52 protein-coding genes and 1 pseudogene (1 of these 53 only partly in view) are annotated in these 57,671 nt (G+C 40.5%); 22 read left to right on the forward strand and 31 right to left on the reverse strand.

The window, feature by feature from the left end; translation table 11 throughout:
* Both L6494_RS09095 and L6494_RS09100 read right to left on the reverse strand, forming a co-directional pair.
* A protein-coding gene (locus tag L6494_RS09095) for a DUF2157 domain-containing protein (RefSeq protein WP_237993998.1) crosses the window boundary here: on the reverse strand, positions 1 to 211 show its beginning. It extends 3,797 nt beyond the left edge of the window; only the first 211 of its 4,008 coding nucleotides appear in the window; the start codon lies at positions 209 to 211; its stop codon lies beyond the left edge, outside the window.
* 420 nt (positions 212 to 631) lie between these two features.
* Positions 632 to 1,174: a hypothetical protein gene (locus L6494_RS09100; RefSeq protein ID WP_237994000.1), complete on the reverse strand. Its 543-nt coding sequence runs from the start codon at positions 1,172 to 1,174 to the stop codon at positions 632 to 634.
* A 625-nt stretch (positions 1,175 to 1,799) separates the two neighbouring features.
* Between L6494_RS09100 and L6494_RS09105 the strand changes: the two genes are divergently transcribed.
* Complete coding sequence (locus L6494_RS09105; RefSeq protein WP_237994002.1) at positions 1,800 to 2,192, forward strand: hypothetical protein; 393 nt, start codon at positions 1,800 to 1,802, stop codon at positions 2,190 to 2,192.
* On the opposite strand, the gene L6494_RS09110 is transcribed toward L6494_RS09105, so the two are convergent.
* The 6 genes and pseudogenes from L6494_RS09110 to L6494_RS09135 form a co-directional block, all read right to left on the reverse strand.
* A complete protein-coding gene (locus L6494_RS09110; RefSeq protein ID WP_237994004.1) occupies positions 2,182 to 2,772 on the reverse strand; it encodes a YdcF family protein in 591 nt (196 codons plus the stop codon). The two genes, L6494_RS09105 and L6494_RS09110, sit on opposite strands and share 11 nt — an antisense overlap.
* Positions 2,773 to 2,782: 10 nt before the next feature.
* Positions 2,783 to 3,802, reverse strand: coding sequence for a VOC family protein (locus L6494_RS09115; RefSeq protein WP_237995921.1), 1,020 nt, complete (start codon positions 3,800 to 3,802; stop codon positions 2,783 to 2,785).
* 915 nt (positions 3,803 to 4,717) lie between these two features.
* A pseudogene (locus L6494_RS09120) lies at positions 4,718 to 5,407 on the reverse strand (glycosyltransferase family 39 protein); the annotation flags it as partial.
* 221 nt (positions 5,408 to 5,628) lie between these two features.
* Positions 5,629 to 7,863, reverse strand: coding sequence for a CHASE2 domain-containing serine/threonine-protein kinase (locus L6494_RS09125; protein ID WP_237994006.1), 2,235 nt, complete (start codon positions 7,861 to 7,863; stop codon positions 5,629 to 5,631).
* 205 nt (positions 7,864 to 8,068) lie between these two features.
* Positions 8,069 to 8,335, reverse strand: coding sequence for a hypothetical protein (locus L6494_RS09130; protein ID WP_237994008.1), 267 nt, complete (start codon positions 8,333 to 8,335; stop codon positions 8,069 to 8,071).
* 465 nt (positions 8,336 to 8,800) lie between these two features.
* A complete protein-coding gene (locus tag L6494_RS09135; RefSeq protein ID WP_237994010.1) occupies positions 8,801 to 9,979 on the reverse strand; it encodes an anhydro-N-acetylmuramic acid kinase in 1,179 nt (392 codons plus the stop codon).
* Between the two features lie 509 nt (positions 9,980 to 10,488).
* Between L6494_RS09135 and L6494_RS09140 the strand changes: the two genes are divergently transcribed.
* Positions 10,489 to 11,265 carry an Npun_F0296 family exosortase-dependent surface protein gene (locus tag L6494_RS09140; protein WP_237994012.1) on the forward strand — a complete coding sequence of 259 codons (777 nt, stop codon included), beginning with the start codon at positions 10,489 to 10,491 and terminating at the stop codon, positions 11,263 to 11,265.
* A 142-nt stretch (positions 11,266 to 11,407) separates the two neighbouring features.
* Here L6494_RS09140 and L6494_RS09145 read toward each other — a convergent pair whose 3' ends face one another.
* Entirely contained in the window at positions 11,408 to 12,520 is a 1,113-nt protein-coding gene (locus L6494_RS09145; RefSeq protein ID WP_237994014.1) for a universal stress protein, read from the reverse strand.
* A 230-nt stretch (positions 12,521 to 12,750) separates the two neighbouring features.
* Here L6494_RS09145 and L6494_RS09150 point away from each other — a divergent pair, with 230 nt between their 5' ends.
* Together L6494_RS09150 and L6494_RS09155 are read left to right on the forward strand one after the other, a co-directional pair.
* Complete coding sequence (locus L6494_RS09150; RefSeq protein ID WP_237994017.1) at positions 12,751 to 13,551, forward strand: RMD1 family protein; 801 nt, start codon at positions 12,751 to 12,753, stop codon at positions 13,549 to 13,551.
* 119 nt (positions 13,552 to 13,670) lie between these two features.
* The gene (locus tag L6494_RS09155; RefSeq protein ID WP_237994019.1) at positions 13,671 to 14,006 is read left to right on the forward strand and encodes a YciI family protein; all 336 of its coding nucleotides are present in this window, start codon (positions 13,671 to 13,673) and stop codon (positions 14,004 to 14,006) included.
* A gap of 51 nt (positions 14,007 to 14,057) precedes the next feature.
* On the opposite strand, the gene kdpC is transcribed toward L6494_RS09155, so the two are convergent.
* The 4 genes from kdpC to priA all read right to left on the reverse strand — a co-directional run bounded on the left by kdpC (position 14,058) and on the right by priA (position 21,686).
* Entirely contained in the window at positions 14,058 to 14,660 is a 603-nt protein-coding gene (kdpC, locus tag L6494_RS09160) for a K(+)-transporting ATPase subunit C (protein ID WP_237994021.1), read from the reverse strand.
* 185 nt (positions 14,661 to 14,845) lie between these two features.
* Positions 14,846 to 16,930, reverse strand: coding sequence for a potassium-transporting ATPase subunit KdpB (gene kdpB, locus L6494_RS09165; RefSeq protein WP_237994022.1), 2,085 nt, complete (start codon positions 16,928 to 16,930; stop codon positions 14,846 to 14,848).
* Positions 16,931 to 17,052: 122 nt separating this feature from the next.
* Positions 17,053 to 18,738, reverse strand: a complete 1,686-nt coding sequence (gene kdpA / locus L6494_RS09170; protein ID WP_237994025.1) for a potassium-transporting ATPase subunit KdpA — start codon at positions 18,736 to 18,738, stop codon at positions 17,053 to 17,055.
* A gap of 263 nt (positions 18,739 to 19,001) precedes the next feature.
* Positions 19,002 to 21,686 carry a primosomal protein N' gene (gene priA, locus L6494_RS09175; protein ID WP_237994027.1) on the reverse strand — a complete coding sequence of 895 codons (2,685 nt, stop codon included), beginning with the start codon at positions 21,684 to 21,686 and terminating at the stop codon, positions 19,002 to 19,004.
* A 782-nt stretch (positions 21,687 to 22,468) separates the two neighbouring features.
* On the opposite strand from priA, the gene L6494_RS09180 reads away from it, so the two are divergent.
* From L6494_RS09180 to L6494_RS09195, 4 genes are all read left to right on the forward strand, one after another.
* Positions 22,469 to 23,644 carry an RpoD/SigA family RNA polymerase sigma factor gene (locus L6494_RS09180; RefSeq protein ID WP_237994029.1) on the forward strand — a complete coding sequence of 392 codons (1,176 nt, stop codon included), beginning with the start codon at positions 22,469 to 22,471 and terminating at the stop codon, positions 23,642 to 23,644.
* 129 nt (positions 23,645 to 23,773) lie between these two features.
* A complete protein-coding gene (locus L6494_RS09185) occupies positions 23,774 to 24,271 on the forward strand; it encodes a GNAT family N-acetyltransferase (RefSeq protein ID WP_237994031.1) in 498 nt (165 codons plus the stop codon).
* 100 nt (positions 24,272 to 24,371) lie between these two features.
* Complete coding sequence (gene petJ, locus L6494_RS09190; protein ID WP_237994033.1) at positions 24,372 to 24,704, forward strand: cytochrome c6 PetJ; 333 nt, start codon at positions 24,372 to 24,374, stop codon at positions 24,702 to 24,704.
* Positions 24,705 to 25,249: 545 nt separating this feature from the next.
* Complete coding sequence (locus tag L6494_RS09195; protein WP_237994036.1) at positions 25,250 to 25,510, forward strand: hypothetical protein; 261 nt, start codon at positions 25,250 to 25,252, stop codon at positions 25,508 to 25,510.
* Positions 25,511 to 25,584: 74 nt separating this feature from the next.
* Here the strand turns inward: L6494_RS09195 and L6494_RS09200 are convergent, their stop codons facing one another.
* Complete coding sequence (locus L6494_RS09200; protein WP_237994038.1) at positions 25,585 to 25,833, reverse strand: Ycf34 family protein; 249 nt, start codon at positions 25,831 to 25,833, stop codon at positions 25,585 to 25,587.
* 89 nt (positions 25,834 to 25,922) lie between these two features.
* Here L6494_RS09200 and L6494_RS09205 point away from each other — a divergent pair, with 89 nt between their 5' ends.
* Positions 25,923 to 27,212 (forward strand): CCA tRNA nucleotidyltransferase, encoded by a 1,290-nt coding sequence (locus L6494_RS09205; RefSeq protein WP_237994040.1) that lies wholly within the window; start codon positions 25,923 to 25,925, stop codon positions 27,210 to 27,212.
* Between the two features lie 177 nt (positions 27,213 to 27,389).
* Here L6494_RS09205 and L6494_RS09210 read toward each other — a convergent pair whose 3' ends face one another.
* Positions 27,390 to 28,640: an RNA-guided endonuclease InsQ/TnpB family protein gene (locus L6494_RS09210; protein ID WP_237994042.1), complete on the reverse strand. Its 1,251-nt coding sequence runs from the start codon at positions 28,638 to 28,640 to the stop codon at positions 27,390 to 27,392.
* Between the two features lie 453 nt (positions 28,641 to 29,093).
* A complete protein-coding gene (locus L6494_RS09215; RefSeq protein ID WP_237994044.1) occupies positions 29,094 to 29,795 on the reverse strand; it encodes a Coq4 family protein in 702 nt (233 codons plus the stop codon).
* A 92-nt stretch (positions 29,796 to 29,887) separates the two neighbouring features.
* Between L6494_RS09215 and L6494_RS09220 the strand changes: the two genes are divergently transcribed.
* On the forward strand, positions 29,888 to 30,541 hold the full coding sequence (locus tag L6494_RS09220; RefSeq protein WP_237994046.1) for a TetR/AcrR family transcriptional regulator: 654 nt from the start codon (positions 29,888 to 29,890) through the stop codon (positions 30,539 to 30,541).
* Here L6494_RS09220 and L6494_RS09225 read toward each other — a convergent pair.
* Together L6494_RS09225 and L6494_RS09230 are read right to left on the reverse strand one after the other, a co-directional pair.
* Positions 30,526 to 31,134 (reverse strand): hypothetical protein, encoded by a 609-nt coding sequence (locus L6494_RS09225; RefSeq protein ID WP_237994049.1) that lies wholly within the window; start codon positions 31,132 to 31,134, stop codon positions 30,526 to 30,528. The two genes, L6494_RS09220 and L6494_RS09225, sit on opposite strands and share 16 nt — an antisense overlap.
* A gap of 189 nt (positions 31,135 to 31,323) precedes the next feature.
* Entirely contained in the window at positions 31,324 to 31,911 is a 588-nt protein-coding gene (locus L6494_RS09230) for a thylakoid membrane photosystem I accumulation factor (protein ID WP_237994051.1), read from the reverse strand.
* Between the two features lie 228 nt (positions 31,912 to 32,139).
* Between L6494_RS09230 and L6494_RS09235 the strand changes: the two genes are divergently transcribed.
* From L6494_RS09235 to L6494_RS09245, 3 genes are all read left to right on the forward strand, one after another.
* The gene (locus L6494_RS09235) at positions 32,140 to 33,483 is read left to right on the forward strand and encodes a Mur ligase family protein (protein WP_237994053.1); all 1,344 of its coding nucleotides are present in this window, start codon (positions 32,140 to 32,142) and stop codon (positions 33,481 to 33,483) included.
* Between the two features lie 312 nt (positions 33,484 to 33,795).
* Positions 33,796 to 34,617: a type 1 glutamine amidotransferase gene (locus tag L6494_RS09240; protein WP_237994055.1), complete on the forward strand. Its 822-nt coding sequence runs from the start codon at positions 33,796 to 33,798 to the stop codon at positions 34,615 to 34,617.
* 159 nt (positions 34,618 to 34,776) lie between these two features.
* Positions 34,777 to 37,341, forward strand: a complete 2,565-nt coding sequence (locus tag L6494_RS09245; RefSeq protein ID WP_237994058.1) for a COR domain-containing protein — start codon at positions 34,777 to 34,779, stop codon at positions 37,339 to 37,341.
* A 168-nt stretch (positions 37,342 to 37,509) separates the two neighbouring features.
* Here L6494_RS09245 and L6494_RS09250 read toward each other — a convergent pair whose 3' ends face one another.
* Positions 37,510 to 38,655 (reverse strand): glycosyltransferase family 4 protein, encoded by a 1,146-nt coding sequence (locus L6494_RS09250; protein WP_237994060.1) that lies wholly within the window; start codon positions 38,653 to 38,655, stop codon positions 37,510 to 37,512.
* A gap of 78 nt (positions 38,656 to 38,733) precedes the next feature.
* Between L6494_RS09250 and L6494_RS09255 the strand changes: the two genes are divergently transcribed.
* From L6494_RS09255 to L6494_RS09290, 8 genes are all read left to right on the forward strand, one after another.
* Positions 38,734 to 39,630, forward strand: a complete 897-nt coding sequence (locus L6494_RS09255; protein ID WP_237994063.1) for a S66 peptidase family protein — start codon at positions 38,734 to 38,736, stop codon at positions 39,628 to 39,630.
* A gap of 194 nt (positions 39,631 to 39,824) precedes the next feature.
* Positions 39,825 to 40,790 (forward strand): glycosyltransferase, encoded by a 966-nt coding sequence (locus tag L6494_RS09260; RefSeq protein WP_237994065.1) that lies wholly within the window; start codon positions 39,825 to 39,827, stop codon positions 40,788 to 40,790.
* 156 nt (positions 40,791 to 40,946) lie between these two features.
* Positions 40,947 to 41,891, forward strand: a complete 945-nt coding sequence (locus L6494_RS09265; protein ID WP_237994067.1) for a class I SAM-dependent methyltransferase — start codon at positions 40,947 to 40,949, stop codon at positions 41,889 to 41,891.
* Between the two features lie 125 nt (positions 41,892 to 42,016).
* On the forward strand, positions 42,017 to 43,456 hold the full coding sequence (locus L6494_RS09270; protein ID WP_237994069.1) for a class I SAM-dependent methyltransferase: 1,440 nt from the start codon (positions 42,017 to 42,019) through the stop codon (positions 43,454 to 43,456).
* 23 nt (positions 43,457 to 43,479) lie between these two features.
* Entirely contained in the window at positions 43,480 to 44,799 is a 1,320-nt protein-coding gene (locus L6494_RS09275; RefSeq protein ID WP_237994071.1) for an ABC transporter substrate-binding protein, read from the forward strand.
* A 197-nt stretch (positions 44,800 to 44,996) separates the two neighbouring features.
* Positions 44,997 to 46,433: a deoxyribodipyrimidine photo-lyase, 8-HDF type gene (locus L6494_RS09280; protein WP_237994073.1), complete on the forward strand. Its 1,437-nt coding sequence runs from the start codon at positions 44,997 to 44,999 to the stop codon at positions 46,431 to 46,433.
* Between the two features lie 93 nt (positions 46,434 to 46,526).
* Positions 46,527 to 46,841, forward strand: a complete 315-nt coding sequence (locus tag L6494_RS09285; RefSeq protein ID WP_237994075.1) for a hypothetical protein — start codon at positions 46,527 to 46,529, stop codon at positions 46,839 to 46,841.
* The gene (locus L6494_RS09290) at positions 46,831 to 47,199 is read left to right on the forward strand and encodes a pentapeptide repeat-containing protein (protein ID WP_237994078.1); all 369 of its coding nucleotides are present in this window, start codon (positions 46,831 to 46,833) and stop codon (positions 47,197 to 47,199) included. Before L6494_RS09285 ends, L6494_RS09290 begins: the two co-directional genes overlap by 11 nt.
* Positions 47,200 to 47,382: 183 nt before the next feature.
* Here the strand turns inward: L6494_RS09290 and L6494_RS09295 are convergent, their stop codons facing one another.
* The 7 genes from L6494_RS09295 to L6494_RS09325 all read right to left on the reverse strand — a co-directional run bounded on the left by L6494_RS09295 (position 47,383) and on the right by L6494_RS09325 (position 52,168).
* Entirely contained in the window at positions 47,383 to 47,532 is a 150-nt protein-coding gene (locus L6494_RS09295; RefSeq protein WP_237994080.1) for a type II toxin-antitoxin system RelE/ParE family toxin, read from the reverse strand.
* Complete coding sequence (locus L6494_RS09300) at positions 47,529 to 47,786, reverse strand: type II toxin-antitoxin system ParD family antitoxin (protein WP_237994082.1); 258 nt, start codon at positions 47,784 to 47,786, stop codon at positions 47,529 to 47,531. Before L6494_RS09300 ends, L6494_RS09295 begins: the two co-directional genes overlap by 4 nt.
* Positions 47,787 to 47,873: 87 nt before the next feature.
* Complete coding sequence (locus tag L6494_RS09305; RefSeq protein WP_237994085.1) at positions 47,874 to 48,689, reverse strand: DUF1838 domain-containing protein; 816 nt, start codon at positions 48,687 to 48,689, stop codon at positions 47,874 to 47,876.
* A gap of 217 nt (positions 48,690 to 48,906) precedes the next feature.
* The gene (locus L6494_RS09310; RefSeq protein ID WP_237994087.1) at positions 48,907 to 50,094 is read right to left on the reverse strand and encodes an AbrB family transcriptional regulator; all 1,188 of its coding nucleotides are present in this window, start codon (positions 50,092 to 50,094) and stop codon (positions 48,907 to 48,909) included.
* A 428-nt stretch (positions 50,095 to 50,522) separates the two neighbouring features.
* Positions 50,523 to 50,837, reverse strand: coding sequence for a hypothetical protein (locus tag L6494_RS09315; protein WP_237994089.1), 315 nt, complete (start codon positions 50,835 to 50,837; stop codon positions 50,523 to 50,525).
* A gap of 548 nt (positions 50,838 to 51,385) precedes the next feature.
* Positions 51,386 to 51,772 carry a nuclear transport factor 2 family protein gene (locus L6494_RS09320; protein ID WP_237994091.1) on the reverse strand — a complete coding sequence of 129 codons (387 nt, stop codon included), beginning with the start codon at positions 51,770 to 51,772 and terminating at the stop codon, positions 51,386 to 51,388.
* A gap of 21 nt (positions 51,773 to 51,793) precedes the next feature.
* Positions 51,794 to 52,168 (reverse strand): Lin0512 family protein, encoded by a 375-nt coding sequence (locus tag L6494_RS09325; RefSeq protein ID WP_237994093.1) that lies wholly within the window; start codon positions 52,166 to 52,168, stop codon positions 51,794 to 51,796.
* 79 nt (positions 52,169 to 52,247) lie between these two features.
* On the opposite strand from L6494_RS09325, the gene L6494_RS09330 reads away from it, so the two are divergent.
* The gene (locus tag L6494_RS09330) at positions 52,248 to 53,270 is read left to right on the forward strand and encodes a fatty acid desaturase family protein (protein ID WP_237994095.1); all 1,023 of its coding nucleotides are present in this window, start codon (positions 52,248 to 52,250) and stop codon (positions 53,268 to 53,270) included.
* Between the two features lie 138 nt (positions 53,271 to 53,408).
* On the opposite strand, the gene truB is transcribed toward L6494_RS09330, so the two are convergent.
* The 5 genes from truB to L6494_RS09355 all read right to left on the reverse strand — a co-directional run bounded on the left by truB (position 53,409) and on the right by L6494_RS09355 (position 57,362).
* Entirely contained in the window at positions 53,409 to 54,287 is an 879-nt protein-coding gene (gene truB, locus L6494_RS09335; protein ID WP_237994097.1) for a tRNA pseudouridine(55) synthase TruB, read from the reverse strand.
* Between the two features lie 578 nt (positions 54,288 to 54,865).
* Positions 54,866 to 55,207, reverse strand: a complete 342-nt coding sequence (locus L6494_RS09340) for a cupin domain-containing protein (RefSeq protein WP_237994099.1) — start codon at positions 55,205 to 55,207, stop codon at positions 54,866 to 54,868.
* A 53-nt stretch (positions 55,208 to 55,260) separates the two neighbouring features.
* Positions 55,261 to 55,647, reverse strand: coding sequence for a hypothetical protein (locus L6494_RS09345; RefSeq protein WP_237994100.1), 387 nt, complete (start codon positions 55,645 to 55,647; stop codon positions 55,261 to 55,263).
* 174 nt (positions 55,648 to 55,821) lie between these two features.
* The gene (locus L6494_RS09350; RefSeq protein WP_237994102.1) at positions 55,822 to 56,922 is read right to left on the reverse strand and encodes a DJ-1/PfpI/YhbO family deglycase/protease; all 1,101 of its coding nucleotides are present in this window, start codon (positions 56,920 to 56,922) and stop codon (positions 55,822 to 55,824) included.
* 38 nt (positions 56,923 to 56,960) lie between these two features.
* Positions 56,961 to 57,362 carry a DUF2267 domain-containing protein gene (locus L6494_RS09355; RefSeq protein ID WP_237994104.1) on the reverse strand — a complete coding sequence of 134 codons (402 nt, stop codon included), beginning with the start codon at positions 57,360 to 57,362 and terminating at the stop codon, positions 56,961 to 56,963.
* Between the last annotated feature and the right edge of the window lie 309 nt (positions 57,363 to 57,671).

The raw sequence follows: 57,671 nt of genomic DNA on the forward strand, positions 1-57,671 counted from the left end.
TCCTAGGGGATGCAGCTACTCGCTGTGGTTCAAGTTCAACCTGGGGTTGCAACTCCACTCGACAGGAAAGAAATTCTCGACATACTTGTCTAACTTGGATATCGGATATTAAACCCAAGCGCAACCATATATCCAACCCTGCCAATAACTCAGGATGGTTGGAAGATATTTTTAACTCAATTTTAGGCGGATGCTCAAAGGGCGATGACATAAGCCGCAGGGGGTTTGGTAGATACTTAAATCTTCATTCGATTACAGTATAGTTATGCGATCGCTATGCCAGTTATTTTACTGACCGATAGTAATTATTCATGTAAGTTCTTATTCCTTAATCTTTATAGAACCCCGGTTTCTGTGAAAATATCTGTCGTTCATCATTAGACCTCTTGCAACAGTCCCACAATGAGATGTGTCATTGTGAATGAAATGTATAATCTTTGAGATGTTTCGCTTCGCTCAACATGACAGTTTCAGCATTTATGCAAAATGTCTATTGACAAAGGTATTGCGAAGAAACCGGGGTTCTGAAGTATATAACGTTTCCTAATCAAATGACATATGTGATAGCCCCCTCTCCTCGCTGGCGGGGAGGGGGTTGGGGGTGGGGTTCGAGATTACTTTTAACTAAAGTTTATCTTTTACCCTTTTGCGCCTGTCCCCCTTGAGGTAAAAGTTCAAATTCAAAATTACCCACGAGACGGTTATCAACATATACGTGTATTGTATGTTTACCTGGAGGATCACCGGGTGCGATCGTCCAAAAATTCTCAATCACACCATCTTTAGCTAACTGTGTGCGATTAGAAATAGCTTCAACACCGTCTGGTGATAACGTGAAGTTTTCACCATTATCTGTAGCCCAGGTTTCTGGAGGCTTTGGTAATCGTATTACTTCCCGCCATTTGACTTCACCCTGAACATTTTGCAGTTGAATTCGCCAGCCGTATTTGTTACCTTCCGCTAGAGGTACTTTCGTTGAAGGTGTGAAGTTAAATGTCCCTTCAGAGTCAATTTTGGCGATACCAAACTCAGCTTTACGAACATCAATCTGTTGAGCTTTGTTTGACTGGGACTGAATAGGTGTCTTAGCATTGTTGGCAAAAACAGAAGGATGAAGAACCCCAGACATTACCAAAGAAGAAGTGAGTACAACTGTCGCAGCCCAAATTCTCATTATCAAAATTTTTATGTCAGTTACTGGTACTTATTCAACTACTTTTTGCACCCTTCCGGTAGAGCTTTCATTGATTTTAAAATGGTATGTAACCCAAAAAATAGGCAAGTGTAATTGATGTTAATTGGTGATACTTACGTAAATGAATTATATGTAGCCAAAAATAAATTTAATTGTGGCGATCGCTACCATATCGATTTTAAGATGATTGTCATTATTTTCTTACATTGCGGGTAATGCTAATTCTGACCATGCAGCTTTAATTACAGACTTTATTTTACGTTGAAAAATCCTACATATTTAATTTATTTCAGAACACCGATGTTTCAGATAAACTGAAATTTTAAACTTTCAGTCATGATAGCGTATTGATATTTAATTTATGCAGCAAAATTAAAGATGATTGAGTTTAATCACCACTATAGACTTATCGAAATATTTTTGTTAGAACTAGACTAGATATCTTGCACAAATGCTGAAGCTGTCACGTTGAGCGAAGCGAAACATCTCAAAGATTGTACATTTCATTCAGAATGACACATTTCATTTTCAGGCTTTTGCAAGATGTCTACTGAATACAAGTTTGTAATTCATATTTTTAAATTCTGGGAAACTGAGGTTTTGGATGAAATACTTTTATATAAGCCTAGTTTTAGTAATGAGTGCGATCGCAGTTAGCCAAACTGCCTATGCTAACCAAGAAAATCCCCTCGAAATCACCAGCGAACGTCATGAGGCTGCGGCTTTGTTGACAGAAGCAGTCACCATCAATAGTCAGTGGAATAATCCCATTAACCAAACCAATAATCTTCAAGATACCGCCAGTTCTCTGACAGTGGTACAAGAACAAGGATGTAAAAACTTCAACCCACTAGAATTTCTGGAAAATCCTGATGCTATCTTGAAAAAATGCCAGGAATCCGCAAGTAAGCAAATTCCGCAACGCACTGAACCAGTCGATTATCTCAAAGTACCCCGCCTCGATTCTGGTTGGAAGCTAACGGTGACTAAATTTTAAATATCAGGTAGACAAAATAAAAATAGGTTTCGCGCATTAAAAAAGGTATTTGGCTTTGCAAACTACGATAGCGGGTAGTAGGTGTAGGCGATGGATACGCATCCATACCTAAATCTCGCGCCATCCATACAGCTCGTTTAAGATGCAAAGGATCACTCACAATGAGACACTTAGTTAATTGGTGATGAGATGCGATTTCCCCAGCATTTTTGAGGTTTTGGCGAGTTGTGCGCGACTGAGTTTCAGTGAGAATATCGGCTGCTTTTACCCCTTGCTGAGTCGCATAGTCTTTACCAACTATAGCTTCGGCGGGTTCATTCTTGTCTCCAACCCCACCAGTAAAAATAATCTGATTCACATCGCCATTTTTATATAAGTTAACGGCGTGGTTAATGCGTTCTCGAAACACTGGTGAAGGTTCTTCTCCCCAGACGGCTGCACCCAAGACAATTGCTGCATCTGCTTTGAGATTGTGGGTGTTACTTCCATACAAATAAATGCTGATGGCTGTAGATGCGATCGCCACTAGCAATGCAGACATTAAAGCCAGTAAAATCAAGACTAGCGATTTTTTCGACATTTTGACTTATTTACCCTTCCACCAAATTCCAGAAGTACCCATCCGGCGCAACAAAGGAGAAACTTTTCTCCCTAAACTCATTTTCGACAATACTAGTAAATTTTGGCACAGGACTAGCCTGAATGCGATCGCAAAATGTTTCTATTCCTCGCACCCGGTAAGTATAGAGTGACATCCCCAAACTACCAGGTTGCGCTGCTTCAAACCGTGACTCTAAATTCATCCCATTGGGAAACCGAATCACATACAACCTCCCACTCCGCGCCGCCATCATATCAGACTTAGAGGAACGGGGATCATCAAAGGTAGTGACAATAAACTTTTCCCCTGGTTGTAAATCAAAAATATCTCTTCCCGCCGGAGAAGATTCATAGCTAGTTTCCACATCATCACGCACCCGCAACAAACCCAAAACTTCTTCGTAAAATTTCAGGCTTTCCTTACTGTCATCCTGAACGATAATCCCCATGTGGGTAAACTGACTAGTCTGGAAAGCACAGATGTGGTTAATTTCGCCGTAATTAGGAATGGTATAGCCAAACCTTTGAAAAAAAACCTGCCGAGTCAATGGTTGCAATAACAACATTTCGCGCACCCCAACCACCGGATCGATAAAAGGACGCTTTTTTTGCTCTTTTTGGTAAATTACTTCCCAGTAAGGGGGAGTATAGCGGATAGCCCGACCTGCGGCTTTTGCTTCCTCTGCATGGTTTAAAATGGTTAAGACATCAGCCGTTAAACTAGTAGCCCAACGATTGCCCTTAATTTTCATTGAGGCTAAACCCAACCCTGGATTTGTGGGATTTTGCCACACCATCAACCTAATCAAACCATGATCTGCATTTTGGTGGTACAGGCGAATCGAGCGTAAACCAGAATTCACCCCATACAATTGATAAGCTGCACTAGGGGACAGTTCACCCATTTGGCCGATTCGATAGCCAAATTGTTCCCAGTATTGAATTGCAAAAATTGCATCGGGAACACCAATACAGACTTCATAGATACCTTCAATCGCAGCCTGAGTCATGCCAAAATGTAAGTTGTAAATGACATATTTTAGAATATTTCCCAGAGATTTTTTTTTGCGTCCTTTATAGACCAATTTTATTTGCAGGTTTTGCTCTTTTTGAAGGTTATCTGCTTTAATTCTGCCAGATTCTAGTAAAAAAATATTACTGAAACCATCAGGTATTTCTATAATTTTTGAACTATTGATAAATTTATATTTAGTATCTGCCTTCAGTTGGTAACTAAGGGATATAGCTGCGTTTTTATTGGCTTCCATTATTAACAAAGAATTATTCTTCTTGTTCATCTTTTCAGCTATGAGAATATGATCATGTGATATGGTTCTTTTATTCCACCAAGTATCCATTTGAGAGCTAACACCACAAGATACGATCCCACCCAAAAGTAGAATAAACAACCCTAATTTCCATAGGTTAGCCTGTAATAATTTGCCGTTTTCAGGCTGAATTTTTATAGCGAATAAATAAGCTACAGATAACTGAATAGCTAAATAACAGGGAAAGAAATATCTGGACATGATAGAACGATATCCCCCAACGATTAAATCTGGCAATGTCAATGGTAGTGCATTGACAATTATCAGGGTAAAAAGTAATAACCATATTTTTGGTGAAGTCTTGCGGCTAATAAAATAGAAGGAGTAGGCAACCAACAGTAAGATGAGAGGAATGAGATAATTAGCAAATTTTAGATTCAAAGGAGATTTTGGGAAGTAGGTAAAATAAAACCAAAAATCCATGAAACTATAACTTATATTCCTCATCCATTCCGATATCAAGCCCGATATTGGTATAGATTCTAATGCCCATTTTGAGGTCTCTTTCAAACTATTTAAGTTAATAATTATCGTCACAATCCAAGGCGTAAATAACAGGATTGAGGTCAATGCTGAAACGAAATAACCAATAAATATCTTACTGAATTTAAAATTTTCTCTAATCAATAGATATATACCATGACTAATCACAACTAAAATATTGAGTAGGTAAGAATAAAGTCCTAACACAGATGTTGCTGTATAAATTACCCAACTGACTTTAGTTTTTACCCTTAATGCTCTTAAAAATGATGCACTTGATAGTAAAACTGTAATCATCCACAAGCTATAGGGTCTTGCTTCCTGAGCATACAAAACTTGCACTGGGGAAACAGCCATGATAACAATAGCAATCCACCCCACCAATGCTGATTCAAATAATTCTAAACATAACCAATAAGTTAACGGAAATATTAGTATGCCAATGAAAGCAGATAAACTGCGGATGACGGCCACACTGTTTCCGAAACACTGTACCCAGAATCTAGCTGTTGCAAAATATATTGGTGGAAACTGTGGTTCTTCCTGTGCTAAACCTTTGATGGTATCTTGTAATCCTTTTTCAGAATTTATCAGCTGATATTTTTGTATATCCTGTTGAGTGTAAATCTTGTCTTGACTTGTGTCTTGCTCTACTTCGGCTGAGGTATAACCGGATATTCTTAAAGAAGTATATGTCTCATCTCCCCAATAAACTTTTTTTCCTAAATTCACAAATCTAAAAAATATGCCAATTACTAATATAGTAATTAATAAGAATTTAAATATTTTTGGTGGTTTCGTCATTGATAATTTTGGTAAAAAATTCAGATTTTCATATCATAACTATCAATATTAAAACGGAAGCTCACAAATATAATACATAGCTTCAAAAAAATTATTAATTCCTACATGGGAATCAGATTTGATTTTTGAAAAAAATCTTTATAGTTACCTATTTACTGTAAGATTTCCCTGGCTACGCAAATAACTTCAATAATTAAAATAGATTATTATATATTTTAATTTTAAGATAATATATGTATTAAATTAGAAAATCGCTTTAAATCTTGCAGCACAGCATTAGCTGATTGATAGCGATCGCTAAAATGATAACGCACCATCTTATCTAAAATTTCTGCCAATTCTGCACTAACTTCTGCGGATTCTCTCCACATCACATTACCTGTTTCGGGGTCTGGTTGGAGTTCTTGGGGTGATATCCCTGTTAATGCTTGAATCCCCATCATACCGAGAGCGTAAATATCACTAGATAAACGGGGATGTCCGGCAAATTGCTCTGGTGGTGCATACCCCCGCGTCCCAATGGCGACTGTGGCTAATTCTGTTTCATCGCTGCTGGGTGGCTGCATTAACTTGACTGCACCAAAATCAATTAATACTAATCGGTTATCTTTAGCAGACCTAATAATATTCGTTGGTTTAATATCTCGATGAATAACCCGATGCTCATGTATAAATGCCAAAATTTCTAAAACTTCTTTGAGCATTGCAATCACAAAAGCTTCACTTTTGATATTTTCTGTAGGGGGTAATTCCTCATTTAATGTGTGTCCAGAAATATATTCTTCTATTAAATAAAACTCTTCATCAGTTTCAAAATAAGCAAATAGTGTGGGAATTTGTTGATGTTTACCCAACACTTCTAAAATCTCAGCTTCAGTATTAAATAACCTGCGAGCAACTTGTAAAAACTTGGTATCCCGACGGGCTGGCATTAACTGTTTTACTACACAACTAGGATTCCCTGGTCTTTGGGTATCTTGGGCTAAATAGGTGCGACCAAATCCCCCTGAAGCAATCACGGAAATAATATGATAACGACCACTTAATAATAAGTCCCCAGTATTTTTTTCTGGGGTGACAATAGCAGCATGATTGTGAGAATGTTGGTCATAAACTGCTGTAGTAGCTATAGTTGCTTGAGTTTCTTGTAACAGGATATTTAACTGCTCAATAGCTGCTTGTTGTTGTTCCACTTGCAGCAGTATGACCTTGGTTTGCTGCTGTGTTTTGTAGGTGGTGTAGGTCATGACACTCACACTACTCATCACTAAAGCTAAAGCTGGAGGAATCAGGGGAAGCCATCCAGCTTGGAGAAACAAACCAGTACATATCCCTACTAAACCAGCTAGAGTTATACCGCCCACTACTACCAACAATAAAGGATGTCGCAGTCGCCATCCCAAAACACTCCCCATTAATGACCAACCCCCAAGCCAAATTAGTTCTACCCAGTCAGGCCAATACCACATTAGGGGTCGTTTGTCCAAGACTGTGCTGAGGAGTTGACTAGCTATTTGCGCGTGAATAAAAACAGCAGGTGTTCTAGCTGGTTGTTTGGATGCAGCCGTGTAGGGTGTATATAATCCAGGGTGAACACTGGCGGCTGTTGTGCCAATAATTACTAGTTTATCTTTGACCCAATTGGGGTTAACTTGATTATTCAGAACTTGAGTGAGAGTAACAGTTTGAGCCAAGTGGTTGGGGTGGCGGTAATTTAAGAGAATTTGATAACCACGAGCATTGATAGCTTGATAACTACCAGAATTAGCTGAGAGAATGGGGAAGATAGTTTTGCCGAGATAAAAATTGTGTTTTGCAAAATCAACATTAATATCGGCTTGTTCTAGATAGTTAATCGCTGCTAAAGCGGCGAATGAAAATTGTGTATCACACTTTTGATCTATTGGCTCAGAAAATAATAAAGCACGGCGAATAATTTGGTCTTCCTGACTGTCAGGAATTAAATCGTTATAACCAATATTCTCTGGCGGTAAATTGGGAGGGGCTGAAATTTCTGACCTACCCATACTGCTAAACAAACAAGTGCCAATAATATTATGAGGATTTTCTAGACCATTGGCTAAATTGTTTTGCGTCGGCCGGTAAATATTTAGAGCAATAACACGGGGTTGATAAGATTCTAATTTTGCTAATAGTTTATTAATAGTGGCATCTGACAGAGGCCATTTTTCCAGGGTTAAATCTTCTTCAGTAATTGTTACTACTAATATACGTGGATCTGGTGGTTCTATAGGACGCGATCGCAGCATCTGATCATAGGCTTTCAACTCCCAAGACTGCAACCATTTCAATTCTCGACTTCCCCAGACTAAAGCTGTCACCCCTAGACTAGTCACCAAAATTATCTGCCACCAGTGCTGATTAAAACTAGTGTCACGGTAACTTTTATCTTTGATGAATGCACTTTTGAGTCTGTTTAATATTCCACTAATCACGGCGTTGGGAAAGTAGCCTGAATTGGGGTGAGCGATTTAATTCAGTTATCAGTTATCAGTTATCAGGCGTAAAGTGGGGGACTTATACCCACGGATAAATAGATCACTGTTCACTGTTAACAAAATGTAGGGGTCTAAATCCCCGTTACAACACGTAATTGCGAATTGCGAATTGCGAATTGCGAATTGCGAATTGCGAATTGGTTTAAACTATCTCTTCTTGTTGAGCATCTACAACTTGAGTCGCCGATGTTAAAGGAATTGCGTCAGTAGATGGAGCAAAGGACTCTACTTGAGACTGTTCACTTCCATCACTAAAATAAGATCCAATAATCTTTTCATAGTTAGAAGCCACCGCTAAAAAAGCACCACCCAAAATATAGATAGGTAATGGCAGAGAAAATGCTTTTAACCAGTCAAAAAGTTCTGCTAAGGCAAATAATACCAAAAAGCAAGCCAACCAAACCCTCATATCTCCATCCCCTCTATCTCAGTAACTATATATATAGGGTTTTAAACAGTGTTCAAGAACCTGCTCAAATTTCCTCAAAATCCTCTATAATTAGCATAAGCGAGAACCAAGCTAAAAAAAATTAAGGCTTGAGAACCTGTACAAAACTTTTAAGAGTAGCCAGCCTGTAGCAAGGTAACTGAGAAAACCCAGAAGTTTTAAATGGCTGAAAATAAGGGAGTAAAGTAGCGAAGTTTCTCACTCAATCAAAAACTGAAAAATAGGGTGAGTTACACCCGATTTTAAGCCTGTGGACTGGATAATGCCGACATTACCAGAGTGAAACAGGAAGCTAACGCCTTAAGTCTTCGAGTAGATTTGAGCAAGTTTAGTTTAACGGTAAACAGCTTGCATGATACATGATGTCCAGTTTAACCACAATTTTAGAGGCAGCAAGCAGGAGAGACAAGGGGACGAGGACAAGTATTAACAGCTATGAACTTCTCCTAACAAGACCTCGCAAGGTGCGCCGGTCGCAGCAGGGAGGTTTCCAGGGAGGTTCAACTGTCGCCAATAGGCTAAAACAGCAAAGGCGATCGCTTCTTTAAAATTAGCATTCAAACCTACGTCATCAGTTGTTGAAACTGGTATTTCTCCCAATAATAACTGCAACCTTTGCTGCAAATAAAGATTACGACTACCGCCGCCACATAAAAAGACGTGGTTGGGCATTTCTGGTAAAAATGTATGGTAACTGTGAGCAATGGAAGCCGCCGTCAATTCTGTCAGTGTTGCCAGCATATCAGCCGGACTCAGTTGATACGGTGTAGCATCTTGGAAACACTGATCCAGGTAATCTACACCAAACAACTCCCGACCAGTGGATTTTGGTGGGTGTAGATGAAAGTATTCGTGAGATAACCATTGTTCCACCAAGGGATCGCAGGGATTACCGCTAGCCGCCCATTTACCACCGTCATCGTAGGTTTTAGCACCATCTGTTAATTGCTGCACTGCTAAATCTAGCAAACTATTACCAGGGCCAGTGTCCCAACCACGAATTTTATTTAACCAGTCGTCACGACGGGGGGGAATATAAGCCACATTCCCAATCCCGCCCACATTTTGAATGCAACGACCCTCTTGGGGATGACTGAGTAAAAACGCATCAACTCTAGGTACAAGAGGCGCACCGTGACCACCAATAGCAATATCAGCCACGCGAAAGTTGCTCACAGTTGTAATTTTCGTTAGGTCAGCAATTACAGCACCACGACCCAGTTGTAAGCTATAGCCAAGAGAATGCTTCCCCACCCCCTTACTTTCAGGCGGTCGATGATAGACAGTTTGACCGTGAGAACCAATCAAAGTAGCTGGCTGGTGGTCTGTTTGAATATTTTGGGCGGCTTGGGCAAAACTTTTGGCGATCGCATCATCTAATTCTGCTAATTCTGCCATTGAGATAGCTAAACCCGCACAAACTGCCAATATTTTTTCTCTCAGTTCCTCAGGATAGGGATAGGTTTTCCCTGCTAGTAACTCAACTTGCAGATCCAAATCTGTACCAGAAATTTCTACCAAAGCAGCATCTATACCATCTACAGATGTACCACTGATTAAACCAATCACGCGGGTAGGAGAAGCAGTTTGTCCAGTCTGGGGCATAAACAGAGGCTCTTATAAAAAGGTAAACGGTAAAAGGCAAACGATAAAATACCTACGCTGTAAGCTTTTTGCTAATTTTGAATAGTATTGTCTTCCTACCTTCCGCCATCGTGTAGTAGTTTAGTTGATGCCATTGCCCGTGTCAAAAAACAGATGGTTGATTTGCTGTGATTATTCAGCTTTGAAGGATGCTAAAGGCTTCTGAGTAGTTTCCATCTAACAATAGCGTGAGTTTTCATCTCTTCTTTAAATTCAGTGTTAGCCAAAAGACAATACTTTAAAGACTAATGGCGATTTCATCATAAGTTCATAATTGTTCCCAAGAACAAATATTGTTACCACATATTTTCTCTGTAATTACACCAATTTTTGCGATAAAAAAGTTGATTGAATCACTAACTTGTGTCCTTTTATTTGTTGATTAAATTCCAGTAATTACATCCTGGTTTCTATTACAAATTAGTTACACAATTTACTTATACACAACATCATCAGGGCAATTCAAAAATATGTTAATCAAAAAACTGGCTTGTGCTGCTGCTCTTTCTGCATCTGCGATCGCTCCTCTTGCTTATGCTGGTTCTGCCCATGCTGTTAGCCTGACCTACACTGCTGGTGCTTACCGTACACCAGGCGTAACTAATGAAGGTGCTTTCTCTGAAAATGTTAACAATAAGAATTTTACAACTATTGATTTCAATGGTGTAACAGACAAAAACTTTCAAGGTAACGATCTGGTAAAATACACCTTTTCTGGCGGTAGCTATGCTACAAGCCCTGGAAGCACGGGTATATTTAATGATCGATGGGCCCCTGCTGGTGCTGGTGGTGAAGTAAATAAGAGCAAATATTTAGCAGTTTTTCAAAATAACTCTGTCAGTATCACAGCCAAGAATGGTGGCGTTTTCAACTATTTTGGTCTTAATGCAGGTGCTTTAAGCACTGGCAATACTTTTGAGTTACTCAAGGGAGGAGTAACCGTTGGTAAATGGGACTACGCAGCGTTGAACAAGATTGCGACAGTTGTGGGTATCGACATGAACGACCAAAAGAATGGCTTCTTTGAGTTTTTCTCTGACAGCGCGCTAGACAACTTTGACGAAATTAAGCTTTCCCAAGTTGGAGGCGGTGGATTTGAAAGTGACAACCACACATTTCGCATTGGTAGTGGTAAGTTCAATAACCCCCAATCTACTCCTGAACCTGGCGCAATCTTGGGGATGCTAGCTGTGGGTGGTATGGTGCTACACCAACGCCGCAAGCAAAAGTTGCAAGATGCTAAATAGTATTAATTGAAACAATGAGAGATTAGCCAAATTAAAAATAGATGATACTCTTGGAAAACTTGGCTAGGCCTGAGACATTCTTTAATTGAAAATACTCATGATTATCTCTCCACGATACTTTGTAAGTGTCTGGAGATAATTTTTATCTAGATGTTTTCTCGCTAGCGATAATGTGTAAATCAATGTTTTTGAGTAACCGCACCAATTTTTGAGTTAAAGACCCTTTGAGGAGGATTTGCCAACGCGATCGCTGACTTTCACCGATGACGATTTGAGTTATATGGTGTTTCTCTGCAACTTCGGCGATCGCGTTGGCTATGTTATTGTTAGTGACGCGGATAAAAGTGCCTGCAAATTCTCTACACAACTTTTCGCAGGTATCGATATGTAAGCTTTCCTCTTTGGTAAGAAAGCGGTCTGGATCAGCTACAAATAAAACATATAAAGGGGCATTCATGTAACCGGCTAGTCTAGCACCCCGACGTAATAATTGTACCGAGTTGGGATAAGTGGACACACACACCAATACTCGCTCATGAATATTACAGAACTGTCCATTGGGAGTAATAGCGATCGCATCTTCTTCTACGTTGTCGGCTACTTCTCTTAAAGCCAACTCCCGCAACGCAATTAAATTGCGCCGTTGAAAAAAGTTATCGAGGGATTGCTGAATTTTGGCTTGATCATAAATTTTGCCTTCCAGCAACCGTTCTTGTAAAGTTTCCGGTGTGACATCTACGACTACGATTTCATCTGCATCTTCCAGGATGCGATCGGGTACACGTTCTCTAACTACTACCCCAGTAATCCTTGCTACTATATCATTGAGGCTTTCCAAGTGTTGTACATTCATAGTAGAGTAGACATCAATACCTGCTGCCAAGATGACTTCTACATCTTCGTAGCGTTTGGCGCGTGGTGAACCAGGGACATTAGTATGGGCGAGTTCATCGATTAACGCTAGTTGGGGCGTAGATGCGTAGCGGCTTGTCTCCAGACATCGGTTTATAATGGCATCGGTATCCATTTCTGTGAGTATCAAATCTCCCCGCAAAATTTGCCGACGCGGTACAGTCTCTAGTCCCTCTGCTTTATCTGCTGTCTCTTTCCGTCCGTGGGTTTCTAAAAGCCCAATGAAAACATCAATACCTTCTTGTTTGAGTGCTTGGGCTTCTTCTAGCATTCGATAGGTTTTACCCACTCCGGGGGCCATACCAATAAAGATTTTGTGTTTTCCCTTCCGTGCTGCATACATAAATCACAAAAAGCCGTCCTAAAAGGCGATGCACTGAGCAGTTCGACAGGCTCACTGTATCACCTGTCGAATTGACGGGGCTTTAAACCCAGTTTTTCGGTAATGTACTAGAAAATAAATAGAGGGAATTCCAAATAAAAAACGTCCCAAAATTTCTTGTGGGATAGGCAAGATGGGATAATTTATTTCCTGGTGTTCCCTTAATAGACACAATATAGTATTGGGCGATAATGCAAAAACTCCTTTTTCATGACAGAGATAGCTTTAGAGCGCAGGCTTTATTTCTTGGTAAAAAAATTAACCTACAAAGATTAGAGAATTACATTTGCTTGGCGACTATGCCATTAATGGTTACAGTAGGTGAACACGGCTGTGCGGTGCTGCTGGGGTATGGTGCAGTGGTTCTATTCAACCTTGAACCTGCGGAAAAAGTAGCCTTTTTGACCAAACTATCCTCTCAAGTTAGTGATTCTTTTACTGAGCCAGAAACAGAAGAGGTAGAAGTTCATCTCAATATTGTCGAAAGTGAGCGAGTTAAGGAAGGAAGAATTTCACTGCATGAATTTAGTGTAGAACGTTTGCAGATAGTGGCTGACATTCTTGCTAAAAGTGTTGTTCTGTCTCACTATGAAACGAGCCTAGCAACTGTATTTGATCAAATTGAACCGTTTGCGGCTAGTCTCCAGAGTGATAACAGAAGTAAACGCAAAAGTCAAGAATTATTACGTCAACTTGGGACTACCCTGTTAGTGCAACATAAAATTGTGGGTCGAGTAGAGATTATTGATAAGCCGGAGTTGCTGTGGGAGTCTCCACAACTAGAAAACTTATATCTGCGCTTAGAGGATGAATACGAAATTCGTGAGCGTCACAATGCCTTGGAACGTAAACTAGAACTAATTTCCCAAACTGCACAAATAGTTCTGGAGTTCATGCAGCATAGCAGTAGCCAGCGAGTAGAGTGGTATGTGGTAATTCTCATTGTGGTGGAGATTCTGCTGTCACTGTACGACATCATTTTTAAACACTAACGGCTTAGTGCCTAAAAATGCCATTAGTATGTTTATTTGCACATGAATCAAAGTTTAATTCTTATCAATATCAATTAAAATCTGAACATCATTCCAAATCACTCAGTAAACTAGAGCATATGTCTCAACTGTTTGCCGTTGTCGTAGCTACTGTTCCAGAGTATTACGACTATAAAAACGCTCACCCAGAACATGACCAAAATCAACTGGCTTGGTTTCGTGAGCAGCAGGAGAAAGGAACACTACTGTGCTGTGGCCCGTTTTTTCCCCATGATGGAACGGGGCTGTGGGTAATTCAGGCGGAGAATTTAGAAGCGGCTCAAGCGATTGTCAATAGTAGCCCCCGTGTGCGAGATGGGATGTTAGCTGACTCTGCTAGAGTTGTGGAGTGGCAGGTTCATATTGGACATAAGCTTTTTGAGCAAGCAATTTCTACGACTGGCTTGAGCGAATGAGCTATTGGTGCAGCTTGGTAAAAGCTGATTTATGAAGTTGACATAACAAAATTACGGGCGATTTTCACGGTTAATATCTTGGAGGTCAAGAGCATAATTTAACCGCAAAATATTGACTCCTGGCTCACCAAAAATTCCTAAGAATCTACCATCAGTATATTGATTAATTAGAGGTAGAATTTCATTTTCTTTCACATCACGGGCGCGGGCAACTCTTTCTAACTGTTGTCTAGCGGCATTGACGGAAATATGGGGATCTAATCCAGAGCCAGAAGTGTAGATTAAATCCGCCCAAGGTTGCACATTTTCGTCTCGTAGTTGATTAGCTTTTTCGATGATTCTGTTAGCTAATTCTGGATTGCCAGGAGCGAGATTGCTAGCACCAGAGATACCCGTGGGCTTGGCTTTGCGGCCTTGGGAGTATCTAACTGCACTAGGACGACCATGAAAATATTTCTCGGAGGTGAATACCTGACCAATTAAAGCTGAACCAATTGGTTGATCGTCTATATTTTTCATCATGCTACCGTTAGCTTGAGAGGGAAATAAACCTTGACCAATTACTAAAATAGCTAGGGGATAAATGATGGCTGTGATTAACCAAAGTACCAGAGTAATACGAATTGCTTTGATGATTTCTCGAATAAAAGTCATATAAAAATTTCTGGTTATTGTAATTTATTCGTAAGAGTTATTTACTTGGCAAACCGGGGTGATCATCTATCATTAATGATTTACTTGGGTTAAAGCCATTAATTTCTTTCTTCATACTTTCTAACTCTAGAACCGCCCAAACAAATAAAATTTTTTATTACTTCTTTATTTGGCCTTTTGTCTTGTTAAGCCAGTCCCACCAAGGTAATCAGCACATCTATTAATTTAATGGCAATGAATGGTGCAATCACTCCACCTAAGCCATAAATCAAGATATTGCGTTGTAGCAATTCGTTAGCTGTGAGAGGTCTAAACTTGACACCTTTTAAGGCTAAGGGAATTAAAGCGGGAATAATCAAGGCGTTGTAAATCAACGCTGACAGTATCGCCGAGTTGGTACTGGTCAAATTCATAATATTGAGACTTTGCAGATTAGCCCCCATAAAGATAACTGGGAGAATCGCAAAATATTTAGCAATATCATTAGCAATGGAAAAGGTTGTTAATGCTCCCCGTGTAATTAGCAGTTGTTTACCAATGCTGATGATATCAATTAATTTAGTGGGGTCGGAGTCCAAATCTACCATGTTGGCGGCTTCTTTGGCGGCTTGTGTACCTGTGTTCATGGCTACACCAACATTAGCTTGCGCGAGGGCTGGTGCGTCGTTAGTGCCATCTCCTGTCATGGCTACGAGTTTACCTTGGGCTTGTTCCCGTTGAATCACACTGATTTTGTCTTCTGGCGTGGCTTCGGCGATAAATTCATCAACCCCTGCTTCTTGGGCGATTACAGATGCAGTAATGTGGTTGTCACCTGTGAGCATGATGGTACGTACACCCATGCGGCGTAATTGCTCAAAGCGATCGCGGATGCCGGGTTTAACAATATCTTTAAGATAGACTACGCCATAGATGCGATTATCTAAGCAAACTGCTAACGGTGTACCTCCCTGTTGGGAGACTTTTTCGTAAGCGGCATCTAATTCTGGTGTACTTTGACCATTACGAGAACGGACAAATCCTTTAATTGCGCCTACAGCCCCTTTACGCGCTTCCCTTCCCCCTGGTAAGTTAGTACCACTCATGCGGGTTTTAGCAGAAAATTCCACACCTTGGGCTTGGTTGAAGTCGAAATCAAATCTTGCACCCAGCTTTTCGGCGAGACGGACAATGGATTTACCTTCAGGGGTGTCATCAAAGACGCTAGCCACCCAAGCTACACTAGCAATTTCCGCCATTGCATGACCGTTAATGGGGATAAACTCTTCCGCCAAGCGATTCCCTAGGGTAATTGTGCCGGTTTTATCAAGAACTAGGGTATTAATATCACCACAGGCCTCTACTGCCCGGCCTGATGTGGCAATGACGTTAAATTGGGCGACTCTATCCATACCAGCGATACCGATGGCACTAAGTAAGCCGCCGATGGTGGTGGGGATTAAGGCTACCAGTAAGGCGACTAAAATTGGCACACTGACGGGACTATCTACGTAGTAAGCAAAGGCGGGTAAGGTAGCGACAACCAACAGAAACACCAAGCTCAAAACCGCTAATAATACCGTCAGGGCGATTTCATTGGGGGTTTTGGTGCGTTCTGCCCCTTCTACGAGGGCAATCATCCGGTCAATAAAGCCTTTACCGGGGTCGGCGGTGACGCGGATAATCAATTCATCGGAGAGGATGCGTGTACCACCAGTCACAGAACTAGCGATATCTGAGCCTGATTCTTTCAGGACTGGTGCAGATTCCCCTGTAATGGCTGATTCATCGACGGAAGCTACGCCCATAATTACTTCCCCATCGGCGGGTATGGTATCCCCCGCGACTAGATAAATTGTGTCGCCTTGCCTGAGACTAGCGGAAGGAACTTCCGATATTGCGCCATCGGGGGAAAGTTTTCTCGCTAGGGTTTCTGATTTAGTGGAACGCAAAGTATCAGCTTGGGCTTTACCTCTTGCTTCAGCTAAGGCTTCGGCAAAGTTAGCAAACCAAACGGTGAAGAATAATACTCCGGTTAAAATGCCGTTGAATAGTTGGGGGTTTTGCTGTTGGGTTATGCCAAATAGATTGGGATTGATGGTGACAGCTAAGGTGATGAGTGTCCCCACCCACACCAAAAACATCACGGGGTTGCTGATGGCAGATTTGGGATTGAGCTTGATAAAAGCATCCCCGATGGCTCTGAGGTAGATGTTTCTAGTCTTGATTCTGCTCTTTTTGCGGGCTTGACGGCGCGATTTAGTTTTGGGGGTAGGTGCAACTGGATTCATATTGGGGATTGGGGACTGGGGATTGGGGATTGGGGACTGGGGATTGGGGATTAACAGTGAACAGTGAACAGTGAACAGTTATCAAGTGACTGATAGCTGATTTAAGTATCCCCTGATCCCTTCTAACTACCAGATGCTAGTTTAAACCCTTCGGCAATAGGGCCTAGTGCTAACACTGGGAAGAATGTTAACACTCCCAAAATCAAGACGATGCCGGCTGTAACTGTTGTAAATATTAAGGAATCTGTTTTGAGTGTGCCAGGGGTTTGGGGTACTGTTTGCTTACGGGACATACTATCAGCTAACAGTAAGACGGCAGCCATTGGAATGTAGCGTCCGGCGACGATGGTGAAGCTGGTGCTTAAGTTCCACCACAGGCTATTATCGGCGAGTCCCTCTAAGCCAGAACCATTGTTAGCACTAGCTGAGGCATACTCATAAACCACTTGAGAAATCCCATGAAAACCTGTATTGGTAATGCCAGAAAGGGAAAAGGGATAGGCGAGGGCGATCGCACTGGGAATTAAGATTAATATGGGGTGAATCAGTAAGACGACGCTGGCGAGGACGATTTCGCGTTTTTCGATTTTGCGTCCAAAAATTTCTGGGGTGCGTCCCACCATCAAGCCGGTTAAAAATACGGTGAGAATTAGATAAACAAATAGATAAGCTGTTCCTGTACCTTGCCCACCCCAGATAATTTGCAGGAGTAAGTTAAATAATGTCGCAAATATTCCTGATGGCATGAAGGAATCGTGCATCCCGTTGACTGCACCTGTCATAGTGGAGGTTGTCGTGACTGCCCACAGTGCCGTTTCTGCCCAACCAAATCTTAATTCCTTCCCTTCTAAATTTGGTTGATCTACACCTAATGTCCCGTTTACTATGGGATTTCCTTGGAGTTCTCCCCCAGCAGCTACCCAAATTAGAATTACAAATACTACAAATACCATCCAAAATAATAGCCAAGCCTGTTTCATGTTTTTGGCAAATACGCCATAGGCATAAATCATGGCAGATGGGATCGCAATCATGGCAATAATTTCGAGCAAGTTAGAAGCACTGTTAGGATTTTCAAAGGGGTGGGCGGAGTTAGCAGTAAAGAAACCGCCGCCGTTTTCACCCAACATTTTGATCATTTCCCAGGAGGCTACTGGCCCTCTGGCTATATATTGAGTGCTTCCCTCTAGGGTGGTGACTTCTAAGGGGGGTTGTAATGTTTGCGGTACACCTAATAAAACTAAGGCGATCGCGCCAATCACTGAAATAGGCAATAATATTCTGGTAATGGCACGGATCAGATCAACGTAAAAGTTACCCAGTTTTTTCCCTGTTAATCCCCGAATAAAGGCAATACCTACTGCTATCCCCGTAGCTGCTGAGGTGAACATCAAAAATCCTAACGCGGCAACTTGGGAAAAGTAACTCAGGGTTGTCTCAGGAGTATAGTGTTGCTGGTCGGTATTAGTGACAAATGAAACTACTGTATGCAGTAAGATATCCCAACTAGGAGCAGCGAAGCCATTAGGATTCCAAGGTAACAACCTCTGAAAATATATCAGTGAATATACAAGAACACCCATACACAGGTTACTGTATAGAATCGCTCTTACATACTGCCAACCAGTCATTTCATCTTTTGGGCGAATGCCAGTCAGAACGTAGAAGCTGCGTTCTATCGGATTCATTAAGCGATCTAATACAGTCCTTTCACCGAGGAACACACGGGCTATGTATCTACCCAAAAGGGGTGTGATTGCTATCACAATACACAGCGTTAAGCCAATTTGTAATAAACCTTGTCCCATTTATTTTGTACTCAATACTATCTAAATTCTTAGAGATAAAAAATAACCCACTTGTCTAGAGGAGTGTGAGCAATTTGGCAATATTTCACACAACCTCATTCATTTAGCGATAGTTACGGTTTGCTGTCTTGATGATTTTGTAGTAGATGTTTAAAGTTTCCATCAAGAACACTTAAATTAATTTCATTTGTACTCTGTGCCTCTGTGTCTCTGTGGTGAAATTAAGAGATTTTTAACCACAGAGGCACGGAGACACAGAGGGATCATATGATATTTAATGGGTCTACATCTATTGTTAAGCTAACGCTATCACAACAGAGCGATCGCACTGCGTCCCAGTCGGGTAATTGTGGTAAGGCTTCTGAGTCGAATTTGAGTAATATTTGCCAGCGAAAACGGTTGGCGACTCGCATGACACTAGCTGGTGCTGGGCCTAATATTTCAAATCCCTCATTCGCTGTTAAAGCTGTGGCGATGATTTGGGCTGTATTCTGGACTTGAATGGGGTCAAGACTACTCAAGCGCAATAAAATTAATCTGCCTGTGGGTGGATAATTGAGGTCTTGCCGTTGTTCTAATTCGGCTTGGACAAAAGAATGATAATCGTGGTTTCTGACTGCTTCAATGACGGGATGTTCTGGGGTATAGGTTTGCATAATTACTCTACCGCGATCGTCACCTCTGCCGGCACGTCCGGCTACTTGGGTGAGGGTTTGAAAGGCTCGTTCGCTGGCGCGATAATCTGACAGATGCAGTAAGCCATCAGCCGCAACTACACCCACTAATGTGACCTGGGGTAAATCTAAGCCTTTGGTAAGCATTTGTGTCCCCACTAGTAAATTTGCTTCCCCGTTAGCAAACCGAGTCAGTAGGGTACGATGTGCGCCTTTGGTGCGGGTGGTATCGCTATCAAAACGGATATATGTCAATTCTGGGAACTGTCGGCTTAATTCCTGGGTGACTCGCTGAGTCCCGCTACCAAAGAATTTCAGGTAAGGGGACATACATTCGGGGCAATTTTGGGGATGCGATCGCACATAATTACAATAATGACAGCGTAACAATTGCGGTGCGTCTACTTCGGTTTGGTGGTAGGACAAGGACACATCACAATGGGGACATTCCAAGACATAACCACAGCTACGACAAGAAACAAAGGTGCTGTGTCCCCGACGATGGATAAATAAAATGCCCTGTTGTTTTGTCTGTTGTAGTTGTTGTAATGCTTGTTGTAGCGACCGACTAAATATAGACCGATTCCCGTCTTGCAGTTCTTGCCGCATATCCACTATTTCTATCGGTGGTAAGGGGCGGGAGTTAATGCGTTCGGGGAGGGAGAGGTAATGAGTGCTGAGTGCTGAGTGCTGAGTGCTGAGTTCTGAGTTCTGAGTGCTGAGTTCTGAGTTCTGAGTTCTGAGTTCTGAGTAAGGGAGTGAGGGAGTGAGGGAGTGAGGATTGGGGTAAAATCTCCCCTGCTCCCCTGTTTCCCCTGCTTCCTGATCAAAGTTCTTTAATTTTGAATTTTGAATTTTGAATTTTGAATTAATTAGCCCTCCTCCCCCCACATTCACCCAACTTTCCAAGGAAGGTGTCGCTGAACCTAAAACTAAGGGGCAATTTTCCAATTCTGCGCGCCACTGGGCGACGGTGCGGGCGTGGTAGGTGGGGATGGGTGAGTCTTGTTTAAAGCTGGAGTCGTGTTCTTCGTCGAGGATGATTAAACCTAGGTTGGGTAAGGGTGCAAAAATCGCGCTACGTGTGCCGATGATAATTTGCGGCTCGCCTGTGAGCATTTGTCTCCAGGTGTCGTAACGTTCGCCTTCGGAGAGTGCGCTGTGATAGACGCTGATTCTACTACCAAAGCGGGCGCGAAACCGATCTGTGAGTTGGGGTGTGAGTCCAATTTCTGGGACTAAAACTAAAGCTGATTTACCCTGGGCGATTATTGGGGCGATCGCTTGCAAATATACTTCTGTTTTGCCTGAACCTGTGATGCCATGCAACAACACTTGATGAAATCCATCTAGCTGTTGAATGGTTTCTAAGGCATTGGCTTGGGCTAGATTTAATGATTTGGGTGTATCTGAAGCTAATGCTTGACCTTGTTCTCTTCTCAAGATTTCCCGTTCTTCTATAACAATGTAACCCTTTTGTTCCATCGTCTTGAGGATAGAGGAACTGGCGTTAGTAATTTGCAATAATTCACTTTGCCACAACTCACCCCCACGTCTTCGCAATACTTCTAAAATCTCTCTCTGTCGCGTGGTTATATCCCTCTCAATGGTGTCAATTAATATCACTGCCTTTTGTCTTTTTGGTCGAGTTGTGCGGGGAGGTTCTAAATAGCTTTCTACTAACCCAATTCGCAGCAGTTCCCGCACTCCCTGATAGGCAGATTTGACTTTTTGTTGTAAATAAGCGAAACTATAATTCCCTGCTGATTGAGCCTGTAAAAGTTTAAGAATTTGCTGCGCTGTTGGACTCAAAAAAGCAGTTGAAGTTAATAGGTCTTTTTGTTTGCTAATTAACCGGATACGACGTTGCGATCGCCCCAATAATCCTGGTGGTAATGCCACTCGTATCACTTGAATCAGAGGTGTATAGTAATATGATGCTACTTTATTTAATAATTCCCAATAAGCAGTGCTAAAAAAGCCGGATGTGACTACATCTTCTACTTCTCGAATTTTTTCTGGTGGTATATCAATGTTGGGTTGGCTTAATAATCTAACTGCGATCGCGCCTAATTGTTGTGCGCCAAAAGGTACACTTAATATGTCTCCTGGTTGGATTTCTAGTTGGGCTGGTAAACGGTAAGTAAACAGTCCTACATTACCTGGACAGTCTACTAGGACTTCAACGTAGCGATTTCTATTAGTTGATGTACGGTAAAAGTCTGTCGTCTCATGAACCATCAAACTCTGTGAATTTACGTTATTAATATACATGGTGACTAAAATCTAAAGATAAATATTCTTATTTGTGTGAACTGTAACTGCAAAATTAGCTCAAATAGCCAAAATTAAAAATTTTCCTCCTAATAAAGTAAATTGTATTTCACAATACTTTTATCACCCATAATACTTGATAAGTTTCCTCTTATGTAATCTACTAGACAAATTGAACTCACCCATACGTGCAATAAATATTTGAAGTCTACTATAAAAAATAAAAGTATATCCCTGAAGATGTCCAAAATAGTTTATCTATTTACTAAATAGGGAATAGCGTTTTTCAGCCCCTTGATAGATATTCAATCCTTTCTGTATATGAGATGCTTTTATACAAAGATTTTTTTTGCAATAGTAAATTGCCCGATTATTAGCATTAATAATTTTTATAAGCAACTGACCAGTCCAGTCCAACAAATACACCGATTAATTTCATAAATCTCAATTAAACACCCAAAAAGTTTACAAAAGTTCAAATTTCGTGATATCCAAGTGTATTTTATCTAAATTGTTCAGGTTGAGAAAAGTTGAAGGGGTTTGACAGATTCGGAAATTAATAAAACAATAAGCATATATATGTTGTGACTGGAAAAATAAAATTTGGGTGCAAAATCAATATTATTTAGAAGTTTAAGTTAGTGGCAACACATAACTGCCAACAAAAAATTAATTTTAACTTCTATCAATGAATTCGCATCAAGTTGGGTTTTGTGATTAAACAGGTGCATTCTTGCTGAGGGAACTGTCAATTATTAGTAGTGAACAGCTGCCATTAAATTATGTACCAAACCAAGCAAAAATCCCTTAAGGAAAATATGAATATTGCTAAATTAGAAACGATGGACATACTTGAGAATACTGTTGAAATTGAAGAAGAAACTTTTGAAAGTTTGGAACTAGTCATAGAAGAAGAAGTCCCAACCGTAGAACATCTGGAGTCAGATGAGCGGGATGGGGATCAAATGGCAGCTGCTCGTCCTTCTGGGTATAATAAAACCGAGCATGATGATGCTGTCGGGGCATTTTTTAAAGAAATGGCACGCTATCCATTACTCAAACCCGATGAAGAGGTAGAGTTAGCTAGGCGAGTCAAATTTTTAGAAGACGTAAAAGATTTACAAGATGCGTTGCAGTTAGAATTAGAATTAGCAGAGCCACCTACCAAGGCTCAAGTAGCTGCTCGATTAGAAGTTACAGAAAAGCAGCTAGAACATCGTTTATATCAAGGTCGAGTTGCCAAGCGGAAAATGATTCGCTCGAACTTGAGATTAGTAGTCTCAATTGCGAAGAGATATTTAAATCGGGGAGTTCCTTTCCTGGATTTAATCCAAGAAGGAGCAATGGGTTTAAATCGCGCGACAGAAAAATTTGATCCCGATAAAGGCTATAAGTTTTCTACCTACGCTTACTGGTGGATTAGACAAGCCATTACCAGAGCGATCGCTAATGATGCCAGAACCATCCGTCTACCTATCCACATTGTAGAAAAACTTAACAAACTCAAAAAAGCTCAACGGGAACTCAAGCAGAAACTCCATCGCAACCCTTCCGAAGCAGAAATGGCAGAGTCGCTAGAAATCAGCGTCCAACAACTGCGCCAACTGCAACAGTTAAGAAGACAAGCATTGTCTCTCAACCACCGTGTCGGTAAAGAAGAAGATACCGAACTGATGGATTTATTAGAAGATGAAGACAATCTTTCCCCTGAAGCAAAAATGAACGAAAACATGATGCGTCAGGAGATTTGGGAAGTCTTAGGCGATGTTCTTACCCCACGGGAAAAAGATGTGATTTCTCTCCGCTATGGTTTGACAAGCAGCGAACCATGCACCCTAGAAGAAGTGGGTAATATGTTTAATCTCTCCCGTGAACGAGTGCGCCAAATTCAAAGTAAAGCCATGCGGAAGTTACGCCGTCCTCACATAGCGAAACGTCTCAAGGGTTGGCTGATTTGAAGACAGGGAGCAGGGAGCAGGGAGCAGGGGAAGCAGGGGAAGCAGGGGGAGAAAAACTAATGACTGTTGACTGTTGACTGTTGAGTGTTGACTATGGACTAATGACTATGGACTATTAACCATAGACTCATGACTGTACATGGTGATTTAATTGTGCGTTTTGCTGAACCTGATGATAGCAAAGCACTTTTTGACTTAATTCAAGGGCTAGCGGAGTACGAAAAACTATCTCATGCTGTAACTGGCGATGCTTCGGCATTACAGGAGCATTTATTTGGCTCACGAAAGTATGTAGAGGCAATATTAGCCGAATACTCAGGGAAAGCTGTAGGTTTTGCCTTATTTTTTCATAATTACTCAACATTTCTCACTAAACCAGGTCTTTATCTCGAAGACTTGTTTGTTTTACCAGATTATCGACGACAAGGCATTGGTAAAGCCCTGCTGATAAAATTAGCTCAAATTGCTGTTGAAAGAGATTGCGGCAGATTAGAGTGGAGTGTTCTCGACTGGAATGAGTCAGCGCAGGCATTTTACCGAAGTATGGGAGCATCCATTTTAGACGACTGGCGAATTTGCCGCGTCACAGAGTCAGCAATTAGCCAGTTAGCAGCTAAAGAATCATGAAGTTTGACAAACCGTCATTTGACGCAGGCAATTAAATCACCTGAGAATTATATAGGAAGATATTGGGCTGAATAAGCCTTTGTTGCAGAGAGAACACAAAATGAAGAAAATTTTTTCAATCCTACTGTTAGGCATAGCAATCTTCACGTTTGCCTTCAGTAATTCGGCTTTGGCTGCTGACAGCGTAAATGGAGCAAAAGTCTTTAGTGCTAACTGTGCTTCCTGTCATGCAGGTGGTAAAAATTTAGTGCAAGCTAACAAGACCTTGAAGAAAGATGCCTTGGAACAGTTCGGTATGTACTCAGCAGAGGCAATTATTGCTCAAGTAACAAAAGGTAAAAGTGCCATGCCTGCCTTCTTAGGTCGTTTAAAGCCTGACCAAATTGAAGATGTAGCGGCTTACGTCCTGGAACAAGCAGATAAAGGCTGGTAAGTAGAATCGGGTAGAGGCAGAAGAGCAGAAGACTTGTTGGATAATTTTTTTTGACTCAGTAGTTATTTCTGCCAAAATGCACTTAAAAGTAGTGGTATTATCTCCACTACTTTTTCTATATTTAAACTTGTTTGTAGTGAGGACTTTAGTCCTCTTTTCGAGACTCTACGAAAAGAACTTAAAAACATAAACCTCTAATTTATGTCTAATTATTTAATTTATGATGCTTAATTAATTAGATAAAATCAAAATTAAGTTAGACAGAATATTAGACTGATTGCAAAAATATTGACCAACTTGAAACATGGCTGTAAAAATTTATTTTTTGCGGTCTGATTCGCGCCTGCCATTATTTATATGCAATGTTGTTCAGGCATATTCAAGTATTTATGCAAGTTGTCTATATATTCAATAGACCTCTTGCATAAATGCTTAACCTGTCATGTTGAGCGAAGCGAAACATCTCATTTTCGGACTTTTGCAAAAGGTCGAATAAAATCTAACTAATTTTTTTGTTAAACATGATTGATTTAGGAGCAAGTTAGATGGCGAATATCAAAATTGATGAACTGTATGCTACAGGTTATGATTTATTTCAAGATTCGGAAAACTTTCTCAATGAATTGACTAATCCGACCATAGACTTGATTGCAGGTGGTGGTTTTAGTGGTGGCTTTGGATTTGGTTCTTACAGTGCTTCTTATTCGCAAGGTTCTTACAATTCTTTTCCTAGAAGCTACTACTCAGGTGGCTCTGGTTATGGCGGCTTTGGCGGCTTTGGCTATGGACATGGAAAGTGGTGTTAATTCATAGCTTATCGAGAAATTGGGTTTTAGAACCAATTTCTCGATAAATTTTCCGATTTTTGTAGGATGGAATATCAAGTTGGGACTAATTCGCCTGGACGTAGCTTCGACCATTTACCAGTTTCTTGTTTAAAGCTGAGACAACCAACCACATCCCATTCCATTTCAATCACATCTTCTGTGGTACGGATATTAACGTTGATAGAAGGTTCATTAGGATCAAAATTGGGGGTTTCTGTTAAGTGGGGCTGTTGGTGCTGTGTCTCGACGGCATTATAAGTTACACAGCGATCTACATAGTGGCAGTTTACGCAAATACACATAATAGAACCAACTCCAGATGCCTTTATTATTGTTAATCTAGCTTAAGCCAAACCTTTATTCACCTGTTGCTGGGTTGATTTTTATTAAGATGTATCCCCCTATTGTCTCTACCTTAGCTCCTGAAAATTGGCCTTTTAGTCTGGAATGGTTGCCACGAACAGCTTACATGGTAGGTGGTGCAGTGCGGGATGCCATCTTAGGTAGAACTCGTGAATATTGGGATCTTGATTTTATTATCCCATCGGATGCGGTCAAGGTAGCAAGAGCGATCGCACATCATTACCAAGCTGGTTTTGTCTTACTCGATTCTGAACGCCAAATTGCTCGTGTGGTGTTTCCTGATGCAACTGCTGATTTTGCTCAACAGGAAGGTGAGAGTTTAGAGACTGATTTACATAGAAGGGATTTTACAATAAATGCGATCGCCTATAATCCCCACACCCAAGAAATCATCGACCCGCTACACGGCTGTGATGATATAGAGTTGGGTCTATTACGCATGATATCACCCAGCAATTTAGCAGATGACCCTCTACGCCTATTACGTGCCTATCGCCAAGCTGCTCAACTGGGTTTTAATATTGAGTCAAATACCCAAAATACTATCCGGGCTTTAGCATCGCGTATATCCCAAGTAGCAGCAGAACGAGTCCGGGTAGAAATTGGTTATTTGCTAGCTAATTCTCAGGGTACACCTTGGATAACCGAGGCTGGGGAAGATGGGTTACTTGCACCGTTCTTTCAAAACGCCACCCATGAAAACTTTGACAAATTAGCCGCAGTTGACGCCGTAGCGGCCTTAGTTACAGAACATTGGCCCCAACTAGGTGTAGAACTACAACATTATGTGCGTGATACAGTCAAAACTACTTGGTTAGGTATTGCTAAACTGGCCTGTCTTGTCCATCCAGAGCCAACAGCCGCAGAAAACGAACTACAGGAACTCACCTATAGCCGCGCTGAAGTTCGCGCTGTCACCACTGCTTTGAAATTGTTCCCTCAGCTAAAGTTAGCTGATACTGTGCGAGAACAGTATTTTTTATTCCAAGAAGCAGGAATTGTATTCACGGCTACAATTCTGTTAGCCTTAGTATACGATAATCTGGTAGAGCCGATGTCTGGCACAAATCCTTTCGGGGTATACGCACCATTGATCAGCCGCTACCTTAACCCTGATGATCTGGTCGCTCATCCCACTCAGCTAGTAAGTGGTAAAGATATAATGATAGCACTAAATATCCCGCCATCGCCAGTTGTAGGTCAACTGCTGACGGAAATTGGTGTAGCACAAGCTGAGGGGAAAGTCTCAACACCCCAAGAGGCGATAGATTTGGCGAGGGAAATAATTCGTAATGGGCTGCGCCCCGCTACGCTCTAAGCGCAGCTATGCCGCAGGCTTTACGTAATGGGCTGCGGAATAAGTGTTGCAGATTTAAATCCAAAATTCTGGTTGAATTAAGTCAATAGCGATCGCTAACAGATTAGCAAAGTCCAACTTTTGACGTACTCCCCGGCATGAATGCGCGGGGATTCTCAAAGGATGTTCCGAGCGAGGCTAAAGCCGCCGCTCTCCACTCTTTTTCCTGCTTCGTTGACTCTTAACTAGACTGTTGCCAGTCCCCGTCAGACCGTCTCCACAGGCAATTTGTTCCACGCTGCGTCCCAGCGCGTTGACCCCTCTGTTACGGATCACTTGTGCGGCTGCTACATCTCTATGTGTTGTGTAGCCGCATTCAGGACAAGAATGTATCCTGTCCTTTAATTCTTTCTTCCCGGTGTGGGCATCACATTGAGGGCAAACTTGAGATGTGTAGTCTTTGTCAACCTTCGCAAAATATACCCCTCGTTTCCAACATACCCATTGCAAGATTGAGACAAACCGCCCAAATCCGGCATCAAGAGTATGTTTGCAAAACATTCCTTTTGCCCACACACGGAAATCAATATCCTCAACAAAAATCATTCCTGCATCGTCACAAAGTTTATGCGCTAACTTAAAGTGCCAATCTTTGCGAGTATCAGAAATGCGTTGATGTAATCTTGCAATTTTCCGGTTTAATTTGTGACGATTGTTAGACCCTTTCTGTTTTTTCTTCAGTCTACGTTGTAGCAATTTCAGCTGACAGTGTAGTGTCTGAAGAAATCGAGGACGTTCAATCAATTCACCATCGGAAGTAGCTGCAAATTTATCTAAACCTAAATCAATACCTCTGGGATTACCAAAAGCAACAGGATTAGGAACATCAACATTACATTCCAGAGTAAACATCAAGAAATATCCTGATGCTTTGCGAACTACCCTAACTTGTTTAACTTTAAAACTGTCAGGGATTTCTCGTGACTTCACATACTCAACCCATCCCAGTTGCGGTAACTTAATTTGATTACCTTTAAGAACTTCCCCCTTTCCTAGTTGTGGATATACAAAAGACCGCATTCTATAACGATTCTTGAATCTAGGAAACCCCATACCCTTGCGTTTCATGTCCACAAAAGCCGTTTCTAGCTTGCGTAGAACTTGCTGCAATACTTGGGAGTGGACTGTTCCTAACTCTGGAAATTCATTTTTAGCGCGAGTCAAAGCATTTGCTTGCTCATAGTAGTTGGGGTAGGGTTGGTCTGCTGAGATGATGTATTCGGAGATAATTGAGCAGGAGTTAACCGGACACTTGCGAGAATTAAGCCAGTCCTTGCGTTCACGTAGAGCAAAGTTCCAGACCTGGCGACACACATTAAGAGTATGTTCAATCTTCTCGACTTGCTCATCCGTTGGTATGGCTTTGTACTCGTAAGTCAGAGTTAACACTACTCATCACCTCCTTTTACAAAATCATACACTGTTTTGTAAAATAGCTCAAGATATTGAAAATGTGGCTGAAAAGCCACACTTGCTTTTCATCCCCTGCATCTATTGCACGAAAAATGCAACTACGTCGCTGTTTCTCAGGGGTTTTCAAGCTAACCTTTATAAAATAGTATCCAAAACCGAACTCGTTCCCGCATTTGCTCAACACCACCAGCAAATATCACTCGTCTACCCTGTATAACCAGAGATAACCAGGGGGAAGTTTTGCGAATGAGACGAAACTAGAGATAGCAAGGTCTTGTCAAGTCGCTTCGCTCCAATTCAAAATTCAAAATTCAAAATTAAATACCTCACGGATAAATCAGGGGGCTTGAATTAATGCTGTTTCACTTTTTTTCTTCTCCATAAATAAATTTAGGGGCTTGTCTCCTTTTTTCTTTGGTCAACATAGAATTAGGCGTTCAATGGTTGAATATTTAATTCAGCTTGCCATTGAGATAGAGGTTTTTCCCAAGCATCTTCCCACTTTTGAGCAAATAAGGGCTTTGCTTTTAATCCCATCATCCAGCCTTGGGCAATGGTTTCGAGCAGTTGGGGTAAATCTTCTGGAGTGAGCAAAGTTATGCCTATTAAAGCATTGGCAATTAACATCCCAGCCAGGGGTAGGCGAAACTGTGCTAAATAAAATGCCTGTAGTCCAATTTCCTCAATGCTGCTCGCACTAAAGCCTGTAATTAGATGCCAAATATCATGAGTTTGTTGCCAGCGATACTCGATATAAGCGGTATCTGAATTGATGTCAATGTCTAAATCAATACGTTCAAAACCCAATTCTTTGAGTCTGGAAGCGTAGAGATAACCCAAGGAATCAGGTGGAAGTTGCAACAGTTGCTCTAAATCATGGGTTGGAGGACTGTAACGTTCTTGGATTAAACTTGCCACATCGGGATTAATCTGCATATCTTCAGCCGCCAGTTCAAAAGCACGGCTATGAATTAAGATGCTACTCAGTTCATCAACGGCATCTAGACTGTCTTCTGTCGTGAGTAATGTAAAAAAGGCTTTCATCGCGGTCAAAAACTGGAAATTCATCTGCCGTTGGACTTCCGAATCAAGTTTAAGCGGCTGAATAGTTGCAGGGTTGAGGGTTTGCATGACAAAAACTCGTGAAGAGGGGATAATTAATATGAACACAGTTCACGTTTTAATATATGAACATTGTTCATGTTTTGTCAAGGGTTAAATTGATGACAGCGAAAAATTCCCCCAACGCCTCAAAAATGCGTCGCCAACCGCAGCAGTTGCGGAGTCAAGAGCGAGTGGATAGCATTTTGAATGCAGCAGAGGAGTTATTTATTGAGGTGGGATATGAACAGACGACGACGCGGGCGATCGCAACTCGTGCTAAAGTTCCCGTAGGTTCGTTGTACCAGTTCTTTCCCGATAAAGAAGCTATTCTCAAAGCTTTAGCAACTCGATATTTCCAACAGGAGTATCAGTTGTTTGCCCAACTGCACACACAAGAAGCAGAGACTTTACCTGTAGAGGTGTATGTTGATAGGGTGATTAATGCTTTCGATCATTTTATGAATAGCCATCCGGGATATCGGGCAGTTTATGAACAACTGCTGAATTTGATGACATATCCAGCAATTGAGGCTATGGATAAGTACGAATATCGGATTGTTGATGAACTGGCGGTTTTTTTTGGTAGAATTAACTCTACGCTAGATGCTGAAAAATGTCAGGCGATCGCTTTGTTAGTGGTGAAAGTAGTAGGTGATTTGCTTTGGCTAGCGACAAGCCAACATCCTCAAATGCGTCAACAGCTTTTAATAGAAACTAAGATATTAATGTTGGGTTATTTGAATCACTATCTAATAAATCAACCAATTGGCTGATTACCAGGGTTGACAGCATGAATAAACTCACTACCTGATTTTGGTCTACCACGTTTATAACTGGCTTCTTCTGGTTTACCCCATCCCATCTGTAAAATCATCTCTAAAAAATTAGCATTTTCCCACTTCGAGAAACTAGCCCATTCTGTTATTTGGGCAATTCTTTCTACATCAGGTACTGTAATTTTTTGATATTGTTTACTATTATTAAAACTCAAATATAAATCCATTTGTGCTGTGACTTCATACCAAAAATTCAAAATAGAATTTTTCGCTGATTTGATTACTTCCAAATCATTAGTCAGGGCAATTAATTGGGTGTCTACTTCTGGATAGCGCAGGCTTTTACCTTTGACTGTCATCTCGCGCCAAACAATTCCCGAAACTTGATTTTCTTGTTGATAAACGTGAATAGCCGCTTTAAAATCTTGATAGGCGGTGAATTTTTGTAGCCCATCTGTTCTAATAAACTGGTCAATCAAAGGATTACCAGAAACTGTTACTTCTATTTTAAGACGTTCTCCTTTAAGGCAGGCTTGACGTTCGTCTGCCAAAATTTGAATTAGTTCCTCGGTAGTATAAACCTTTGACATCAGAATACACTCTACTCGTCATTGGTCATTAGTCATTAATCAATAGTCAATGGTCAAAAATTATGGACTGTTGACTGTTGACTCTTGACTAAAAAAGCTGATATCTCAACATTAGCTTTTACAGGATGAAGAATACAGTAACAGGCGGTACGAAAATTTAGGGCAGACCAATTTGGTCTACCCCCAAAGTTATTGGGCTAATTCACTACTGAACTCATTAAAAGATCGGCGTTTTAACTGTGTTGTTTCGGTGCGGGGTAATAAATCAAACACTTTTCGCAGACTGTCATCTATATCTTCATAGGCGACTTGACCCTGCTTATTTAAAACCACCTCACCTGACTGATTAAACACTACAACTTGAGGCACACCTCCAGTATAGTAATATCCTGCTTCTGTGGGTTCATAGCTTTGTTTGGCTGGAATGGTGTCAATATTAAGTGGCATAATCTCAGCCACTTGGCCATAAAATTCTTGTATCCGTGAAATAACGATCGCATATTGTTTACAATCACGGCTATCATCCAGATAGAAAGCCAACACCGTTGGTTTATGTTCGGCTAAAGATTGCGCTAGGGTTACTTTAGGTGGTACTAGCGAACCGTTACCAGCATAAACTACGAAGATATTGCCATCATAAAGGTCATCGTTAACACCTGCTAAAGCTGGCTGTATACTAACAATTAACAATAAAGTCAGTAAAAACAGGCATTTGGAAACCAACCGCCGCCAGTCAGCAATTTTTTTATGTAAAAAAGGAAACATGATACTAATCATCAAAATGCACCTTGCAAGCTACTATTTATCGTTAGGTGTGCTGAATTAGGCAAACTGGGCTGGATATATAATTACGCCCGTCCACTTTTTTTAAGATAACGCCTAGGGGTATCTATGGGATAGGTGATAGGTGATAGGGGACAGGTGATAGGTGATAGGGAGAGTGGGGAAGAAAAACTATTGACTATTGACTATTGACGATTGACTATTGATCAAAAGAATTAGGGTATGGATGTGGGTAATAAGATAAAACTTATAGATAGAGTGCGTTTAGGGTTTGCGGTGTTGGTGGCGAAAAGTGTCACCTTTGGGGTAAAATCGCTGCGTCTGGGTGCTGCTAGTGTATTACCAGGGGCGATCGCTAGGCGTATTGAACCGCGACTGTTAGAATTATTGAGCCAGCAAGTCAAAAACGGCGTGATTATGATTGCTGGTACTAATGGCAAAACTACTACGGCGTTGCTGTTATGCACGATATTGGAAAACAAAGGTTTCCGTGTCTGTCATAACTCCACGGGTGCAAATCTGGAAAATGGTTTGATGACAGCTTTCCTAGAAAACAGTAACTTGGTGGGGACGCTGAATGTTGATTATGCAATTCTGGAAGTAGACGAAAATATTGTTCCCAAGGTATTAAAACCACTCCAGCCAAAAATTATCCTGTGTTTGAATCTATTTCGGGATCAACTTGATAGATACGGCGAAGTAGACACCATCAGCAAACGCTGGACAAAAGTTATCTCGACTCTCCCACCAGAAACAGTAGTAATTCCTAATGCTGATGACCCAACTTTATCCTATCTCGGTCAACAGTTACCCCAAAAAGTATTATTCTTTGGTTTAAATGAACCAGAACATTATTTAGAAGCTATTCCTCACGCTGTTGATTCTATTTATTGTCCGCGCTGTGGACATTCTTTAGATTACAAAGGTGTGTATTTATCTCATTTAGGAGATTTCACTTGTCCTAGTTGTGGTTTTACCAAGAGTCAACCAGCCTTAGCTAGTAGTGAATGGAAACAGATTTTAGTTGGTTTATACAACAAATACAACACCTTAGCCGCAGCCACAGCAGCTATAGAATTAGGCGTAGATGAAAGTACAATTCGCAATACTATTAATAACTTTCAAGCTGCTTTTGGACGTGCGGAAGATTTAGTGATTGATGGTAAACGAGTCAGAATCTTATTATCAAAAAATCCTGTCGGGACGAATGAGACGATTCGCGTTGTGACTCAAAGCACCGATACAACCACATTAATGGTGTTAAACGATCGCACTCCCGACGGTACAGATGTATCCTGGATTTGGGACGTAGACACAGAAAAACTAGTCGAACGTGGTGGGACTTTAATCGTGAGTGGCGATCGCGTCTATGATATGGCCTTACGTCTGCGTTACAGTGAAAAATCGCCCCAGAGTAATCTAAATTTAATTGTTGAGGAAGACTTAAAGCAAGCGATCGCCACGGCGTTAGAACACACACCAGCAGATGAAACCCTGCACATTCTCCCCACCTACTCAGCCATGCTAGAAGTGCGAGAAGTCCTTACAGGAAGAAAAATCCTTTAAATCAGTCAACAGTTACGCAATGTGCGGCTTATTCTTAAAACCCCTCTCCTGCAAGGCTACCGTGTACACACAAGTTATCGAATCGCTATCAGTCCTCGAATTACCCCACCCTAACCCTCCCCTTGGAAAGGGGAGGGAACTAGATTTTCCGGTTTCCCCCCTTTCCAAGGGGGGATTAAGGGGGGTAAAGCCCGGATCTCAAAGTAACTCCGATTTGTGTGTACACCGTAGTTCCTACAAGGGAAGGGGTTGGGGGTTAGGTTTAAAAGAAAATTGTCACACAGCTTATAGTCCCTTCTACTCCCTAAAACCATGACTTCCCAACAATTAGAATTAACAATCGGTTGGCTATATCCTACATTAATGAGTACCTATGGCGATCGCGGTAATGTGATTACTATAGAACGTCGCGCTCAATGGCGGGGATACAGTGTGAAAGTATTACCCCTTGACCAAAATTCCACAGCAGATGATATTAAATCTGTAGATGTAATAGTAGGTGGTGGCGCACAAGATAGACAGCAAGAGATTGTCATGCGTGATTTGCAAGGCGCGAAAGCTGAAGCCATCCGTGAGAAAATCGAAAACGGTACGCCAGGAGTTTTTACTTGTGGTTCACCCCAACTTTTAGGACACTATTACGAACCAGCTTTTGGACAGCGCATTGAAGGTTTAGGAATACTCGATTTAGTCTCCATCCATCCCGGCGAAAATACCAAGCGTTGCATCGGTAACTTAGTGATAGAAGTTACAGCCAGCCGACTAGCGAAAGATTTAGCAGAAATGACAGGAAGCAAACCCTATTTAGTGGGTTTTGAAAATCACGGCGGACGTACCAAATTAGGTAAAGTGGAAGCTTTAGGAAAAGTCGTATATGGCTTAGGTAATAATGGTGAAGATGGTACAGAAGGCGCGTTTTATCAAAATGCTATAGCCACTTATTCCCACGGGCCATTATTACCTAAAAATCCCTTTGTTGCTGACTGGTTAATTCAAACAGCATTGCGATTAAAGTATCAGCAGCCAATTAGTTTACAGCCTTTAGATGATACCTTAGCTATGCAAGCTAGAGAAGCAATGTCTAAGAAACTGCAAGTTAACCTACCAAAATCTGCTGCGATAGGTAAAGTCTAAAACTCATCTTAATAGCAAAATCTCTATTAACAACCCCTCTTGACAATTTTGAGGGGTTATTTCGTCACAATTACATAGAATTTGCATATTCTATGCTATTTTTGTACTAAATAAGGCTGTTTTTTCTCATCTTCCTCTACAATTCTTGGTAACAAACAGATGCTAATCACACCTCAAAGTGTACAACAAGAAATTCAAGAAGCGAAAGAAAAGCATCTTAAAAAATTAGATTTAAGTGGACTATGCCTAACTGAAATTCCTGATGAGGTATTTGAGTTGGAATGGTTGGATATCTTGATTGTTAGCTGCAACCAATTAACACAGATACCAGAGGCGATCACCTGCCTGCAAAATTTAACTACCCTGGATTTAAGCGACAACGGATTAACACAGATACCCGAAGCAATCACCCGCCTGCAAAATTTAACTATCCTGGATTTAAGAAGCAACGGATTAAAACAGATACCAGAGGCGATCACCCGCCTGCAAAACTTAACTACCCTGAATTTAAGCTACAACCAATTAACACAGATACCAGAAGCAATCACCCGCCTGCAAAATTTAACTACCCTGTATTTACTCGACAACGAAATAACACAGATACCAGAAGTAATCACGCGCCTGCAAAATTTAACTACCCTAGATTTAAGCTACAACCAATTAAAACAGATACCAGAAGCAATCACCCGCCTACAAAATTTAACTACCCTGTATTTACGCGACAACGAAATAACACAGATACCAGAAACAATCACTCACCTGCAAAATTTAACTACCCTGTATTTACGCGACAACTATATCAAAAATGCACCACTAGAAGTTGTTGAAGAAGGCATTGATGCAATCAGAGATTATTTTCGACAATTGGCAGATGAAGGTACAAATTATTTATATGAAGCGAAGTTGTTAATTGTTGGCGAAGGAGGGGCAGGTAAAACAACTCTAGCCAAGAAAATTGAAGACGAAAATTACAAAATGAAAGAAGAAGACTCAACAAAAGGAATTGAGGTAATACAGTGGCATTTTGAAATAAAAACTGGGCAAAATTTTCGAGTCAATATCTGGGATTTTGGGGGACAAGAAATTTATCATGAAACACACCAATTTTTCCTCACCAAGCGTTCTTTGTATGCAGTGGTAGCAGATAATCGCAAGGAAGATACAAATTTTTATTACTGGTTGAATGTGGTGGAATTGTTGAGTGATAACAGTCCAGTATTAATTATCAAAAATGAGAGACAAGACAGGACTCGTGAAATCAACGAACCGCAATTACGGGGACATTTTAGCAACCTGAAGGAAACCTTAGCAACTAACTTTGCTACTAACCGAGGCTTACCAGAAGTATTGCGAGAAATCAAACATCATATTGCTTCTCTACCTCATATTGGCGCAGCACTTCCCAAAACCTGGGTAAGAGTTCGTGAAGCTTTAGAGAATGAATCACGTAACTATATTAGCTTAGATGAATATTTGCAAATCTGCCAAACACATGGTTTTACCCAACGCAAAGACAAATTACAATTAAGCAACTATCTCCATGATTTAGGTGTATGCTTACACTTTCAAGATGACCCAATTTTAAACAATATAGTTATCCTCAAACCCAAGTGGGGAACTGATGCAGTTTACAAAGTATTAGACGATAAACAAGTAATTAATAACTTAGGTAAATTCACTTGGCGAGACTTGCAAAATATTTGGCAGGAAGAACAATATGCCGCAAAGCAAGGTGAACTTCTACAACTGATGATTAACTTTAAGTTATGTTATGAAATTCCTAACAATCCTAAAAATTATATCGCTCCTCAACTATTAACAGAAAAACAACCCAAGTATAACTGGGATAAACATAATAATCTTATTTTGCGCTACACTTATGACTTCATGCCCAAAGGAATTATTACTCAGTTTATAGTTTCTATAAATCAGTTAATTGATCAACAAAAATATGTCTGGAAAAGTGGCGTTATTCTCAGTCAAGACCAGACTAAAGCAGAGATAATTGAATATTACGACCAACGAAAAATTAAAATTCGCGTTACAGGGTTACATAAAAGAGACTTATTGACCTGCGTCACCCACGAAATTAATAAAATTCATGCTTCATATAAACAACTCAAATTTGATAAACTAATTCCTTGTAATTGCTCAGTTTGTAAAAATCAGCAAAATCCACACTTTTATAAATTTGATAATTTAAGAAATCGTATTGCTAAACAAAAATATGATGTTGAGTGTGATATTAGCTTTGAAAAAGTAAATGTCTTGCAATTAATTGATGATGTCATGGACAAAAATCAGTTAAATCAAGAGGAGAAACAAAGACAAAACAGCAACGTAACTCATATTTATAACCAGATAAATGCAAATACTTTAAAACTGCAACAAGGAAATAATATTATGAACCAACCTCCCGATAGTGAAGAAAAATCTAAACCTCAAGAGGAAGTTAAACTTTCTTTTGCTTTTAGGAATGGAATGTTTTATTTATTCATATTCGTAGTAGTATTTTGTTTAATGACATTTTTTGGTGGCACATTACCATTTCATTATTTAGTTTTAATAATTCTAGGCACAGCAATATTTATCATTCTCATTGGTGTTCTGCAATTAAGGCAAGATGACCGACTCTCAGAAACATCCTTTGTCAAATTAATCAAAATGGTGCTGAAACAGTTTCCTTTAATTGGCAATTTCATAGAGATGTTCCAGCGTAAATAATATAACTCTAGTTCGAGGAAAGCTTACCCCAACCCCTTACTTTATAGGGCTAGTGTATTTATCCCGCCTCGGAATCAATTCCGAGTCTAATAGTGCAAGTCCTCTCAAGAGGACTCAAAGAAAAATTCCATCTAGTCCACTTGAGTGGACTTTGCTATATAGCGTTTCCTAATCACATGGGTATATCATAGCCCCCTCCTTGCTTGCTCTTAGGGGGTTGGGGGTGGGGTTCTTGTACCTCACTATATCTCTAAACCACTGCTCAGTGCGATCGCCCATTGCTTGTTGAGAATATTCTACCTCAGCCTGTTGACGACAAGCACGGCGATCGATTTTATCTAATTGTGCGATCGCATTCACCAATCCGTCAACGCTATCTGGTTCTACTAAAAAGCCCGTTTCACCATCTTTGACAATTTCCGTGAGTCCCCCACGACGATAAGCAATCACAGGTACACCACAGGCTAACGCCTCAATCGCCACATTACCGAAAGCTTCTACCCAACGCGGTGTAACTAATAACGCCCGACATTTACCTAATTCCTGTTGTAGTTGCTCAGTGGGGAGAAAGCCTACATATTCTATGGGAGCATTGGGATATTGTTGCAAAATTTCTTGCCAATATTGTTCATTTTGTTTAAACCCAAAGATTTTTAGGGTAAATCCGGTAATTTGCGCTGCTGCTACTGCATCTTCTAAAGCTTTTTCCGGTGCAATTCTACCTACCCAAGCCAAGGAATCACCGGGTTCACCACAGAAATCATAAATCGATAAGTCCATTCCATTAGCTAAACAACGACATTCCTCTGCAAAAGTAAACGTCTGTGCTTGTGTCAGTGAATGAACGCCAATCGTACCAGGAAAGTTAGTTGCTATTTGCTCAAGTATGCCGTCCATTGCATCGGTTAAAGAACCCATGCTAATTAAATGAGCGATGGGACGGCTAAAAAATGGAGTCAGATATAAAGGTAGCCAATCATAGGCAAAGTTGACGATTAAATCATAATCTGTCTGAACTTGGTGAGCATAGTCCCACATATTCGCCAAGACAGAATTTTTCGGCAAAATAATTGGCTCATCACGAGTCTGAGTTTGCGCTGGTGTCTGCACTTCACCGGAAATTTCTACAACTGACACATTTTTTACTACTGACCCACTAGGAGCTACTATTTTTACAGTATGTCCGCGTCGGCTCATTTCCTGGACAATATTGCTGAGAGTCAGTTCTACACCGCCTCCCACACCCGAACCAATCGCACCCACAGGGGTAGATAACATTAGCAACTTGAGCAAATTACTTTGATCTATAGTCATGGTATTTATGAATAACACTTAGTGTAGGATATTACTCTTATGGGCTATGCTAAATTTTGATTTTTGCACAAATTATTGATGAAATCGACTATCTTACCTGAACCTCTCAAAAGAGGAGATTTATTGCGAGTGATTGCGCCTAGTGGTGCTTTGCGAGAATTTGCAGACTTTGAGCGCGGTCTAGAAATCTGGCGATCACGCGGTTATTATATAGAAGTTACCTCTGATATTGATCAGCGTTGGGGATATTTAGCAAACACAGATAAAAACCGCCGTCATCAATTAGCTACTGCTTGGCAAGATCCCGATTGTCGCGGTATTCTCTGTGCTAGAGGTGGTTTTGGTAGCACTCGCATCTTAGAAAATTGGCATTGGCAAGTTAAATCGACTCCTAAATGGCTGATTGGCTTTTCTGATATCACAGCTTTATTATGGAGTCTTTACAACGCAGGTATATCTAGTGTTCACGGCCCTGTCCTGACGACATTAGCCGATGAGCCAGATTGGTCAATTGAGCGTTTATTCAATTTTTTAGAAGGACGACCCCTCACACCACTTCAAGGTTGTGGTTGGGGTGGAGGTGTGGCTACTGGTCTATTACTTCCAGGAAATCTCACAGTGGCTACCCATCTTTTAAGCACAGCCATTCAACCTAATTTTGATGGTGTAATTTTAGCCTTAGAAGATGTCACAGAAGCACCATACCGCATCGACCGGATGCTAACGCAGTGGCGTTTAAGTGGTCTTTTAGCCAAAGTTAGCGGTATTGCTTTAGGTGGTTTTACTAAATGCGAAGCACCTACAAATATACCCAGCTTTAGTGTAGAGGAAGTTGTGCGCGATCGCCTGGGTGATTTGGGTATTCCCATTGTTTCTGACTTACCATTTGGTCATGACAGTCCTAATGCAGCCTTACCTGTGGGTGTATTGGTCACTTTAGACGCAGATCAAGGTACATTAACCAATCACCATTGACCTTTTTTATTTTTAATTCTCATCAAAATAAATTAACGTACTATTCCTTTACTATTTGGTGCGAGCGATCGCATCATTTCAGTGATTTTAGCTTTTGCGTAGCATCCTGCGCTTATTGCACAGCTTGGTATAGTATACTCTGAAGTGCCTGGAGGATGAAGACATTATTTCAAATTTGAAGCAGGATATTTTTAATGAAAATTGCTATTGTTGCTTGGGGTTACAACCCCAAACCCCCGTTATCGAATTCTATTTACACTTTGATGTATGAATACAAATCCTGTTTAGATGAATTAGGTTATGAAGTAGATATTTTAAATGAAAAAGATCCCGAAAAAGTCATAGAATACATAAACAATAGTAATTATGACTTCGTGCATTCCCACGCCTACAACTTTGTTGATGTATTTAATCATAAGCTCAAACAAAAGTATTGTTTCACCTCCCATTATGGTTATTTATTGAAAGAAAGTAGATGGGATGAAGAATTTCGCCAAGTATTTAAAAGTTATATAGATGCACCTGGTATAATTACACCTTCTAATTTTTCAAAAGATTTTTTTATCAACAAGGGATATGCAGGATTTCTGAGATGTCAACCTAACGGTATTGATACCAACAAAATCAACTTTAAAAAAAAGGGAAATAACAAAGCAGTGTGTTTAGGTTGGATTCAACCAAGGAAACAACAAAGATTACTAGCAGAAATCATAGATGGGAAGTTAAGTTTAGATTTTGTTGGGCCTTTAGATGACCCTGATTTTATAGAAGGAAGTACAACAAAACATTTAGGTATCTGGAGTTTAGAACAAGTTTACGAGAATCTCACAGATTATAGTTGTTTGGTTTTAATTAGTGATGGAGAAGTTGCACCACTAGTAATATTGGAAGCTCTAGCAGCAGGTTTATGTATCGTTATTTCTGAATCAGCTAGTGCTAATTTACACACCAAGGAATTTATTAAAGTGTTACCAGATGACATTTTAACTAATGCCACTCCAGAAAACAAAACCATAATTAGTGAGACAATTATCGAAATGATTGAGAAAAATTCAACTTATCGACAAGAAATTGCAACATATGCTAAAGAAAATTTTGATTTTAGTCACCTGATAAAAAACTATATTCAGATTATTGACGAATTTAATAGTTTTACTTAACAATAAAGAATATCATATCCTCTTTTGTAAGTAAGAATATGTATTTACAAATGACTAATGACTAATAAATAATTAATTACACACTCATGTATAATGAGGATGCTTTAAGAAAAACAGATGTATAAATAGTCGTATTTTTATTTATAGGAGGTCAAGATGCCTAGCGTTGAAGAAAACTTGCATAAATGGTCTAGTTATAGTTGGAATGAACAGGGTAATGAGTGGTCTAAATCCTGGGGTGGAACAGAGAAATGCTTTTGGGGAAGCATATATCCTCGCATTCAAGCATTTATTCCCGGAGCAACAATTTTAGAAATAGCTCCTGGTTTTGGGCGTTGGACGCAATATTTAAAAGATTATTGTGACAATTTAATAGTAGTGGACTTAACCGATAAGTGTATTGCTGCTTGTCAACAGCGTTTTGCTGATTGTTCGCAGATTACTTATCATGTCAATGATGGTAAGTCATTAGAAATGGTTGCAGATGAATCAATTGATTTTGTTTTTAGTTTTGACTCTTTAGTCCATGCTGAGGAAGATGTTATTAAAGCATATCTGCAAGAGATAGCTTTGAAACTTAAACCAAATGGTATTGGATTTATCCATCATTCTAACTTGGGTAGCTATCTTAATCCTTCTACTGGTAAGTTAGAAGTAGAGCATCTGTATTGGCGGGCTGAAAGCATGAGTGCTAAACTATTTGAGCAATACTGTGATCAGGCTGGTTTGCAATGTTTAAGCCAAGAGATAATTGCTTGGTGTGGCAATATTCTGTGTGATTGTATTTCTGTATTCACACCTAAAATATCTAAATGGAATCAACCAAACCGTGTAGTTGAAAACATATATTTTATGGATGAAGCTGACCGATTGCTAATGAATCATTGTCTTTACAATTTGAACCAAGAAACAGATAAATTAGCTGATCCACAAATTTTACAATGGCAACAGGCTCAGATGCAAAGACAACAGAATACAGCAGAGTTGGAAAACATAAAATATAAACTACAGCAAACTCAGTTAGAACTAGAAATATCTCATGCTACCGTAAATGAGTTACGAGACTTGATTTTAAAGTTTGACCCAGAGTCTAAATTTTAGATGTGCCTTTCCTATTTAGCAATTTCTATTTTTTAAAGCTCATGTAATGTGGTTTAATTAGTCATTTATAAATACAGTGATGGCTCATATTAAATTATCATGAAAAAATATTTAAGGGAAAAAAGATGAATAAAGAAACCGTAGAATTTATTGACAGATCATTGTTAGCAGATGGTGATTATGTTTCACCTGGATTAGAAATTATCAAGCCTGATAAATGTTTTCCTAATCTGATGATATCAGATACCAGTGTTTCTAATTGGCCTTACCTCAGACGCGAAATTTCCCATAACTGGTATGTAGATAAAAGACAAACATATGTGGGTTTTCTCAGTCGAGATGAAGCTCATATTCTCTATAATACTGCGTTGAAGTTTAGAGGTAAAAAAGCTTTAGAAATTGGCTGCTGGTATGGTTGGTCTGCTTGTCATCTAGCTTTGGCAGGTTTAGAGTTAGATGTGATTGACCCTTTATTAGCTCAAGAAGATATCTATGAAAGTGTCACTAATTCTTTACAATCTGCGGGTGTTCTAGAAACAGTTAATTTAGTAAGTGGTTATAGTCCTCAACAAGTAGCAGAATTAGCAGAACAATTACAGCGCAGGTGGTCATTCTTTTTCATTGATGGTTGTCATGAAGCTCCCAGCCCACTCAACGATGCTATCATCTGCGAACAATTGGCAGAGACAGATGCTTTAATTTTATTCCATGATTTAAATTCCCCCGAAGTTGCACAAGGTTTAAATTACTTAAAACAAAAAGGGTGGAACACAATGATCTACCAAACTATGCAAATTATGGGAGTTGCTTGGCGTGGGAATATTGAGCCGTTACAACATCAGCCAGATCCGAAAATTAATTGGCATTTACCAGAACATTTGCAAAACTATTCTGTAAGTGAATTATCTACGGATGGATTTAATGAATTTCAGGAAATAATTACTGCTATTCGACCTTACACTTTATTAGGTGAAGCACGTTTATTTTCACTTTATACCTTAGCCAAGAAAGTTTGTTTAGAAGATATCCCTGGCAACTTTGTTGAATGCGGAAGTTGTAAAGGAGGATCAGCAGCACTGTTAGCAACAGTAATTAAGCGATACAGTCGTCGCCCACGCCTACTTTATGCTTGTGATACTTTTGAAGGAATGCCCGAACCGACGGAAGTAGATATATACAATGGCATACCCGCAAACTTCACAGGTTATGGAGTTGGCACTTTAAAAGCTCCAATTACGGAAAATATACAATCAATTTGCCAGTTGTTAAAAGTCCAAGATATTGTTGTACCTGTTAAGGGTTTATTCGCTGACACATTGCCTCAATATAAGTCAGAAATAGGTAGTATTGCCTTTCTCCACGCTGATGGAGACTGGTATGAATCAACAATGGACATCTTCAATAACCTCTACGACAGCGTTGTTGCTAATGCTAGGATTCAGGTAGATGACTATGGTCATTGGGACGGTTGTAAACAAGCTCTACATGATTTTGAAGGGTTGAGAGCAGAGCAATTCAACCTGCGTTTAATTGATTACACTGCGGTGTGGTTTAAAAAACCTTAGATCCACTTGCTTAATTAATTAACATGAACTTGATCATCTTCCAATTCCGAATGCAGAATTTTTTTCACCACTTGATAAATTCTGCTTGGCGAGTTTCCCGGTTGTTAATTTCTCTGAGTATATGTCTAATATTTTTATCTGCTTGTCAGGTAGGCGCAGATAAGAATGATGGAGTAATTCATCTCAGCCTATGGCAATCAATCAATCCTCCTCCTAATCGGGATGTGTTTGAAAAATTAGTAAAAAAATTTAATCAAACTCATCCTGACATCCAAGTTGAATCTATCTTTGTAGGTCAACCCCAATTGCCGAAAATATTAACAGCCGTTGTAGGTAATGCGCCTCCAGATATTTTGTCATTTGACCCCCAAAGTACAGGTCAGTTTGCAGAATTAGGCGCAATTCTACCTTTAGATGATTGGTTAGAAAAATTCCCATTGAAGTCAGAAGTCATTCCTAACCTATTTGAAGAATTGCGTTTAAACGGTCAGCTTTGGTCTGTTCCCCTATACACTGCCAATCTCGGTATTTTTTACCGACCAAAACTTTTCCAAGCTGCGGGAATTACAGAAACGCCTAAGACTTGGGAAGAATTAAGGCAAGTGGCTAAAAAGTTGACTGTTGATAGTAATCAGGATGGTCAACCAGAACAGTATGGAATGTTACTCCCTTTAGGAAAGCAAGAATGGACTGTATTTAGTTGGTTTCCTTTTTTACTGAGTTCTGGAGGTGAAATAGTCACCAATAATAGACCTAATTTGACGAATCAGGAGGCTATTAATGCTTTGCAATTCTGGCAAGACCTAATGAAAGATGGTTCAGCAACTCTTTCTCCGCCAGAACGTGGTTATGAAGAAGACGACTTTATTTCAGGTCGGGTGGCGATGCAAATCACAGGGCCTTGGACTTATATTATGAAGTCTAATGTTGATTATCAGGTGTTTCCCATGCCTGCGAATACTGAACAGGCGACGGTGACAGCTACGGGAGTCCTTTATCTCATGAAGACCACACCAACCAGAGAGCAAGCCGCGCTCAAGTTTTTGGAGTATGTATTGAGTGAAGAATTTCAAACAGAATGGAGTATCGGCACGGGTTTTTTGCCAGTTAATATTAAAGCTACTGAAAGTGAAGCTTATCAACAATTTATCAGCAAACAACCAGTATTAGAAGTGTTTGCAAAACAGATGTCTGTAGCAGGAAATCGCCCGATTATAGCTGGATATACTCGTCTATCTGATAGTCTTGGTCGAGCGATTGAAGCGACCCTGTTGGGTGAGTCTCCTGAAAAAGCTCTCAAAACGGCACAAGAGCGTTTAGAAGTAATTTGGGACAGTCAATAGTTAAATGATGCTATTTAACTCGCTGGGAAGAAACCTAACTGTGTTAAGTAATGTAAAGTTATTGTAATCGAGTTCGTAGTGAGGACTTTAGTTCTAAAAGAAGGACTAAAGTCCTTACTACAAACTTTTAATTATTTACGCGGCTCTACTTACTAGGGTTTAAACTAGTACAAGTGAACTATATATAAAAATCTACAATGTCTGACTTAATTTTATTTTGGCATCGTCGTGATTTACGTATTGCTGATAATACTGGATTAGCTTTGGCAAGAAAGCAAACCGCTAAAGTAGTGGGTGTGTTTTGCCTTGACCCGAACATTCTGGAACGGGATGATGTTGCACCTGCTAGAGTTACTTACATGATTGGCTGTTTGCAAGCACTACAACAGCGATATGTAGAGGCGGGGAGTCAGTTATTAATCCTTCATGGTGATCCTGTACAGAGTATTCCTAATTTAGCTGAGGCGTTGCCAGCCAAAGCTGTGTTTTGGAATTGGGATGTAGAACCATATTCCCAAACACGCGATCGCGCTATCATAGAAACTCTAAAAGCCAAAGGTATAGAATTTCTCACCCATAACTGGGATCAAATTCTCCACGCACCAGAGGAAATTTTCTCAGGTAATAATACACCTTACACCGTTTACACACCCTTCTGGAAAAATTGGTACAGCAAACCGAAGGCGAAACCAGTAGAAACCCTGGAAAATGCAGCAGGATTAACAGAAGCAGAACAGGAACTTGCCAAACAAGCAGGAGCGATCGCATTACCCACAGCTAAAGAGTTAGGATTTGCTTGGGATGAAGACTTGATCATTCCTCCAGGGGAAGCAGCCGCACAAGAAAAATTAGAGGAATTTACCGCCAAAACCATTACAGAATATCAAGAACAGCGTAACTTTCCCGCCATTGATGGTACATCACAACTGAGTCCCGCTTTAAAATTTGGCGTAATTGGTATTCGCACCGTCTGGCAAGCGACAATAGAAGCATTAGAAAACTATAACAGCGAAGAAGCGATCGCCAGTATCCGCACTTGGCAACAAGAACTAGCTTGGCGGGAATTTTATCAACACGCTATGTATAACTTCCCCGAACTGGCTGAGAGTGCTTACCGTGATGTCTTTAAAACCTTCCCCTGGGAAAGTAACACGGAACATTTTCAAGCTTGGTGTGAGGGAAGAACAGGCTACCCCATTGTAGATGCAGCCATGCGCCAGTTAAATGAAATTGGCTGGATGCACAACCGTTGTCGGATGATTGTAGCTAGCTTTCTGACTAAAGACTTATTAATTAATCCGCAGTGGGGGGAAAAATACTTTATGCAGAAGCTAATTGACGGTGATTTATCTGCTAATAATGGGGGTTGGCAATGGAGTGCTTCTAGCGGTATGGACCCCAAACCTGTGAGGATTTTCAACCCAGCTAGTCAGTCTCAAAAATTCGATGCTGACGCTGAGTATATCCGCCAATGGTTGCCTGAATTGCGGTCTATGGATACAGAATATTTGGTGACAGGTAAGATTACACCCTTAGAACGTCATGCTGTTGGCTATCCTGAACCAATTGTGGATCATAAAAAACAGCAAGCCCTATTTAAGCAACGCTATCAACAGCAAAAGGATTTAATCTAGATTTATTGACAAGGGTTTTACGCATCACATTTCATAACAGTTATTTGCGGAGTATCTTGGATATAGAGGTTTGATACTTGTGGAGTAGCGATCGTGAATACAGAAGAATTTCTGCGATTGATGGCAAAACAGCGTCCCTGTCCGCAAACCCTACCAAAAGCACTACAAGCCTTGTGGTATGACAAACAAGGTGATTGGAATCAAGCCCATGATATTGTACAGGATGCCCGTGATGCTGATAGTGCTTGGGTTCATGCTTATCTACACCGGAAAGAAGGCGATTTAAATAATGCCCATTACTGGTATCAGCGCAGCAGTCAGCCAGCGTTTAGCGGGGATATCAACCAAGAATGGGAACAGATAACTTCTTTATTGTTGAAGAAGGTAAATACAACAAATGGATGCTGAGGAAATAAAACGGCGATATAAAGCAGGGGAGAGATATTTTCCCGCCACCAATTTAATTAGAGCCAAGTTAATTGCAGCCTATTTACCTGGAATAAATTTATGGGGAGCAGATTTAACTGGTGCTAACCTAGCTAAAGCCAAAATGTGGGGCGCAGACTTGAGCAGAGCAAATCTAGCCAATGCGAATTTGACTAGAGCAAATTTGTGTGGAGTTAAACTAAATGAGGCCAATCTGCGAGGAGCTAAACTTAATTTTACTAAGTTGTATGGTGCAGATTTAACTGGGGCTTATTATGATGAAACTACTCGCTTTTCTCAAGGTTTTGATCCTATTAGTAGAAATATGCAGAAGTTTTGATTTTGCCGCAAGTGTGGTTATTTAATTTTTCTATTCATCTGCGTCTGCAAACAAAGATTCTAAATCTCGATAACCATTCACAACATGAACCACAGTAATTCCGCTCTCTTGAGGGTAGTAAAATATAATGTAATCATCCACAACAAAACCGCGCAAATTTGCTGTAAGCCTGCCGTAACTTTTTCACATATTAGGAAAATCAGCTAGTAATTTACATTTCTGACGAATGTCATCAAAAAGCTTACTGGCTGCTTTTGGGTTGTGACGAGCAACATATTCACAAATTTCATCTAAATCTTGAATTGCTATATCTGAAAAGGAATAATTACTCATTCTTTAGACTCTTCAGTAATTTGACGAATTTTTTCTTGTAATCTGGCAAATACAACCTCACCATCGGTCACTTGACCCGCAGCAATTTGTTCAGTACCTAGAGAAATTTCTTCTCGTAATTTTTTAATCTGCTGTTCTCTTTCTTGTAGTAGCTTAAAAGCTTCATTGACGACATCATCTGCACTAGCAAATCTACCACTTGCAAGCTGTGCTTGAATAAATTGCTCTAGTTCTGGTGTAATTTGGATATACATACTGTCTACCTCTAGATAAATAGCACTCTACTTTTATCCATTTTCTAGCAACTTCACCACCCATCAGGCATAGATTTGATAGTTAATTCAAGATTCTTCGGCGACGGGTAGGGGGAATATTTCACCAGATAGATATGCTGGAAAGTGCTTTTGGAAGTATAACCAAGATGTCATATCTTCACCATTATTAAGAGCCTTTGGAGCTTGCTTATATAAAGGTACGCGATAATTAATTTCATCTTGAAGTAACTGGGGCAATTCTGTTAAACCCTTGACTTTACTACCCAATGCACTATAGATAAGATAGCCGGGGCGATCGCTCATTTTCATCCAAGGCAACCATTGACCAATCCTATCCCAACTTAGCCGCAATTGTGACACTGAAGTTAGTTCTGAGTTAAATAAATCTGCGGTTGGTACTGTGAGTTTAAATAATTCTGCGGCTTGATAAGTTTGATAGGGGCTGTATTCAGCTAATTTTGGATCGTCTGCTAAAGGGTTGGGATATGTAGGAAAAATATCAAACACAAAAGTTGTGTTATCTCCCTCGACTTGGGCGGGGAATTTGCCTTTAAAACAACCCTGCACAGGATTATTAGCGACATGAATTACTGGTACTGTTTCCCCTGTCCAGGGATTTTCCCATGTCCGTAAAATTTCGTCTGTTTCTGGGTTTAAATAATAGGTGAGTTCCCTAGAAGTAAAATCCCAGCTACCTACTTCTGTAGGAATGCACCTACTCACACTCAAACCCAAAATTTTAAACAGTAGTTTTCTTCTCTCACCGGGAATAAAGGCGTAAATTTTACCTTTCCAGGTAAGGAAAGTTGATTCAGTTGAGTCAAGAGAAGAACGAGTTTTCACCCAATATTGAGCATCTAATTCTTGAGTTTCAGCAACCATAATAAAATCCTTAAATAATTCGTAATGGGCTAACGCCCCGCTCCGCTAACGTAATTCGTAATTCGTAATGGGCTGCGCCCCGCTACGCTAACGTAATTAGTCATTAGTTACTCTCCCCAATCCCCAGTCCCCAGTCCCCAGTCCCCATTGCCCCTTATCCCCAGAGGGGGCCCCGAGTTCCCCAATCCCCAGTCCCCAGTCCCCAATCCCCAATCACCTAAACCTCTAAACTGCTTTGACTATCAAGATGGCGAAATAAAAATAACCACAGGGGTAAAGAACTGTTGATGGCGATGAGCCGTACTAAATGACCTGTTGTCACAATTTCTACATTATGATCTAATGCCAGTGCAACCAAAATCATTTCTGCTGCTCCCCCTGGTGCGGTGACTAATAAACAAGTCAACCAGTCCCATGAGGTTAATTGCATTGCTAGTATAGTCGCGATCGCACCAGTAATTAAAGTCATAACTACAGACATTAAAGCGTAACCTATAGCTCTTTTGCTAAAGGTGGGTTTTTCTCCCCAATACTCGCCAATGGTGATTCCCAGAAGCGTTTGACCAATAATATTAATCAATTGTGGTGGGTTAAAATTAATCTCACTGACAAATGGCAACCAACCTAATACAGAATTGAATGTGAGTCCTAGTAGTAATGCACCAAAAAAATCCCCCGCAGGTATCTTGAAAATGGCAACAACATAAACTATGAGGGCGGTGATTGGCAATGCTAATGCTAATAATTCTAATTGTGATAGATCAAAATTCAGCCAACCGCTATTAACTGATAGAGTTGGTAAATTCCAGTCATTCCCAACTGCTGTTCTCGCTATGAAGGGAATCAGTAAAACTACAGAGGTAACGCGAATAGCCTGCACCATTGCTACTAAGGTGACATTTTTATCATAATCAGCTGCGATCGCTGACATCACCCCCACACCCCCAGGAACTGTAGCTAGCATCGCTGTTAAGAGATTGGTGTTACTCAAGCGGGAGTAAATATAACCAATAAAACCCCCACACAACAGTAAAAATAGGGTCAACACTATAAATATGGGAATTCCAGCCCCTAGGCTAGTTAAATCACTATTAGCATTGGTAGCACCAACTGTCAGTCCTACTAACGCCATACCAACTTTTCTCGCCATCCGATTTGGGCGGGGCGAATGCTGGTAAAATATGCGACAGCATTGCAAAATCGCTGTACCCGCAGCAATACCGCCAAATATCCAGGAAATTCCGCCAAAGTGTAACTTCGTTAACGCTATAGCTAGGGGAACGGATAACAGCACTTCCCATGTAAGGACTATGATTGGTTTCCCTATTAGCTGTGGTTTGGCAACTCCAATCTGTTGATTAATGGTTTCCTTTAGGGTGGAAACAGGACTTACACTTTGATTCATCTATACGCGATTTGAAATGATTTAACTATGCACTTAAATTTATAGGGCTTACCGGAAAAAGGCTCGTATTTATCTGTATAACTATGTATTAAATAACACGTTTGATTTATCTTATAGAGTTCCACCATAACATTAATTTAGAATAGTTTATAAATTATTAAATAATATAATCTTAATTAAATTTTTGAAATACACTTACAGGATGTTGGGTTTCGCATTGCTCATTTTAGCTGTGCCAGTTCAGTGTGTTAGGGTAAATAATAGTGCTTAGATATAACGTTTCCTAATTAAATGATATATAAGCCCCTCTCCTCGCTGGCGGGGAGGGGGTTGGGGGTGGGGTTCTTGTACTCAACCGAGAAACGCTATAGCTACACCAAAAGATATTAAGTAGGGACGCACAGATGCACACCCCTAAAGTAAATGTATTAGTCTTCGTCTAAAGCTGGGAATGCTTCTTCAAACTTCCATAATTCCTCTTTATTGTTGAGAAACCATGTTCTAGTCACTGGGGTCAATTGTTCCCAAATAATATCACTGGAAATATGAGGAGAGGCATAGCGATATTTTTGACCAAGTAATTGTAAATTCTCCGCCACTTCATCGGGAATACCAAATTCTTGCCAATCAACTTGTATGTATCTACCTGCAACCCCAGACGCAGGGTCAAATACTAACTGTGCGGTTCTGATTAAGTCAGCAAAGTGTGTTGGTTTAAGTGATTCTTCATGCTCGTGAGACATATTCGCTGGAGTAATAAAAGGTGTGTGAAGGCTGAATTTACTACCAGAGATTTTGCTCCCAATATTCCTAGTTTAGCGCACCAGTAAGTGCGATGGGTTAGGGGGTGATCTGTAACATAACTATGGAATTAATTTTAGACGTTGATTTTTATTAATTATGTCAATGTTTTAGCAAATTAGCAGCGATAATTTAGTTATAAAAATTAGTTATGTTTCCAACTAGTCATTAAACCCCACCCCCAATCCCTCCCCGTTCATGCGGAGGGGAGACAAAGCGTGGCTGTGGCGGGGTGGGGTTCTTCGGGTTTCATCAGCAATCAAGCGAACATGATATTACTCCAAGAAACCGGGGTGATGAGTTCTCGAAGTGTCTAAGTTTTTTCTTGAGCATAGTTTTAGAGGTGATCAAAATGATGGGGATATTTTGGTTGACCGTTATTGGTATAGTTTGGCTATTTGGTTTCACTTTATTAGCAGAAATGTGGTTTTATGAAGAAGAACAGGAGTTAGAAAATAAGGAGTTGTAAGTTATTGGGTGATGGGTAATATCAAGAGCGCAATTGTGCGATCATCTGCGCTGGATTCCAGTAAGCGCGAGTGGTTTGAATCTTACCTTCAGCGTTGACTTCAAAAATAGTAATTCCCTCAAATTTCACTGACTTACCACTTTTGCTAACTCCTGTCATTGTCCATTTGACGGCTGCTTCATTGCTAGCAATAAATATATGTTCAGTTGTCGGTTCTAATTTGGCAAATACAGCTTGCAACTGTCCGATAAATTCGCGGAATCCTTCATGAACTTTTGCTGGTGGTTCACCTACAGGATCGTGACTTATAGCATCTTCAGCAAAGTTATTAACCCAACCTTCTGGGTTCATGGCTGCAATATTGCTAAAATAAGCAGCAACGGCTTTTTCAATTGTTTCAGTTGACATAATTTGGTTGTATCTCAGCACTCATGACTTTTCACTAGTTTCTACCAAAACTGTCACGGCTGCGATCGCCACTAACATTTCGTCATTTTTGTCGTTCAGGGAAGCAATAGCGCGTCCTTGTACCACCATTCCCCCTGATTCTACAGTCAGGCTTTTGCGTCCAAAGGGTAATACAGCCAAGACTTCAGCTTCTCTGACTTGTTCAGGATAGGGTACTGCTACCTGGACTTCCACAATCATCTCATTCGGGTCATTTAAACCAGCAACTTCCCATACACCCAGTAAAGCATTGTGGGCGATCGCATTGCGAACAGCTCTTGCTGCGGCTACAGTTGGTTCTTGTCCGTGTTGATCTACACCCATTCCCATCTCAATAATTAAGCGTTTACGAGCCACAGTTAACTCCCATAATCTTCACTTTTAACTATAGATAGGAGTAGTGTATTTCAATCTGATGATTTTCTAATTACAAATTATGATGCGCGATCGCACTCACACTAATATTTCTACTGATTTACAACAAGTCACCGCCGACTTACATCAAGTTAACCCTGGAGTGGGATTACTGCGGTTTAGTCTCGTTGGCTTGGTATTTATCAGTTGTGTAGCTTTGGCTTGGTTGATGCAGAACAATATTTTATTTGTGAGTGCAACAATCATAGCGGGAATTTCCTACTGTTTTTGGCTAGTTTGTACCCATGATATGAGTCATTGCACTTTGACGGGGTGGATTTGGTTTGATACAGTGATACCTCGATTGATTAGCTGGCCGATGTTGTGGCCTTATAGTCTCTATGCAGAGTTACACGGCTTACATCATGGTTGGAATGGCAGCGATTTCAGAGATCCTGAACGGGTACAATGGACTTGGCAAGAATACCAACAAGCACACCCGATTTTACAATGGTATGTCCGCCATCAGTGGGGTTGTGATATTTTCCTCCTCGGTGGACTTGGGTTAATTATTAAAACTTTTATGATGGCTGTGCGCTTGCAAAATTTAAGTTCGCGGATGCGTCGCCAATTGCTGTTGGATGTCTCAGGGATGCTGATGATACAAGTTGTGCTGCTGACTATCGTGATTTTGCATGGGGAGTTGCTGCGCTACATCTTATTTTGGGTGATGATGGAACGGGTGATTGGAATCATCATGCAGACACGCGATCATTTGGAACACTACGCACTGTGGGGGAAGTTTACCAATCATCAGTTAACCCAGCTTTATACTTCTCGCAATTTGAGAACTATTCCCCTCTTGGGATGGTTCATGGGTGGTTTAAATTATCATGCAGTACATCATGCTTTTCCGGGGATTCCTTTTAATCAGCTTCCAGCAGCATTTGAGCGCGTTCAGGGGGTGTTAGTAAAACATGGACTTCCCCCTATGCAATTAGATTCTGGTTATATTAAATCAAGTTATGAATTGAGTCATCATCCTTCCTTGATTGGTGAAGCTACTACATCTGAGATTTGTGGCGATCGCATGATGCTAATTTGATCAATCATTAGTAGATTAGGGTGTTAGGTTTCCTTACGTCAAACACTACGCGCTTCAAGTTGGGAAACCCTTCCACTGAGATGGCTTTCCTATCTACACCTTAAGCTGAAATAAGGACTGAAGTCCTTACTACAAACTTTAAGCAATCGGTTCAAACACCATTTGGGGAATTAATACACCCGCTTGTAATTCCCCAATTCCTAAAAAACGGGTTTCTGTTTCGTAAACTCGCACATTACCAGCCATTTCTGGATTTAGGGAAATACGCTGTCCTTGACACCATTTTTGTGCAGAAATATTGGGTAAAGTCACAGATGGTAAGTGTTGTAAGACTGCATCTGGGGAGATGGGTTGAAATGTCCCGGCTTGTAGTTGGGTTTCTAAGTCAGCGAAGGTGAGACTATCTGTTAAATTAAAGCCACTGCTTTGAGTACGGGTTAAAGCGGCGAGAGTTCCAGCAGTATTTAACACTGTACCTAAATCACGAGCGATCGCGCGAATATATGTCCCCCCACCACAGGCTATCTCTACATCCAATTCTGGAAAATCACCAACGCGCCAATCCAAAATTTCTGTACTATAAATTTCTACCATCCGTGGGGGAACTTCTACTGTTTCCCCTTGACGAGCTAAATCATACAGGCGTTTCCCTTCTACTTGAATCGCGCTATAAATTGGTGGTATTTGCTCAATTTTACCGATAAATTTTGCGAGTGCGGTTTTTACATCGGCTAAATCTAATTCCCCACAGGGTTGGGAAGTGATGATTTCACCTTGCAAATCATCCGTTGTAGTCCGCACCCCTAAGCGGATAGTGGCTTTATAGGCTTTGTCACTGGGGAGATATTGTAATAATCTTGTAGCTTTACCAACTGCAATTGGTAGCACACCAGTAGCGGCTGGATCTAAAGTTCCTGCGTGTCCTACACGTTTGAGCTTTAACAATTTTCGCACCCGCGCCACGCAATCATGAGAAGTCCAGCCAAATGGCTTGTTTAAGTTAATAAAACCTTGCACTGTGAAATTTGGTAATTTGCCGATCAGCCATAATTTTAATATTATCGGGTGGCTTTCGGCGTAAGTTTTGAGCAAGACAGGGAATAGGCAAATTTCTCAGGTTTTTGGTTGACTCTCATGGGAGCGATCGCACATGGGCGAATATCATACTTATTACAGCAGCGAAAAAAAACCCCCTTTTGGGGGATAGGATAATAGACGTTTATTCGTAGTACAATCTACTTTGTATAGTTAATTCGTCTACGATCACGGTTATCACTGTGGTCGTTTTCTTTATTCTACGTTGTGGAACTCAATACCGGGGTGAGGGGTCATAGCTCCCACCGCTAAATAGTAGGGGAGCAGGGGAGCAGGGGGAGACAAAAAATTAAGTAGAACAACTTGAAAAAACCAAACTATGTTAAGTAATGTAAAAAGACTAGGATTAAGTTCGTAGTAAGGACTTTAGTCCTTTTTTGTTCCCTGCGGGACGCTCCGCGAACGGAGAGAACGCAGAGAGAACTAAAGTTCTCTCTACGAGACGCTCCGCGAACACTACAAACCTTTAATTATTTACCCTGTTCTACTTATTATTTGTTTTAATTTTCATCACGTCCGTGAATTTGGGCAGGGGGGCTAGTTGCTTCTACCGCAGTAAATGGCTCTAGAACTTTGTAGTGATGGTTTGCCCCTTTTGGTACTACCCAAGAACTTCCCGGTTCTAGTAATATCATTTGTCCTTCAATGTGCAGTTCTGCACGACCATTAATTACATAACCAACGGTTTCATATTCACGGCTTGTTGGGTGTTTATCTTCTTCTGGTTGTTCATTTTCCCAAAGACGCATAGAAACAGTTTTGCCAGAGGCTAAATATTTCTGACCTAGTTTACCTTTGGGAGAATGGGTAGAGTCAATTTTTTTAACGCTGGTATCACTCATAATTTCATCACCTTAAGGTTTGAGTACGACTGTGTTTAAAATTGTCTCCCAATTTATCGTTGAGACTCCGGTCGTTGGTAATAACCACGTTTCTCACCAGTAATTGGCTCAACTGCTTTTCCTACTTTTCTTTGAACATTCTCTTTAAACTCTTTTGTAGCTTTAGGAGTTTCTTCATTTAAATTTAGCTTTTCTCGAACATTATCAACAGTTCCTTTGAGCTTTTCTTGGGCATTTCTTACTTGAGTATCATTTCTAATCCCTTCATTATCGGGTGTACCTTTGTAATAAATACCCTCTGGGGTTTTAACATCAGCCTGGGCAATCATGGCATTAGTGTATATAAAAGACTGACCTATAAAAAAGGTAGCTCCTATCAAACAAATAACTAGAACTTGACGCAGAAGAAAATTTTGTACCCAATAAATTACGCGATTCATAACATTCCTCACTTATTATCATGTGTATATTGATCATGGGAAATGAATTTGCAAAATTTGACATCTCAAACTCTTACTCTCTGCGTCTTCCCTGCGGGACGCTCCGCGAATGCGCCTCTGCGTGAGTAAATTCATACCCAAATTCAGCAACGCCCAATTTTGCTCCCTATTCCCTCACATCGAGACAGCCGCCCCTGTCGTCGGCTTAGGAGGCTTAACTTCAGCAGCCATCCGCGCCGTCCGATATAGCTCTACTAATCGCTGTTCATACTGCACTAAGTCTTGGTAAATTCCTTTAAAAATAGCCGTTGCAACTGGGTCAGTATACATTGCACACAAGTTACCAATATCACCAATCCCTGTTTGCAAATCACCCAAGGCGCAGCGTATCTGGTAAATGTCATCACTACCTGTAAAAGTTGCTTTCACCTTTGCATATTGATTGGCAATATTCGCGCCAAAAGAAGGTTTCTCACCGAGTCTGTGCAGATATGTTTCTAGTCTTTCAATATGGCGTTGTTTATTGACAATCATTTCTTGAAACAACGCCTTAGCTTGTGTATCCGATTCTTTTTCTACGTAACTCTCCAGTGCTTCTAGTGAATAACGTTCTCCACCCAAAGCTGTATTCAAGCCGCGAACAATATCACCTTTAGTTGAACCACCCCAAGCATCAGCTAATTTCCACCATTCTGCACCCGTATCTTTCTCATCTGGTAATGCAGCTTCTTTACCGCCATAACCCAAACGGCTCAAAATCGCCGTCGTGAAAATTGGTAAATCTCCAGGTTCGCGGGATGTAATCAAGTTTCCATCAACTACCAATGGTTCATCTTGATAGTTTGCACCCGCATTAATCATATCTTTGCGGATAGCACTAAAACCAGTAACTCGCTTACCCTGGAGCAAATCGCCTTCAATTAAAAGCTGTGGCCCATGACAAACCGCAGCCACCAATTTTCCTTGCTGCATCGCCTCTTGCACAAAGCGGACTGTGTTGGGGTTGCGGCGCATTTTATCAGGGGCCATCCCACCAGGAATTATCACAGCATCAAATTCAGATGCGATCGCCTCTGTAGTGGTAGCATCAGCTTGTATAGAAAGTTTGCCTCGTTTGCCCTTGTATTTTTCATTCATCCGCGAACCAAGGACAACAACCTCAAACCCTGCTTGTTTCAGCCCATTGCAAGGAATAATAAATTCTACATCTTCTACAGCTTGTTCAATCAGAATAGCTATTCTTTTTTTCCCAGAGTGATTATTATGGTTAGTCATATTCTTTCCTATCTAAATAATGTGGAATTTTGAATTGTTTACGCTGTTACTTCGCTAGTAGGTGGTGTAGCAAACATTTCTTCGTAATCGTGAGAAAAATGATGATGTAGTTTAGCAAACTCTACTGGTGTGACAGCACTTTGCAACACAGCAAAAACAGCACGAACATGAATTGCTGTTGTTGTAGGTTCTAGATTTTCTTTTTGACTTGCACGCACAATAAAATCTTGGAAATTAAAGCTTTCGTCTGGTTGTCCCTCTCGCCCTTTCAAACAATCACCAAGTTCCTGTGGCAATTGAGTAGATAAATTTAGAGCTTCATCACCAGAAATGCGTTCTTTAATAGTTTCTAGCGTCGCACGAGTAGCACGTTCTGCCTCTTCACGAGAGTTTGATTGAGCCAAGCTTTGTACGTGGGTAATAAACTCGTTGTATTCCATTTTGCCCTCCCTTGAACACAATTCAGCCTTTTGTGATCTCAGATATTTTTCAGCGATAAATAAAAATAAAAATCCAATTTTAATGATTAAGATTAATATTTAAAAATCCACAAAAAAATAGTTATGAGTAGGAAGTTTTTTATCTAACTTCGACGTGGGTTGAGAACTCCTAGCTCATAACTACCAGATTCAACTACAAGTGGCTTGACCTTAGATTTCATACTTTTAAGATTAAGTTGAAATCTCTAGATTTACTTCGTTCTTAGGAAATAGATTGCCTTATTTCTCAAGTTGTACATCTTATGAAGT

The organism is Nostoc sp. UHCC 0870, assembly GCF_022063185.1.
In the GTDB taxonomy this organism is placed as follows: Bacteria; Cyanobacteriota; Cyanobacteriia; order Cyanobacteriales; family Nostocaceae; genus Trichormus.

Coding starts and splice junctions, on each gene's coding strand:
- L6494_RS09250 (WP_237994060.1), bottom strand. CDS start 38,655: ATGACTATAGATCAAAGTAATTTGCTCAAGTTGCTAATGTTATCTACC.
- L6494_RS09260 (WP_237994065.1), top strand. CDS start 39,825: ATGAAAATTGCTATTGTTGCTTGGGGTTACAACCCCAAACCCCCGTTA.
- L6494_RS09225 (WP_237994049.1), bottom strand. CDS start 31,134: ATGTCAAAGGTTTATACTACCGAGGAACTAATTCAAATTTTGGCAGAC.
- L6494_RS09235 (WP_237994053.1), top strand. CDS start 32,140: ATGGATGTGGGTAATAAGATAAAACTTATAGATAGAGTGCGTTTAGGG.
- L6494_RS09295 (WP_237994080.1), bottom strand. CDS start 47,532: ATGAGTAATTATTCCTTTTCAGATATAGCAATTCAAGATTTAGATGAA.
- L6494_RS09205 (WP_237994040.1), top strand. CDS start 25,923: ATGTATCCCCCTATTGTCTCTACCTTAGCTCCTGAAAATTGGCCTTTT.
- L6494_RS09105 (WP_237994002.1), top strand. CDS start 1,800: ATGAAATACTTTTATATAAGCCTAGTTTTAGTAATGAGTGCGATCGCA.
- L6494_RS09305 (WP_237994085.1), bottom strand. CDS start 48,689: ATGGTTGCTGAAACTCAAGAATTAGATGCTCAATATTGGGTGAAAACT.
- L6494_RS09215 (WP_237994044.1), bottom strand. CDS start 29,795: ATGCAAACCCTCAACCCTGCAACTATTCAGCCGCTTAAACTTGATTCG.
- L6494_RS09200 (WP_237994038.1), bottom strand. CDS start 25,833: ATGTGTATTTGCGTAAACTGCCACTATGTAGATCGCTGTGTAACTTAT.
- kdpC (WP_237994021.1), bottom strand. CDS start 14,660: ATGACTTTTATTCGAGAAATCATCAAAGCAATTCGTATTACTCTGGTA.
- L6494_RS09240 (WP_237994055.1), top strand. CDS start 33,796: ATGACTTCCCAACAATTAGAATTAACAATCGGTTGGCTATATCCTACA.
- L6494_RS09280 (WP_237994073.1), top strand. CDS start 44,997: ATGTCTGACTTAATTTTATTTTGGCATCGTCGTGATTTACGTATTGCT.
- L6494_RS09265 (WP_237994067.1), top strand. CDS start 40,947: ATGCCTAGCGTTGAAGAAAACTTGCATAAATGGTCTAGTTATAGTTGG.
- L6494_RS09180 (WP_237994029.1), top strand. CDS start 22,469: ATGTACCAAACCAAGCAAAAATCCCTTAAGGAAAATATGAATATTGCT.
- L6494_RS09275 (WP_237994071.1), top strand. CDS start 43,480: ATGAACTTGATCATCTTCCAATTCCGAATGCAGAATTTTTTTCACCAC.
- priA (WP_237994027.1), bottom strand. CDS start 21,686: ATGTATATTAATAACGTAAATTCACAGAGTTTGATGGTTCATGAGACG.
- L6494_RS09220 (WP_237994046.1), top strand. CDS start 29,888: ATGACAGCGAAAAATTCCCCCAACGCCTCAAAAATGCGTCGCCAACCG.
- L6494_RS09115 (WP_237995921.1), bottom strand. CDS start 3,802: ATGACTCAGGCTGCGATTGAAGGTATCTATGAAGTCTGTATTGGTGTT.
- L6494_RS09290 (WP_237994078.1), top strand. CDS start 46,831: ATGGATGCTGAGGAAATAAAACGGCGATATAAAGCAGGGGAGAGATAT.
- L6494_RS09110 (WP_237994004.1), bottom strand. CDS start 2,772: ATGTCGAAAAAATCGCTAGTCTTGATTTTACTGGCTTTAATGTCTGCA.
- L6494_RS09135 (WP_237994010.1), bottom strand. CDS start 9,979: ATGCCCCAGACTGGACAAACTGCTTCTCCTACCCGCGTGATTGGTTTA.
- L6494_RS09140 (WP_237994012.1), top strand. CDS start 10,489: ATGTTAATCAAAAAACTGGCTTGTGCTGCTGCTCTTTCTGCATCTGCG.
- L6494_RS09230 (WP_237994051.1), bottom strand. CDS start 31,911: ATGATTAGTATCATGTTTCCTTTTTTACATAAAAAAATTGCTGACTGG.
- L6494_RS09100 (WP_237994000.1), bottom strand. CDS start 1,174: ATGAGAATTTGGGCTGCGACAGTTGTACTCACTTCTTCTTTGGTAATG.
- L6494_RS09155 (WP_237994019.1), top strand. CDS start 13,671: ATGTCTCAACTGTTTGCCGTTGTCGTAGCTACTGTTCCAGAGTATTAC.
- L6494_RS09255 (WP_237994063.1), top strand. CDS start 38,734: ATGAAATCGACTATCTTACCTGAACCTCTCAAAAGAGGAGATTTATTG.
- L6494_RS09185 (WP_237994031.1), top strand. CDS start 23,774: ATGACTGTACATGGTGATTTAATTGTGCGTTTTGCTGAACCTGATGAT.
- L6494_RS09150 (WP_237994017.1), top strand. CDS start 12,751: ATGCAAAAACTCCTTTTTCATGACAGAGATAGCTTTAGAGCGCAGGCT.
- L6494_RS09130 (WP_237994008.1), bottom strand. CDS start 8,335: ATGAGGGTTTGGTTGGCTTGCTTTTTGGTATTATTTGCCTTAGCAGAA.
- L6494_RS09320 (WP_237994091.1), bottom strand. CDS start 51,772: ATGTCAACTGAAACAATTGAAAAAGCCGTTGCTGCTTATTTTAGCAAT.
- L6494_RS09345 (WP_237994100.1), bottom strand. CDS start 55,647: ATGAATCGCGTAATTTATTGGGTACAAAATTTTCTTCTGCGTCAAGTT.
- L6494_RS09340 (WP_237994099.1), bottom strand. CDS start 55,207: ATGAGTGATACCAGCGTTAAAAAAATTGACTCTACCCATTCTCCCAAA.
- L6494_RS09195 (WP_237994036.1), top strand. CDS start 25,250: ATGGCGAATATCAAAATTGATGAACTGTATGCTACAGGTTATGATTTA.
- L6494_RS09315 (WP_237994089.1), bottom strand. CDS start 50,837: ATGTCTCACGAGCATGAAGAATCACTTAAACCAACACACTTTGCTGAC.
- petJ (WP_237994033.1), top strand. CDS start 24,372: ATGAAGAAAATTTTTTCAATCCTACTGTTAGGCATAGCAATCTTCACG.
- L6494_RS09355 (WP_237994104.1), bottom strand. CDS start 57,362: ATGGAATACAACGAGTTTATTACCCACGTACAAAGCTTGGCTCAATCA.
- L6494_RS09350 (WP_237994102.1), bottom strand. CDS start 56,922: ATGACTAACCATAATAATCACTCTGGGAAAAAAAGAATAGCTATTCTG.
- L6494_RS09270 (WP_237994069.1), top strand. CDS start 42,017: ATGAATAAAGAAACCGTAGAATTTATTGACAGATCATTGTTAGCAGAT.
- L6494_RS09300 (WP_237994082.1), bottom strand. CDS start 47,786: ATGTATATCCAAATTACACCAGAACTAGAGCAATTTATTCAAGCACAG.
- kdpA (WP_237994025.1), bottom strand. CDS start 18,738: ATGGGACAAGGTTTATTACAAATTGGCTTAACGCTGTGTATTGTGATA.
- L6494_RS09330 (WP_237994095.1), top strand. CDS start 52,248: ATGATGCGCGATCGCACTCACACTAATATTTCTACTGATTTACAACAA.
- L6494_RS09310 (WP_237994087.1), bottom strand. CDS start 50,094: ATGAATCAAAGTGTAAGTCCTGTTTCCACCCTAAAGGAAACCATTAAT.
- L6494_RS09145 (WP_237994014.1), bottom strand. CDS start 12,520: ATGTATGCAGCACGGAAGGGAAAACACAAAATCTTTATTGGTATGGCC.
- L6494_RS09245 (WP_237994058.1), top strand. CDS start 34,777: ATGCTAATCACACCTCAAAGTGTACAACAAGAAATTCAAGAAGCGAAA.
- kdpB (WP_237994022.1), bottom strand. CDS start 16,930: ATGAATCCAGTTGCACCTACCCCCAAAACTAAATCGCGCCGTCAAGCC.